Source organism: Nocardia sp. NBC_00565 (genome assembly GCF_036345915.1).
In the GTDB taxonomy this organism is placed as follows: Bacteria; Actinomycetota; Actinomycetes; order Mycobacteriales; family Mycobacteriaceae; genus Nocardia.
Genome location: NZ_CP107785.1, coordinates 3490827 through 3548497 on the forward strand (window position 1 = coordinate 3490827; position 57671 = coordinate 3548497).

The 57671-nt window shown below is 65.2% G+C and carries 50 protein-coding genes and 3 pseudogenes (2 of these 53 cut by a window edge); 25 read left to right on the forward strand and 28 right to left on the reverse strand.

Annotated elements, in window-relative coordinates; translation table 11 throughout:
• Both OG874_RS16655 and OG874_RS16660 read right to left on the reverse strand, forming a co-directional pair.
• Positions 1–516, reverse strand: partial view of an NADP-dependent oxidoreductase gene (locus OG874_RS16655; protein WP_330256046.1) — the 5' portion only. It extends 507 nt beyond the left edge of the window; the window shows 516 of its 1023 coding nt (coding positions 1–516); it begins with the start codon at positions 514–516; the stop codon falls past the left edge of the window.
• 216 nt (positions 517–732) lie between these two features.
• Positions 733–1131 (reverse strand): DUF4870 domain-containing protein, encoded by a 399-nt coding sequence (locus OG874_RS16660; RefSeq protein WP_330256047.1) that lies wholly within the window; start codon positions 1129–1131, stop codon positions 733–735.
• A gap of 519 nt (positions 1132–1650) precedes the next feature.
• On the opposite strand from OG874_RS16660, the gene OG874_RS16665 reads away from it, so the two are divergent.
• A complete protein-coding gene (locus tag OG874_RS16665; protein ID WP_330256048.1) occupies positions 1651–2244 on the forward strand; it encodes a DinB family protein in 594 nt (197 codons plus the stop codon).
• A 232-nt stretch (positions 2245–2476) separates the two neighbouring features.
• Here OG874_RS16665 and OG874_RS16670 read toward each other — a convergent pair whose 3' ends face one another.
• Positions 2477–3457 (reverse strand): serine hydrolase domain-containing protein, encoded by a 981-nt coding sequence (locus tag OG874_RS16670; protein WP_330256049.1) that lies wholly within the window; start codon positions 3455–3457, stop codon positions 2477–2479.
• Positions 3458–3880: 423 nt separating this feature from the next.
• On the reverse strand, positions 3881–4744 hold the full coding sequence (locus OG874_RS16675) for an NAD(P)H-binding protein (RefSeq protein WP_330256050.1): 864 nt from the start codon (positions 4742–4744) through the stop codon (positions 3881–3883).
• Positions 4745–4829: 85 nt separating this feature from the next.
• Between OG874_RS16675 and OG874_RS16680 the strand changes: the two genes are divergently transcribed.
• The gene (locus OG874_RS16680) at positions 4830–5573 is read left to right on the forward strand and encodes a TetR/AcrR family transcriptional regulator (protein ID WP_330256051.1); all 744 of its coding nucleotides are present in this window, start codon (positions 4830–4832) and stop codon (positions 5571–5573) included.
• A 170-nt stretch (positions 5574–5743) separates the two neighbouring features.
• A complete protein-coding gene (locus tag OG874_RS16685; RefSeq protein WP_330256052.1) occupies positions 5744–5908 on the forward strand; it encodes a hypothetical protein in 165 nt (54 codons plus the stop codon).
• Between the two features lie 793 nt (positions 5909–6701).
• On the opposite strand, the gene OG874_RS16690 is transcribed toward OG874_RS16685, so the two are convergent.
• Positions 6702–7544, reverse strand: coding sequence for a hypothetical protein (locus OG874_RS16690; protein ID WP_330256053.1), 843 nt, complete (start codon positions 7542–7544; stop codon positions 6702–6704).
• Between the two features lie 424 nt (positions 7545–7968).
• On the opposite strand from OG874_RS16690, the gene arfB reads away from it, so the two are divergent.
• Both arfB and OG874_RS16700 read left to right on the forward strand, forming a co-directional pair.
• Positions 7969–8397 (forward strand): alternative ribosome rescue aminoacyl-tRNA hydrolase ArfB, encoded by a 429-nt coding sequence (gene arfB / locus OG874_RS16695; protein WP_330256054.1) that lies wholly within the window; start codon positions 7969–7971, stop codon positions 8395–8397.
• 519 nt (positions 8398–8916) lie between these two features.
• The gene (locus OG874_RS16700; RefSeq protein ID WP_330256055.1) at positions 8917–9987 is read left to right on the forward strand and encodes a fatty acid desaturase family protein; all 1071 of its coding nucleotides are present in this window, start codon (positions 8917–8919) and stop codon (positions 9985–9987) included.
• Between the two features lie 229 nt (positions 9988–10216).
• Here the strand turns inward: OG874_RS16700 and OG874_RS16705 are convergent, their stop codons facing one another.
• Positions 10217–10447 carry a pentapeptide repeat-containing protein gene (locus OG874_RS16705; protein WP_330257312.1) on the reverse strand — a complete coding sequence of 77 codons (231 nt, stop codon included), beginning with the start codon at positions 10445–10447 and terminating at the stop codon, positions 10217–10219.
• A gap of 430 nt (positions 10448–10877) precedes the next feature.
• On the opposite strand from OG874_RS16705, the pseudogene OG874_RS16710 reads away from it, so the two are divergent.
• Positions 10878–11835: pseudogene (locus OG874_RS16710) on the forward strand (aldehyde dehydrogenase family protein); the annotation flags it as partial.
• A gap of 170 nt (positions 11836–12005) precedes the next feature.
• Here OG874_RS16710 and OG874_RS16715 read toward each other — a convergent pair.
• Positions 12006–12686 carry a TetR/AcrR family transcriptional regulator gene (locus tag OG874_RS16715; protein WP_330257313.1) on the reverse strand — a complete coding sequence of 227 codons (681 nt, stop codon included), beginning with the start codon at positions 12684–12686 and terminating at the stop codon, positions 12006–12008.
• Positions 12687–12840: 154 nt separating this feature from the next.
• Here OG874_RS16715 and OG874_RS16720 point away from each other — a divergent pair, with 154 nt between their 5' ends.
• The 6 genes from OG874_RS16720 (at position 12841) to OG874_RS16745 (ending at position 18580) form a co-directional block, all read left to right on the forward strand.
• Positions 12841–13890 carry a 2,3-butanediol dehydrogenase gene (locus tag OG874_RS16720; RefSeq protein WP_330256056.1) on the forward strand — a complete coding sequence of 350 codons (1050 nt, stop codon included), beginning with the start codon at positions 12841–12843 and terminating at the stop codon, positions 13888–13890.
• Between the two features lie 236 nt (positions 13891–14126).
• Entirely contained in the window at positions 14127–14321 is a 195-nt protein-coding gene (locus OG874_RS16725; RefSeq protein WP_330256057.1) for a ferredoxin, read from the forward strand.
• Positions 14318–15517, forward strand: coding sequence for an NAD(P)/FAD-dependent oxidoreductase (locus OG874_RS16730; protein WP_330256058.1), 1200 nt, complete (start codon positions 14318–14320; stop codon positions 15515–15517). The genes OG874_RS16725 and OG874_RS16730 overlap by 4 nt, the downstream gene beginning before the upstream one ends.
• Positions 15514–16752: an NAD(P)-binding domain-containing protein gene (locus OG874_RS16735; RefSeq protein ID WP_330256059.1), complete on the forward strand. Its 1239-nt coding sequence runs from the start codon at positions 15514–15516 to the stop codon at positions 16750–16752. The genes OG874_RS16730 and OG874_RS16735 overlap by 4 nt, the downstream gene beginning before the upstream one ends.
• Entirely contained in the window at positions 16749–17963 is a 1215-nt protein-coding gene (locus tag OG874_RS16740) for a cytochrome P450 (protein ID WP_330256060.1), read from the forward strand. The genes OG874_RS16735 and OG874_RS16740 overlap by 4 nt, the downstream gene beginning before the upstream one ends.
• A gap of 161 nt (positions 17964–18124) precedes the next feature.
• On the forward strand, positions 18125–18580 hold the full coding sequence (locus OG874_RS16745) for an aldehyde dehydrogenase family protein (protein WP_330256061.1): 456 nt from the start codon (positions 18125–18127) through the stop codon (positions 18578–18580).
• Here OG874_RS16745 and OG874_RS16750 read toward each other — a convergent pair.
• A complete protein-coding gene (locus tag OG874_RS16750; RefSeq protein ID WP_330256062.1) occupies positions 18569–19789 on the reverse strand; it encodes a DUF445 domain-containing protein in 1221 nt (406 codons plus the stop codon). The genes OG874_RS16745 and OG874_RS16750 overlap by 12 nt on opposite strands.
• Before the next feature lie 321 nt (positions 19790–20110).
• Here OG874_RS16750 and OG874_RS16755 point away from each other — a divergent pair, with 321 nt between their 5' ends.
• Positions 20111–20641: a TetR/AcrR family transcriptional regulator gene (locus tag OG874_RS16755; protein ID WP_330257314.1), complete on the forward strand. Its 531-nt coding sequence runs from the start codon at positions 20111–20113 to the stop codon at positions 20639–20641.
• 4 nt (positions 20642–20645) lie between these two features.
• Here the strand turns inward: OG874_RS16755 and OG874_RS16760 are convergent, their stop codons facing one another.
• The 4 genes from OG874_RS16760 to OG874_RS16775 form a co-directional block, all read right to left on the reverse strand.
• Positions 20646–21527 (reverse strand): esterase/lipase family protein, encoded by an 882-nt coding sequence (locus tag OG874_RS16760; RefSeq protein WP_330256063.1) that lies wholly within the window; start codon positions 21525–21527, stop codon positions 20646–20648.
• 50 nt (positions 21528–21577) lie between these two features.
• Entirely contained in the window at positions 21578–22480 is a 903-nt protein-coding gene (locus OG874_RS16765) for an alpha/beta hydrolase (protein WP_330256064.1), read from the reverse strand.
• Between the two features lie 13 nt (positions 22481–22493).
• Positions 22494–24023, reverse strand: coding sequence for an acyl-CoA synthetase (locus tag OG874_RS16770; RefSeq protein WP_330256065.1), 1530 nt, complete (start codon positions 24021–24023; stop codon positions 22494–22496).
• Between the two features lie 132 nt (positions 24024–24155).
• Positions 24156–24785 carry a TetR/AcrR family transcriptional regulator gene (locus tag OG874_RS16775; protein WP_330256066.1) on the reverse strand — a complete coding sequence of 210 codons (630 nt, stop codon included), beginning with the start codon at positions 24783–24785 and terminating at the stop codon, positions 24156–24158.
• 70 nt (positions 24786–24855) lie between these two features.
• Between OG874_RS16775 and OG874_RS16780 the strand changes: the two genes are divergently transcribed.
• Positions 24856–25914 (forward strand): LLM class F420-dependent oxidoreductase, encoded by a 1059-nt coding sequence (locus OG874_RS16780; protein ID WP_330256067.1) that lies wholly within the window; start codon positions 24856–24858, stop codon positions 25912–25914.
• On the opposite strand, the gene OG874_RS16785 is transcribed toward OG874_RS16780, so the two are convergent.
• From OG874_RS16785 to OG874_RS16795, 3 genes are all read right to left on the reverse strand, one after another.
• Positions 25890–26702 (reverse strand): hypothetical protein, encoded by an 813-nt coding sequence (locus OG874_RS16785; protein WP_330256068.1) that lies wholly within the window; start codon positions 26700–26702, stop codon positions 25890–25892. The two genes, OG874_RS16780 and OG874_RS16785, sit on opposite strands and share 25 nt — an antisense overlap.
• 153 nt (positions 26703–26855) lie before the next feature.
• Complete coding sequence (locus OG874_RS16790) at positions 26856–28262, reverse strand: wax ester/triacylglycerol synthase domain-containing protein (RefSeq protein ID WP_330256069.1); 1407 nt, start codon at positions 28260–28262, stop codon at positions 26856–26858.
• Between the two features lie 4 nt (positions 28263–28266).
• Positions 28267–29283: an NAD(P)H-dependent glycerol-3-phosphate dehydrogenase gene (locus OG874_RS16795; protein WP_442943353.1), complete on the reverse strand. Its 1017-nt coding sequence runs from the start codon at positions 29281–29283 to the stop codon at positions 28267–28269.
• A gap of 156 nt (positions 29284–29439) precedes the next feature.
• Between OG874_RS16795 and OG874_RS16800 the strand changes: the two genes are divergently transcribed.
• From OG874_RS16800 to OG874_RS16815, 4 genes are all read left to right on the forward strand, one after another.
• A complete protein-coding gene (locus OG874_RS16800) occupies positions 29440–30933 on the forward strand; it encodes an HAD-IB family hydrolase (protein WP_330256071.1) in 1494 nt (497 codons plus the stop codon).
• Position 30934: 1 nt separating this feature from the next.
• A complete protein-coding gene (locus OG874_RS16805; protein ID WP_330256072.1) occupies positions 30935–32875 on the forward strand; it encodes a lysophospholipid acyltransferase in 1941 nt (646 codons plus the stop codon).
• A 185-nt stretch (positions 32876–33060) separates the two neighbouring features.
• Complete coding sequence (locus OG874_RS16810) at positions 33061–34272, forward strand: acetyl-CoA C-acetyltransferase (RefSeq protein WP_330256073.1); 1212 nt, start codon at positions 33061–33063, stop codon at positions 34270–34272.
• Positions 34273–34291: 19 nt separating this feature from the next.
• On the forward strand, positions 34292–36454 hold the full coding sequence (locus OG874_RS16815; protein WP_330256074.1) for a 3-hydroxyacyl-CoA dehydrogenase NAD-binding domain-containing protein: 2163 nt from the start codon (positions 34292–34294) through the stop codon (positions 36452–36454).
• Positions 36455–36508: 54 nt separating this feature from the next.
• Here the strand turns inward: OG874_RS16815 and OG874_RS16820 are convergent, their stop codons facing one another.
• The 7 genes from OG874_RS16820 to OG874_RS16850 all read right to left on the reverse strand — a co-directional run bounded on the left by OG874_RS16820 (position 36509) and on the right by OG874_RS16850 (position 45402).
• Positions 36509–39946, reverse strand: coding sequence for a protein kinase domain-containing protein (locus OG874_RS16820; RefSeq protein WP_330256075.1), 3438 nt, complete (start codon positions 39944–39946; stop codon positions 36509–36511).
• A gap of 74 nt (positions 39947–40020) precedes the next feature.
• Positions 40021–40587 (reverse strand): flavin reductase family protein, encoded by a 567-nt coding sequence (locus tag OG874_RS16825; RefSeq protein WP_330256076.1) that lies wholly within the window; start codon positions 40585–40587, stop codon positions 40021–40023.
• 32 nt (positions 40588–40619) lie between these two features.
• Positions 40620–41225: a hypothetical protein gene (locus OG874_RS16830; RefSeq protein WP_330256077.1), complete on the reverse strand. Its 606-nt coding sequence runs from the start codon at positions 41223–41225 to the stop codon at positions 40620–40622.
• Positions 41226–41294: 69 nt separating this feature from the next.
• A complete protein-coding gene (locus OG874_RS16835; RefSeq protein ID WP_330256078.1) occupies positions 41295–42797 on the reverse strand; it encodes an aldehyde dehydrogenase family protein in 1503 nt (500 codons plus the stop codon).
• A gap of 49 nt (positions 42798–42846) precedes the next feature.
• Entirely contained in the window at positions 42847–44412 is a 1566-nt protein-coding gene (locus OG874_RS16840) for an acyl-CoA synthetase (RefSeq protein WP_330256079.1), read from the reverse strand.
• A gap of 1 nt (position 44413) precedes the next feature.
• The gene (locus tag OG874_RS16845) at positions 44414–44917 is read right to left on the reverse strand and encodes a ketosteroid isomerase-related protein (RefSeq protein ID WP_330256080.1); all 504 of its coding nucleotides are present in this window, start codon (positions 44915–44917) and stop codon (positions 44414–44416) included.
• Between the two features lie 32 nt (positions 44918–44949).
• A complete protein-coding gene (locus OG874_RS16850) occupies positions 44950–45402 on the reverse strand; it encodes a ketosteroid isomerase-related protein (RefSeq protein WP_330256081.1) in 453 nt (150 codons plus the stop codon).
• 262 nt (positions 45403–45664) lie between these two features.
• On the opposite strand from OG874_RS16850, the gene OG874_RS16855 reads away from it, so the two are divergent.
• The 6 genes and pseudogenes from OG874_RS16855 to OG874_RS16880 form a co-directional block, all read left to right on the forward strand.
• Positions 45665–46186 carry a MarR family winged helix-turn-helix transcriptional regulator gene (locus tag OG874_RS16855; protein ID WP_330256082.1) on the forward strand — a complete coding sequence of 174 codons (522 nt, stop codon included), beginning with the start codon at positions 45665–45667 and terminating at the stop codon, positions 46184–46186.
• 195 nt (positions 46187–46381) lie between these two features.
• Positions 46382–46795, forward strand: a complete 414-nt coding sequence (locus tag OG874_RS16860) for an SCP2 sterol-binding domain-containing protein (protein ID WP_330256083.1) — start codon at positions 46382–46384, stop codon at positions 46793–46795.
• 46 nt (positions 46796–46841) lie between these two features.
• Positions 46842–48080, forward strand: a complete 1239-nt coding sequence (locus tag OG874_RS16865) for an acyl-CoA dehydrogenase family protein (RefSeq protein WP_330256084.1) — start codon at positions 46842–46844, stop codon at positions 48078–48080.
• A gap of 439 nt (positions 48081–48519) precedes the next feature.
• Positions 48520–49290 (forward strand): annotated as a pseudogene (locus OG874_RS16870) (IS30 family transposase); the annotation flags it as partial.
• A gap of 569 nt (positions 49291–49859) precedes the next feature.
• Positions 49860–51341 (forward strand): group II intron reverse transcriptase/maturase, encoded by a 1482-nt coding sequence (ltrA, locus tag OG874_RS16875; protein WP_330256086.1) that lies wholly within the window; start codon positions 49860–49862, stop codon positions 51339–51341.
• Between the two features lie 133 nt (positions 51342–51474).
• Positions 51475–51894: pseudogene (locus tag OG874_RS16880) on the forward strand (IS30 family transposase); the annotation flags it as partial.
• A 227-nt stretch (positions 51895–52121) separates the two neighbouring features.
• Here the strand turns inward: OG874_RS16880 and OG874_RS16885 are convergent.
• Genes OG874_RS16885 through OG874_RS16905 form a run of 5 tightly spaced genes read right to left on the reverse strand, consistent with a single transcriptional unit; the run spans position 52122 to position 55569 of the window.
• Positions 52122–53123, reverse strand: a complete 1002-nt coding sequence (locus OG874_RS16885; protein WP_330256087.1) for an ABC transporter ATP-binding protein — start codon at positions 53121–53123, stop codon at positions 52122–52124.
• Between the two features lie 55 nt (positions 53124–53178).
• Entirely contained in the window at positions 53179–53886 is a 708-nt protein-coding gene (locus OG874_RS16890) for a hypothetical protein (RefSeq protein ID WP_330256088.1), read from the reverse strand.
• Positions 53883–54401 carry a hypothetical protein gene (locus tag OG874_RS16895; RefSeq protein WP_330256089.1) on the reverse strand — a complete coding sequence of 173 codons (519 nt, stop codon included), beginning with the start codon at positions 54399–54401 and terminating at the stop codon, positions 53883–53885. Before OG874_RS16895 ends, OG874_RS16890 begins: the two co-directional genes overlap by 4 nt.
• The gene (locus OG874_RS16900) at positions 54398–54904 is read right to left on the reverse strand and encodes a hypothetical protein (RefSeq protein ID WP_330256090.1); all 507 of its coding nucleotides are present in this window, start codon (positions 54902–54904) and stop codon (positions 54398–54400) included. The genes OG874_RS16895 and OG874_RS16900 overlap by 4 nt, the downstream gene beginning before the upstream one ends.
• Complete coding sequence (locus OG874_RS16905; protein WP_330256091.1) at positions 54901–55569, reverse strand: hypothetical protein; 669 nt, start codon at positions 55567–55569, stop codon at positions 54901–54903. The genes OG874_RS16900 and OG874_RS16905 overlap by 4 nt, the downstream gene beginning before the upstream one ends.
• Before the next feature lie 110 nt (positions 55570–55679).
• Here OG874_RS16905 and OG874_RS16910 point away from each other — a divergent pair, with 110 nt between their 5' ends.
• The gene (locus OG874_RS16910; protein WP_330256092.1) at positions 55680–56831 is read left to right on the forward strand and encodes an RNA-guided endonuclease InsQ/TnpB family protein; all 1152 of its coding nucleotides are present in this window, start codon (positions 55680–55682) and stop codon (positions 56829–56831) included.
• A gap of 34 nt (positions 56832–56865) precedes the next feature.
• Here the strand turns inward: OG874_RS16910 and OG874_RS16915 are convergent, their stop codons facing one another.
• Positions 56866–57671: the 3' portion of an MCE family protein gene (locus OG874_RS16915; protein ID WP_330256093.1), read on the reverse strand. The gene runs 613 nt beyond the window's last position; the window shows 806 of its 1419 coding nt (coding positions 614–1419); its start codon lies off the right edge, out of view; it ends in the stop codon at positions 56866–56868.

A 57671-nucleotide genomic window follows, 5' to 3' on the forward strand; every position in this document is an offset into this window, starting at 1 on the left:
AACCTTTGCGATCTGCCCCGCGATAGACCCGGTGACACCGGCCGCCGCCGAAACCAGCACCGTCTGGCCGGGCTCGGGACGGCCGATATCGGTCATACCGAAGTACGCGGTCAAACCCGGCGCTCCGAACAGACTCAGCATCGACGTAGGCGGCACACCGTCGGGCACCACGTTCAACCCGAACAACCCGCCCGCCGACCAGACGACATAGTCCTGCCACCCCACCATTCCCGCGACCCAGCTACCCACTGGACAATCCGGATCGTTCGAGCGCACCACCTGCCCGACACCACTACCACGCATCACCGCGCCGACCGGCACGGCGTCAATATAGTTGTCAGCCTCATTGAGCCAGCCCCGCTGGGTGGGATCGATCCCCAGCCAATGCACCCGAATCAAGGCCTCCCCCGACCCAGGAACCGGCACCGGCACACTCCTCAACTCGAAATCCTTGTCCCGCAGCGCCCCTACCGGCCGCCGCCCCAACACCCACTGCCTGTTCACCACATCCACCACCAGGCGATACTAGATCGCCTACACCCCGCCGCTCGACCCCATTTACTCCCGCGCGAAAACGCACGACATTCGGCATTCTCGGACGTTCCACGCGGACGCCAACGGCCCGAGATAGCCTCGGGCCGTTGATCTTCGGACTGTCGCATCTGGCCCGCAGGCAGGGGTGCCGACAGCATCCTCGATGACGAAATCCAGCTGGGGACTTCGAATATGCCGCTACTTGACCGAGTTGGCCAACTGATCGGCATATGGGGCAGTGAATTTTCCGACGATGGGAAGCTCCGCGCGGACACCGCCGGTGTTGTTCGCCTGGACCATGGCCATGATCCAGACGACGACCGCGAAGACCGCGACTGCGAGTCCGGCGAGGCTGAAGATGATCCCCAGGACTCCGAGGAGCGAGCCAACGATGCTCAGAACAATATTGACCACCGAGACCGCCCCGAAGAAGACGATCGATTGCGAGGCATGGAATTTCACATCGGGATCTTTCTTTCCCACGAACAGGAAGATGATTCCGGTGAGCCACCCCAGTGCGTACGACAGGATCGCGCTGGTCTTTTTGTCCAAACCGGCGGACTGCGGTTGGTTCGTGGGAGGTTGAGAAGATGTCATGGGGCAAGTAGATGCCGCGCGCGCCACCTACCGATCCCAGGTTTCAGCCCGAACCCACAGGTCCGGGCCAGCCGGCGACCGGGATCCCGGACGTGGTTCTCTCGACGAGACGACTGCCGACGACCTCGAAACGCCTGGGTGATGGCTCATTACACAGGGCGTTGCAGACGACATGTGACGACGAACGATAGTTGGCCAATCAGAGCGATAGTTGGCCGCGGCGTTCGAGGCGGCACGCAGTCAGTGCGACCCCCAGCGACAGATGGTGGTTCCCAGGTCTTGCTGGCGGCTGGGACTCAGGGCACGCTCGGTAATGCCGAAGGGCGCGTGTTCATTCGGCCACTGTTCAGCGCAACCGGCCGAGCAGTCTCGGTCTGTCGACCGGGTACCATCGAATTGTCGGGTCGGTCGTGGTCGTGATGGCGGTGCGATGACATCATCACTGCGCCAACGGTTTTCGGACGGCTGAGTCCGGAAGATCGGTCGAGAATGTCAGGGTGCCCTGGCAGAGTGCTCGACATGACTGGCTCTGACCCGAAATCGGACCTGCACCGCTATCTGCGCGTTGTCCGCGAAGCCATGCTGTGGAAGCTCGATGGCCTGTCCGAGTACGACGTGCGTCGACCCATGACCCCCACCGGCACAAACCTGCTCGGCCTGGTCAAACACCTCGGCACCGTCGAGTTCGGCTACTTCGGCGACACCTTCGGCCGCCCATACGACGAACCCATCACCAAACAGGATTTCGAGGCCGATCCCACTGCCGACATGTGGGCCACCGCCGAAGAATCGCGTGCGGACATTATCGCGTTCTATCGTCGGGCCTGGACACATGCCGACGCCACGATCGACAGTCTCGACCTCACCGCCGAAGGCTCGGTCCCGTGGTGGTCAGAGGACCACCGAACCGTCACTCTGCACCAGATCCTGGTGCACGTGGCCATCGAAACCAACCGGCATGCCGGACACGCCGATATCATCCGAGAGCTCGTCGACGGCGCCGCTGGCCTGCTCGCCGACAACGACAACATGCCCACCAGCGACCCGAACTGGTGGCAGCACCATCGAACCAAGCTGGAGCTAGCCGCGAAGCAGGCCGCCGGACTCGGCTGACCGATGAGTACTCGTATTCGCTGCTGCGACAAAGGACGGAGCGGCATCGGCACGACAAACGCACGATGCTGCCGTATGGGTGCGTTATCGAACCATCCTGGAGGGACTGTAAATACAACGGCTCTGTCCCACATTCGGCTCTGTCCCACATGCGGTGGTGGCTGGTCTGTCCCAGCGGGATCCGGTGCCGGAGCAGGGGAAACCCTGCGCGGCTGTCCCGTTTGCCGTTTGATCAGCTTGGTTTTAGTGCGAATTTCGATGACAGCAGCGCCGCTGTCAGGCGGTCAGTGCATCGTAGGCAGCGATCAGGATGCTCAGCGCTCGCATATTGTCGTCGGTCCACAGCACCTGGTTCATCACATACGACACCGTCATCCGGTGCTCGAAATCGACCAGGACCAGGGAGCCGCCCCATCCGCCCCACGAGCAGGTGCGACCCTCGAGGCGATAGCCCATGCCCCAGCGGATCGGCCGTTCCAGGACACGGTCGCGGCCTTGCGATCTCCGCGCGCCGCCACGTCGCAGTGTTGGCGTCGGACACTCCGACCGAGAATCCCTCGGGGCGGTCTCCCTCGGGCGCGGGGATGAGCGCGGCGACGCGGTGATCGTGTTCGGGGGCGAGTCCTATGTGGAAGTCCGCGCCCAATGGCGCGGCCACTTCCTCGGCGAAGAATGTGCCCACGCTGCGTCCGGTCACCCGGGCGATGACCTCACCGACGAGGAAGCCGAAGGTGATCGAGTGATAACCCCCTTCGGTGCCCGGTTCCCATTGGGGAGCCTGTCCGGCAAGGCGCGCGGTGACGGTCGGCCAGGAGTACAGGTCGGCGGCCGCGACGGGGTCGTCCCATACCGGCAGACCCGCGGTGTGACCGAGTAGGTGCCGTACCAGCACATCGTGTTTGCCCGCTGCCGCGAACTCCGGCCAGTACCTGGCGACCGGCGCATGCAGATCGAGTTCGCCACGGTCGGCCAGTATGAGCGCGCACAATGCCACCATTGTCTTGGTCGTCGACCAGACGTTGACGATGGTGTCCGCCTCCCACATCACGGTGCGCTCGACGTCGACATATCCGCCCCAGATGTCGACCACGGGTTCGCCGTCGACGTACACCGCTGCCGACGCGCCGACATCGTCGGCGTCCAGCGATGCTACGAGTGCCTGGGCGACACCGACGAACCGCGCGTCGTAGGAACCCCGTACATCGGTAGTCACAGGCGCACCCTAGACCGCGTTCACCGTGCGGCACCAACGATTTTCACGTTGGCCGCGCAAGCTTTCCCTACTTCCACCACATCATCCTGGGATAACCGGCACCACCGAAAGCGGGACAGAGCGGAATGTGGGATAGGGCCGTTAACTAGACAGACCCGAGTCCGGCTTGGAGTTCCGAGTGGCCAACTATCGCTCTTCATCGTGGCCAACTAGCGATCCTCGAAATGCCACGCCGGCAACCTACCCGACACCTCGGGGCCAACTATCGCACTTCGTCACACGACAGTTGTCACCGATTGCAGATCGCTTCTGTCGCCGATTCCCCGGCCGTCTTTCCATGCCTGCGGGCTCAGGCAATCACCGCAACACTCTCGACCCCACTATCCGCGTATACGCCGGACTCGCCGCCTGGGCGCCGAGCGCTCAGCTCGCCAACAGCGCCTCGCGCAGAACCGCGTCGAAACCGGTCGGCTCGCGGCCGATCAACTGCGCCAACGTCGGGTCGACCGTGGCGAATTCACCGGCCCGGCTAGCGGCGAAGATATCCACCATCATGTCCGCCTGCGCGGCCGGGACGCCATAGCCCAGCATCTGGTGCCGGAATTCCTCGTCGGATACGGTGATGCGCTTGATGGTTCGGCCCGTGAGCGTGGCCGCGAGGGTGGCAATTTCGTCGAAATCGATGGCCTGCGCTGCGGTCAATGGCGGTGTGGGACCGTCGAATCGGCCTTCCTCGGTAAGGATCGCCGCGGCCGCGTCGGCGAGGTCGACGTGTGCGGTCCAGCTCACCGCCCCATCCGCGGGCAACACGAGCTCTCCGGTCTCGGCTGCCCGCCCGAAGAACCGCACTGCACTGGCAGCGTAGAACCCGTTGCGGAGCGAGGTGAACGGAACACCGCAGGCCTGCAGCACTTCCTCGTCGATGGCGTGGTCGCGACAGGGCTCGAACTGCGAGTCCGGGCTGGCACCCATATGGCTGGTGTAGAGGATGCGGCGTGCGCCTGCGGCGGCGGCTCCTTCGATGGCAGCCCGGTGCTGTCGGATGGCCTCCGCGCCGAGCTTGTCGACCGAGACGAGGAGCACCTGGCTAGCGCCCTCGAAAGCGTGGGACAGGCTGTCCGGGTCGGTGAAGCTGCCCTGTCGCACCCGTGCTCCACGGTCGGCCAAGTCCTGCGCCTTTCGCGGGTCGCGGACGCTCACACCCACCTGGTCGGCGGGCACTCGCGTCAGCAGACTCTCGACAATCCGACGGCCCAGCTGCCCGGTGGCTCCGGTCACGATGATCATGCTGTTACTCCCTGATTCCAGCGGAAACGCTAATGCGTTAACAGTGATACTTCCGCTGGAAACAGTCAAGCTATATCGTTGATTCATGACATCGCCCACGCCACACAGGAACGACACCACCGTCGAACCCGACGGCACGGCGTCGACTCGCGAACAGCACCGGCAACGCGTCATCGAAGCCGCCGCCGACCTGCTGGAGCGTGCGGGTCGCGATGCGGTGACAACTCGCGCAGTCGCCGACATGGCAGGGTTGCAACCACCGGCGATCTACCGGCTGTTCGGTGACAAGGACGGGCTGCTGGAAGCGGTGGCGGAGTACGGTTTCGCGAAATTCGTCGCCGGCAAACACGTCGACCCCGACCCCGTGGACCCCATCGAAGACCTCCGGGCCGGGTGGGACCTTGCGGTCGAGTTCGGTCTGTCCAACCCCGCGCTCTACACCCTCATGTACAGCGAGCCCGCCGGCACCGAGTCGGCCGCATTCCGGGCCGGACTGGAAATCCTGCGCGGACGGGTCCGTCGCCTCGCCGCGGGTGGCTGGTTGCGTGTCGACGAACAACTTGCGGCCGGGATCATTCACGCCACCGGCCGGGGTGCGGTCCTGACCTGGCTGTCCTTCCCGGAAGCCAACCGTGACCCGGCCCTGCTCACCGCACTCCGAGAGGCCATGGTCACCGCGGTCACCAACGAACGCCCGGCCATCCAAGACACCGGCCCGGCCGGCGCGGCCCGCGCCCTCCGCGCCAACCTTCCTGAGGAAACAACGCTCACCACCGCCGAACAACACCTCCTCCGAGAGTGGCTCGACCGTCTCGCAGATGACCACTGACCCCTCGACGCACCGGCAAGCCGCCCCGGAAGGCTGGTGACAACCAGCGCGCCTGCATGTATCGGCACAGCTTCTGGGCTCCGATTCTGTCACCGACACCCTGGCACGATTCGAAAGTGCGTTCTATCATCGGTTCCGTCGACGGCTGATGAGCGAAAGAAGTGGCCGAATTGGCTGATGAACAGGTGGACCCGACGGCGGACGAAGATGACTACGACGTCAACTTGGAGGAACCCGTCATCGACTCTGCTGTGCCGACCACTTGGCAGGAATTCGCCGAGGATGCCCGGACAGGACAGTCCGGCAACGTCGCGTACGTGGCCATAGAGGGTTGAGTATAATCCGGAATCCCCACCACTGCGTGTCCACGCCGACTTGTGGATCGCCCTGGATCTGGGCCAGTTCGGCTTGGGCTTGGTGCCCAGCTTCGATGGCTTCGGGGGTGGGCCGGGCCATGTCCGGCGGAATGTAGAGGACGCCCGGCTCTGCGGTGCCTTCGTCAACGGTTTGCGGATCGGAGCCTTGCTCAACAGACATAGCGGTGTCTCCTTGTTCATAGACTGCCGTCAGCGCCATGGCGTGGTTAGGCGCGCGAAAACCAAGCCACAGCGGTGATACATTGCCGCGGAAACGCTCATCGCGGCGATCAGAACACGCACCGGATCCTCAGGTCCAGCACCCCAACTCCACCAATAAGCATGCCTTGCAACAGCTTTGCGCACAGCCGATTCCTAAGAAACCCGTCCTCGGCACGCAACTACTCGGTCAGCATCCCCAGCTCAGGCGGGGGAAGCCGTGCCAAGAACCGATCGTTGTCGACATCGAGGAAAGGGCCCTTGCCCATCGGTTCGTGCCGAGGACAGGCGCCAACGACGGTAAAGCTCCCAATATGCGCCTATTGGCAGCCGGAGCAGGCGCGATCGACGTTCTGCCGAGACCGATCAGCTGGCCGTGCGCTGGTCATCGGGACTGGGTGACGGAATGGACGAACGTCCGGTAATCAGGCATGTGCGCGCGTTCGCTGGTGAGTCGACCTGAGCGCAGGCCGTAGCCGGGCTTCGGCGCGCGCCAGCGGCGTGAGCGGATGCCGCGGGGTTTTGTGAGTCTCGCGTCGTGTCCAGGCATCGCTCAGCTGGTTTCGGGCCCGGCGAGGCTGGCGTAGGGCACGGTCCGGTCCCGAGGCCGGGACAGATGCAATGCGGCATGGTAGTAGCCCTCGGCCTCCTTTCCCGTGGGGTCGGCGCCGGTCGCGGCGACGGCCGCGACGGCGTAGCGCTGTTCGTCGGGATCGGTGAATCGACGTTGAACGACCGTGCGTTCCGAATCGACCTCGGTGACCAACCCATGCTCGGCCAGAGCGTCGGCGATGGGCTGGTAGGAGCCGGTGCGCAGCACGAACGCGGCGACCCACACCGGCTCCTTTGCGGCGTACAGCAACTGGTGGATGGTGCGGGCGGTCAGGAAGCTCGCGCCACCGGTCACGGTGATCAAACCGGCGGCTCCGGCCGCGCGCAGCAGGGCCGCGGAAGCGGTGTCGGTCTCCAGATTCTCGGAGAAGCCGGCGTCGAGCAGACCCACGGCCAGCGCGTAGTCGATCGCCGGGGCGGCGATATCCAGCCCGACCACCGGCACGGCATCATCACGGCGACGAGCGGCGTAGAAGTCTTTGTCGGACTCGATCAGTTCGGCCGTGTCCAGCGCGGCCACCCCCGGGCAGGTATAGCGGGCGTACAGGTCGGCGAGGGTCAGGTGGTGGTTGAGCAACGCCGCATTGATGCCGTACGAGCAGCACAGGTCCAGCACCGTCACCGGTCCCGATCGTGCGCGCGCTGCGGCCAGACGGCGGAATACCCGTTGGGCATGCTGCGGGGTCTGGTAGTCGAACCGGCCGAGACCGCCGAAGAACCCCCGCGGGTCCGGCTGGTCATAGATGTCGTCGAAAGGTGTTCTGCCTCCACGGATTTGCGTCATATCTCGATGTTGGCACGGCAGGCGGCAGCAGGTGATCGCAAATGGATTCGCCACACTCGAGCAGCAGACCGGCATCACCTCCCGAATCCACAGTCGCCGACCGGTCCCATCCTCGGCCTCGGCCCTGTTGAGGTGGCGGCCCAGCGTGCTCCCCGATCCACATAATCAGCTCGCGGAGGTTGACCAATCTGTCATCACGGGCGAACCCGCGAGCCGCACGGGCTCCGTCTATCGACGGCTCTGGCTGCTCGGACATCGGCAGATGCGGACGTTCGTAACCGCGCGCCCAGCGGCATGTGCGGACGGCCTGCTTGTTACACGTCGACAAGGTCGTCGCTATCGTGAACGAGAAGGTCACCATTCAGTCGCAACTAGACCGACGTGGCCTAGTCGACTCGCGGATCGGAAAGAGCGGCGTCGGATCATGGCAGAGGACCTGACCGTGACTCGGGTGCTGGTGATACCCGCGTCCGAGTTACGCGAGCGGTTCTCACGGTCGTCCGGTCCGGGCGGGCAGCACGTCAACACCACCGACAGCCGGGTAGAGCTGTCGTTCGACCTCGCCAACTCGCCCTCCGTGCCGGAGTGGCTGCGCACCCGGATGCTCGACCGCCTGGCCACCCGCCTGGTCAACGGGGTGCTCACGATCGCCGCATCGGAGCAACGCGCACAGCTGCAGAACCGCGCGGCCGCCCGCGAACGCCTGGCCTCGTTACTGGCTGACGCCGCTGCCGCCCCGCCACCCGTCCGCCGCGCCACCAAGCCCTCGCGCGGAGCAAAGGAACGGCGCATCTCCGCGAAGAAACGGCGCGGCGTCACCAAACGCAACCGCCGCGCCTCCCCCGACGACTAGCCGACGGCATCGCCACAGGTCGGGGTATCGGCGGCACAATCGTTGTCGAACGGGCCCGTGCTCGCAAGTACCCGTCTGCATCTTCTCGTCGCTGGCAGCGGCCTAAGCAGGCACACCGACACACGCTATTCGGCCAGCCCGGGCCAGAACAGCGCGGTATGCGGCATTACCGCTCACTCGCGCAGACTATCGCCAGGGTGGTGCGCTTTTCCGGACCGCGCTCAATCCCCGAACTCGTCTTCGACCATGTCGTTGCGGACGGGGCAGTCGGGTACGAGGTCCGGATCTGCGCCCCGCCCCCTCGGTCTGCGGTGCGCGTCCGCTATCACACCGCAGTCCGATTCCATGTCATACCAAGGGACTACATCGAACGAGAATCCGCTCGATAGCTTCGAATCGTCACCGCCGCCCCGACCCACCGAGCAGTTCGCGCTGAAATCAAATCTCCGATCGACATCGACCGGCCGGCATCGAGGACGGGCGAAGGTGGCATCGCCGATCCAGCTCTCAGGAAGATCTATGACGACACCGGCCTTGGTTTCAGAGTCATTTCCACGATCATCGCGGCGCGGCGGCGGCGTCGGTGATTACGCCCGTCTGTTGCGCCGGGTCTCCGACGCAGGACTGATGAACCGGCGTCCCCTTTACTACGCGGTCCGGCTCAGCCTCGTCGGGATTGCTTTCGCGGCCGGCTGGGCGGTGTTCGTCCTGATCGGCGACTCGTGGTGGACGCTCATGGTCGCGGCGTTCATGGCCGTGACGTGCGCTCAGGTCGCCCTCGTCATGCACGATGTCGCGCACCGCCAAGTCTTCCGGTTGCGGCGGGCGACGGAGGTCGTGGGCAGACTCGTCGGCAACGTCGGCATCGGCCTGGGCTACGGCTGGTGGCAGGACAAGCACACCCGGCATCACGCCAACCCGAACCACGAGGAACTCGACCCCGATGTCGCGCCCGACATTCTCCTCTGGTCACAACAGCAGGCACGGGCCAGCCGTGGCGTGGCTCGTCTCATCGGGAGGGCGCAGGCATTCCTGTTCTTCCCCCTGCTGATGCTGGAGGGCCTGAACCTCCATATGGCCGGCGTACGTGCGCTCAGAAATCGATCGGTCAAGCACCGCGGATTGGAGGGCGCGCTGCTCTTCGGCCATTTCGCCGCCTATCTGGGCGCACTGTTCGTGGTTCTGCCCGCCGACAAAGCCTTCGTGTTCCTGGCTGTCCACCAAGCGCTGTTCGGCCTGTACATGGGCTGCATATTCGCGCCGAACCACAAGGGCATGCCAACCTTGACCGGTGCCGACCGCCCCGACTACCTACGCAGGCAGGTGCTGACCTCCCGTAACGTGCGGGGTGGCGTGTTGATCGACCTCGCCCTCGGCGGGCTCAACTATCAGATCGAGCACCACTTGTTCCCGAGCATGCCGACGCCGAATCTGCGTCACGCCCAGGTGATCGTCCGCGACTACTGCGCCGAAATCGACGTGCCATACCACGAAACCGGGCTGATCTCCTCTTACAGCGAGGCGCTGAAGCACCTACACCACGTCGGCGCGCCCCTCCGCACCACCGACCGACACCAGGCCACCGGTTGAACCCCTTTTGGCGTTGCTCCAAACCGCATGTCACAAGGCTCCTACCGGTCGAGATCCGGCCATTTGAGCGGCGAATGGGCAGTATTCGAACGTGTCAGATTCGCCGCTCGTTGGATCCCGTGCGCGGCAACGGTTCTGGACGCGGAGCAACGCAGCTCGCTCGATTCGGTCCGCGCGCCCAGCGGCATTACAGGATGTTCGAGCGACGATGGTAGCGCCGTTCGTGCGGTTACGGCGGTGTGAATCCGCTTGGCCATTGTGTAGTACTGCCATAGGTAGCGCCGCTGAGGTTCGCATCAACGAGGTACGCGCCGTCGAGGTACGCGCCGAGGAGGTTCGCGTCAGTGAGATCCGCGCCAAAAAGGTTCGCGCCAGCGAGATCCGCGCTGCCGAGGTCGGCAGGTCTTATGAAGGTCCAGTGGGACTGCGTCGCGACTGACGTCGCGACGTCCGATAACAGTCACTGCGGCCTGAATGTCCTCTGGGACCTTCGTGAAGCGAGCCGTCAAGGTCGCCAGCTCGCATGCGAATGCGTTCGTGTGGCCGCGCAGGAACGCTGATCGCCTTGCCCAGTCGCTGACACCGCACGATGGCTTCTCAGCTCCGTTGTCCGTCAAATCTGCGCGGGCCAACAAGACATCGCTCGCGCAGAGATCGAAGAAGATGATTCGCCGCCACGTCCAGAAGTCGGGCGGATCACACCCGCATGCGCGGGCAGCACACCACCGCGCAGCGCGACGCCTGCATACAGCGAGGATCATCCCTGCATGCGTGGGGAGCACTCAAGGACAAGCGTAAAGCGCATTGACACTGCGCCGCGGCGGCAGTGGCTGTTGCCGGTGACATATCTGGTGACAACCATCGCATGTGGGTCGCCGCCCGATCCTGTCCGCAAGATCGCGCCCGCGCTCGCCGCAGGCTGCACCATCGTGGTGAAACCGGCACCCGAAACACCGTTGACCATGCTGCTGCTCGGCGAGATCCTGCGCGACGCCGGCCTGCCGCGCGGCGTGCTGTCGATCCTGCCGACCTCCTCGGCGGCGGCGCTGGTCGACCCGATGCTGGCCGACGACCGACTGCGCAAACTCACCTTCACCGGCTCGACCGGTGGCGGTAAAGCGTTACTCGCCAAGGCTGCCGACCGAGTGCTGCGCACATCGATGGAGCTCGGTGGCAACGCACCGTTTCTCGTCTTCGCCGACGCCGACCTCGAGGCGGCGGTGGACGGCGCGATGGCGGCCAAGATGCGCAACACCGGGCAGGCATGTACCGCCGCGAACCGGATTAACGTCGAGAACTCCATCCGTGGCGAGTTCACCGAAAAGCTGACCGCACGAATGCAAGCGCTGACAAATGGGCCGAGGAGATCTCGAAGGCACCCAGGTTGGCCCGCTGATCACCGAGCAACACCGGGCTCGCGTCGCCGAACTCGTCCAGGACGCGGTGGACACCGGCGGCATTCTCATGACCGGTGGCGCGTATGGCCCAGGCGACGGCTACTTCTATGAACCGACGGCACTGTCCGACGCGCCGCACGCCGCACGAGTGATGCGCGAGGAAATCTTCGGTCCCGTCGCCGCCGTTTCGGGTTTCGACGACGAGGATCAAGCCGTGGCAATCGCCAATGACACCGAATTCGGTTTGGCCGCATACATTTACACCGAGAACCTGAATCGCGCCTGCCGCGTTGCTTCGGCGCTGCAGGCCGGGATGGTCGGCGTCAACCGCGGGATCGTCTCCGATGTCGCCGCACCGTTCGGCGGCGTCGGAGCCTCTGGCATCGGCCGGGAAAGTGGTTGCGAAGGCATCGAGGAATTTCTCGAGACCAAGTACATCGCCCTACCGTGATCGGTCGGCTGCTCGCCCAAGCGCGAGCCCGAGAACGACTGTCATTCTTGGCATCTCGCACCACCAAGTTCGCCGCCGAGAGATTCACCCAATCCATCGCCGAGGAACTCACGCCGGTCCGAGTGCACGCCACTAATGGCGGCATGATTCCGTGCCCGGGGTCGAAGTAGCTAGGCCGCATTGTCGGGCAGCGCGCTGGCAACGATGCGCAGGGCCTCCCGGATGGCCCCGTCGAAGGAGTGGCCGGCCACCTCCGACTCGTTCCAGGCCCAGTATTCCACCGCACCGGTCAGCGCGGCGTTGAGCACCGTCCCCTGGACCACCATCGGCAGGCTTTCGGGGTCCTGACCGGTACGGGAGGCGAGGATCTGAATGAGTTCTCGCGTCGCCTCGTCGTTTCCCTGGAGCCAGACCGCGCGCAGTCCCGGCTCGGTCCGCGTCAGACGGATCAGTCCCCGCAGCGATTCTTGTCCATCCGGGACGGAGAAAGTGCGGGTCGGGCCCGCGTTCATCGCCTCAAGCAATGGCCGGTCGGTGGGCCACTCGCGCAGTTGTGTGACCAGTTCCTCGATGCCTGCGGTGAGTAGTGGCCGGACGCACTGTTCTTTGGTCGGGAAGTAGCGCCACAGGCTCCGGGTGGACATTCCGGCTGCGTCGGCGATCTCGTCGGCGGAAGTCGCTGCGACGCCCTTGCGCGTGAACAGACGCACTGCCTCGTAGGCGATCTCCAGCTGGGTGGCACGCCGACGGCGCTCGCTGAGCCGTGGGCGACCGGGCCCCGGACGGTGTCCGCGGACGGGCGTCGCGGGCGCGGTATCGCCACCATCCATGTCCGGCTGCCTCGCTGTCATCACATTCCCATCGTCCATGTCTGGTTGCCTCGCTGTCGTCGACTTCCCCACTTTAACATTTCTGTCTATACGCGACATTATTGTCACTTGACGCCATAAATGGTACGGTTCTATCCATCGGGGCAGATCGCCCCATCGCACGGAAGGAGCTGACATGCGTGCACTCCGGCTCCATGGCGCCAAGGATCTGCGCCTGGAGGAGGTGCCCGAGCCCGAACTGCGCCCGGGCACCGTCAAGATCAAGGTCGAGTGGGCCGGAATCTGTGGCACCGACCTGCACAACTACACCCACCCAATGGTCCCGGACGACTACATCCACCCGCTGTTCGGCGAGCACGGCCCGCATGTGCAGGGCCACGAGTTCTCCGGCCGTATCACCGCCGTCGCGGACGACGTCCCCGATCTGCCGGTGGGCGCGCTGGTCGCAGTGGAGCCGCTGATGTCGGATGGGACCTGTCCTGCCTGTCTGCGCGGTGACTACAACCTCTGCGAGAGCTTCGGATTCGTCGGCATCATGGGTGGTGGCGGCGGGATGTCCGAGTACGTCGTTGTCCCCGGCCACCGCATTCACCTGATACCCGAGGGGATCTCCGCCGAGACCGCCGCGCTCATAGAGCCGCTCTCCGTCGCCTGGCACGCCGTGCGACGATCCGGCCTCCAGCCGGGAGACAGTGCCGTTGTGATCGGCGCCGGCCCCATCGGCCTGGGTCTGTTGATGGCCGCCAAAGCGCAGGGGGCGGGCTTCGTCGCTGTCAGTGAGGTCAGTGCCGCCCGTAAACGCCTCGCCTCCCAATTCGGGGCGGACGCGGTCTTCGACCCGACCCGCGACGATGTGGCGGCCCGGGTGCACGCGGCCGTCCCCGGGGGCGTGCGCGCTTCCTTCGAGGCGTCCGGCGCAGGCACGCCGGCCGTCCAAGCGCTGTTGGGCGTCCTGGCCAAGGGTGGAACCGCCATCACCGTGGCGTCCGGCCATCCGGCCGAATTCGACCCGAACGCCTTGATGACCACCGAGATCAACTACACCGGCAGCTTCGGATACAACGCCTCGGACTTCCCTGGCGTCATCGAGGCCATCCGCGACGGTCGCATCAGGCCCGACGCCTTGGTCACCAGCCGTATCTCCCTCGAGGACGCGCAGCAGCAGGGGTATGAGGCACTGCTCAACCATGGTGACGCGCAGGTCAAGGTCCTCGTGCACCCGTAGCGGGCCGCTACAGCGTGGCGTCGTTCCGGGTCCCGCGTCCGGGTGACGCCTGGTCCGGCCTGCCCGCAGAACGGTCTTCGGCCCGCTCTCGAGGGCGCTCGACGCCTCTCGGGCACCGAGTCGCAACCCTGAGTGAACACCGTTAATTAATTGTTGCAAATAGTTTGGGCGCCGCTTTTGCGCCCGTGTCACGAGTCCCAACCTGCCCTCGAAAGGGCATCACCGGAGGTATTGCTGTGAAGATTGATATCGATTTCGACAAGTGCTGCGGCGCCGGCCAGTGTGTGCTGGTCGCCCCCGACGTCTTCGACCAGCGCGACGAGGACGGCATCGTCGTCCTGCTGGAGGAGAACCCGGCCGCGGAACAGTACGAGAATGTGCGCCAAGCCGCCGCGGTCTGCCCGGCCGCCGCGATCAGGGTGGAGGAATGAGCGCCCCGTCACGGATCGCCGTCGTGGGCGCGTCGGCAGCCGGCCTGAGCGTCGTGGAGGGAGTGCGGCGCGCGGGCTACGCCGGGCGGCTGACCCTCATCGGCGAGGAACAGCATCTCCCTTACGACCGGCCGCCGCTGTCCAAGCAGCTGCTGGCCGGCGAGTGGGACACCGAGCGCCTACTACTGCGCGCCCCCGAGGCCATCACGACACTTGACCTGGATCTGCGACTCGGCAGCGCGGCCGTCGCCCTGGATACCCGCGCCGGCGAGATCAGCCTGGCCGACGGCAGCCGGGTCGGCTACGACGCCCTGGTGGTGGCCACGGGCACCCGGGCCCGCCGCCTGCGCGGTACCGAGGGGGTGGCCGGAGTGCACGTTCTGCGCACCCTGGAGGACGCTCTCGCCCTGCGCGAGGACCTGGCCGCGAGGCCGCACCTGCTGGTGGTCGGTGGTGGGTTCGTCGGCGCCGAGGCCGCCGCCGTGGCCCGCGGCCTGGGCTGTGAGGTCACCCTCGTCACCGACACCGCCCAGCCCATGAGCGACGCCCTCGGGGACGACCTGGGGGCCATGCTCCGCGCTGTCCACGTCGAGCACGGCGTACGCATCGAGTCCGGTGTCCTGGTCGACCAGGTTCTTACCGCCGACTGGCAGGCCACCGGGGTCCGTCTCGCCGACGGCCGCACCATCGCCGCCGACGCGGTGCTGGTCGGCATCGGTGCTCAACCGAATGTGGAGTGGCTCACCGGCAGTGGCGTCCCGGTCGGCAACGGGGTGGAGTGCGACGCCACCCTCTACGCCGGTTCCGGGGTGTGGGCGGCCGGCGACGTCGCCTCCTGGCCGCACCCGCACACCGGCGAGCCGAGGCGGATCGAGCACCGCACGAACGCCGCCGAGCAGGGTTTGGCTGTCGCCCGCAACATCCTCGCCGGGCCGGAACATGCGACCCCCTTCGACTCGGTGCCGTACGTCTGGTCCGACCAGTACGACCTGAAGGTCCAGATCTACGGCCGGACTCGGGGCGCCGACCAGGTGCGGATCGTCGAGGGCAGCCTCGAAGATCGCAAGCTCGTCGCGCTCTACGGCAAGGGCGGCCGAGTATGCGGCGTTGCCGGCGTGAACCTTCCGCGCGCGACCCGTACCTACCGGAACGCGGTCGCCGAAGCAGTCCCTTTCGAAGAAGCGAGTGTGGCATGACGAACCAAATGAACCTCCGGGCCGGTGTAATCGGTCTGGGCATGATCGGCGGCGGGGTAGCCGTCAGCCTGGCCCGCCGCGGCCGCGTCCCGGCAGTTTACGACGTCCGCCCGGACGCCTCGGCGAATCTGTCCGGTGTCCCCGATCCGCTGGGCTCCCCTGCGGAGGTGGCCAAGGAAAGCGACGTGGTGATGGTCGCGGTCGTCAACGCAGACCAGGCCCGCGAGGTCATCGGCGGCGAGAACGGATTGCTGTCCGCCGCCCACCCGGCGCTGACGATCGTCCTGCAGGCCACCGTCGCGCTGCCGGTCGTGCACGAGCTGGCCGCCCTGTGCGCCGCCAGCGGCGTCGGCTTCCTGGACTGCGGGGTGACTCCCGGCGACAAGGCGGCCGAGAACGCTATGGTCGCCATCGTCGGTGGCGACCGGGCCACCGTGGACGCGGCACGGCCGGTGCTGGACGATTGGGCCAAAAAGGTCGTACATTGTGGCCCGCTCGGTGCCGGCATGGCCACCAAGATCGCCCGCAATGTCATCACCTACGGCAGTTGGCGCACCGTCGCCGAGGCGGGCGCCCTGGCCCGCGCCGCGGGCGTGGACACCGCGCGGCTCGCCGAGGTCATCGACACCGCCGACCCCGAGGGCCGCACCCTGCTCCAGCTGCTGCGCTCGCAGGACCCCGAAGGGAACCTGCCCGAAGCGATGGGCCGCAAGATCGAGCCGCTGATGACCAAGGACCTGGCTGCCGCCCGCGATCTGGCCGCCACCCTCGGTGTCGAAGTTCCGCTGGTCGAGGTCGCCCACACCCGGGCCCAGCAGACTCTGCAGCTGGACCAGGAGACCGCCCCCGCCAAGCCGGACGACCTGCACCAGTTCGGCCTTCAGATGATGGACCAGGTCTACGGTCCCGGCTTTAGCGCGGGCGTCCAAGGGAGCAGCGACCCGTTCCTGGACCAGACCATCGACTACCTCTTCGCCCAGGTCTGGGCCCGTCCCGGCCTGTCGGTTCGGGACCGCAGGCTGCTCACCCTCGGCGTCGCCGCCACCGTCGGCCGCGCCGAACTCATCCAGATAATCGCCGGCGGCGGCCTGGTCAACAGCGAGCTGACCCCCGACCAGCTGCGTGAGGCCGCTCTCCACCTCGCCACATACACCGGCTGGTGCAAAGCCACCGCGACCCACGCCGGCATCACCGCCGCCATCGATGCCCACACCGACCCGAAGGAGCAGAAATGACCGAGAACCTCATCGACCAGCCCGTCACCCGTGACCCCGGCAACCCCCTCGACCCGCCCGCGGAGTACACCCAGCTGCGCGAGAATCAGCCGGTCGTCAACGTACGCTTTCCCAACGGCCTGACCGGCTGGATGGTCACCCGGTTCGAGGAAGGCAGCGCGGTCTTCACCGATCCCCGCCTGACCGCGCTGCGCCCCCGGCACGACACTCCTGAAGGCGAGGTCTCCGAGCCCGGCGAGGACTCTCCGTTCGACGCCGGATTCGTACACATGGACGAGCCCGACCACGGCGCCTATCGGCGGCTGCTGACCGCCCGATTCACTCCCAAGGCAGTCCAGGCCAAGCTCCAGCCTTATATCGACAAGATCGTCGATGAGCACCTGGACGCGATCGCCGAGGGACCCGAGACCTTCGACTTCGTCGAGGCCATGTCGCTGCCCATCCCGTGCTTGGTGATCTGCGAGCTGCTCGGCGTTCCCTACGCGGATCGCGACGGCTTCCACGAAGCCACCGTGGATCTGATGGACATGGGCAAGCCCCGTGAGGTGCGCGACAAGGGCGCCCACTGGCTGATCGACTACATCACCGGGCTGGTTGCCGACAAGCGCCGCACCGGCTCCACCGACGGCATCCTCGCCGAGCTGATCAACAAGGCCGAGGGCGAGGACGCGATGCTGACCGAACGACAGCTCATCGGCTTGGGAGTGCTGCTGCTGTTCGCCGGGCACGACACCACGGCCGCCATGATGGGCCTGTCCACGCTGACCCTGCTCACCCACGACCAGCAGCGCAAAGACCTCATCGAGCACCCGGAGAAGATCGGCAACACGGTCGAGGAGCTGATGCGCTACCTCACCATCGTCCAGTTCGGCCTCGGCCGGGTGGCCACCGAAGACCTCGAGATCGGTGGCGCTCAGATCAAGAAGGGCGACCTGGTCGTGGTTGCCATGAACGCCGCCAACCGCGACCCGCGCGCCTTCCAGGACCCCGACACCCTCGACATCGACCGCAAGATGGCCCGCCACATGGGCTTCGGCTACGGCGTCCACGCCTGCCTCGGCCAGAACGTCGCCCGTGCCGAGCTGAAGACCGTCCTGCCCAAACTCTTCCAGCGCTTCCCGAACCTGCGCCTGGCCACCCCGCTCGAAGAAGTCCCGATGGACTTCACCGGCACCAACTATGGCGTTCGCAAACTCATGGTTACCCGCTGACCCTGGGTGTTGCGCCGACGCGACACCCCTGGTGCCACTGCGGCTTCGGCCTTATCGCCGCTGTGGCACCAGGGACGATGGCATCGTGTTCCAGCGCTTTCGATCCGGCTCAGCCGGCGGGTCAGACTGATCGCCTGCGATTACCGCGGCCGATCCTGCATGTGGACGAGCCGAGCGCGACGAGCCACGGAAACCTGGCAGTGCTGGAAGAGGAGATCTTCGGGCCCATCGGGCCCGTCGAATCGGCGCAGGCGGCAGTCGACTACATCAGTGCCGGGGACAAGCCGCTGGCGATGTATATATTCGACGCGTCCGCAGCCACGCGGGAACTGTTCGTGAACCGGACTTCGGCAGGCGATGTCGGCGTGGACGTCACCTTCCTCCAGGCGGGCGTCCCCAGCCTTCCGTTCGGTGGTGTCGGCGGCAGCGGCATGGGCGCCTATCACAGTGAATACTCCGTCAGCGCGTTCAGTCATCGCAAACCGGTGCTGCGCAAGCCGCTCTTCGTCTTCGACGCCCTGAGATTCGTCCAGCCGCCCTGCACTCCGATCAAACGGCGCATCGCCGCGATGACGGCCAGCGGGAATTCGAAATACACACGGCCATCAGGTCAGTAAGAGGTGCAGTTGTACTTCGCCGATCACTAGGCCCAGGACGGCTCCGGCGGTGATCAGTTTCCATTCGTCTTGTTTGAATGCGGGGCGTAGTAGACCTTCGAATTCCGCGTCGGTCATGAGTTTCATCTTGTCCGCCAGGAACTCCGGCAGGTTCATGGCCGCTGTGGCGTAGTCGGCGAATTCGTCGGTGCGTTCGAGCATTCGGCGCACCGCGGTGTCGGCGGCGATGCGCTTGAGTTCGGAGTAGCGGGTGCCGAGGGCGATCTGCATGAGGGTTTTGGCCGGACCGGCTTGCGCGTCGATCGCATCCTGGATCTCGTGGTCCAGCATCGACAAGAAGCGGTCCGAATTCGGGCCGGTGATGAGCTCTTCGAGGACATTGGCCGGGGTGAGGAGTTCCTCGGCGATCAGCCTGGTGTAGTCCCTGGTCACCTCGTCGCGGCGTTTGATGAACAGGCCCTGCCAGGTGAATATGCCGAGGTAGCGCGTGGGACGGACCGGGCGGAAGATCATCTGCAAGGCCAGCCAGTCGGTGGTGAAACCGGTGACAGCGCCGAACGACGGCATGATCAGCGGTGAATGAGTGGCGGCCCAGGCGCCCGCCTGCACGATGCCGAGAACGAAGCCGAACGGGATGCCCACCCGGACGATGAATCGCATCTCATTGCTTCCGATCGTCCGAATCATCTTGACCAGCAACGTTTTATCTCTGATCAGCGCCTTGATGGCGAGCATCCGGATGTCCAGCACGACATCGACATTGGCGCGCAGGTCCGCGATATAGGTGTCGAGCATCCCGGGCACCGCGGCCTCGACCCGCCCGATCACCCGGTTCTGCACGACCTCTGGCAGCGCCTGCCACAGGGTCGGCTGCAGTGCGTTCATCAATTCCCGGGTGACCTCGGCGACCATCGTGTGCATCGGATCGGCGAGGCGCTTCATCAGATCGTCCAGGTCGATGCGCTCGATGATTTCCTGTGGGTCGAGCAGCTTACCGAGCATCAGGTCCACCGAGGCCGCGCCCATCCGGGCGGCGTTTCGCGGAATGACGCCCTGCCAGCCGAGATACGGTGGGATGCCGAGGAATTCGATCGGGCGGAACATCATTTCCACCGCCACGAGTTTGGTGACGTAGCCGATCAAGGCGGCCACCAGCGGCATCATCGCGTAGACGGTCCAATTGTCCGCGATATCCTGCACTATCGGCACTGGGTGAACATCCGATCTCTTCGCGCGGTCGAATTCGTAGCGCGCTCGCCGCACGTCATCGGGGGACGGCCGACCATGCATACGCCGCCACGAGTTGTTACTCGCCGATTACTATGTGCGGCACATCTGCTTGTCGCTCACGATTTTAGCAGGTAGAGGCTGCGCTACGGGCCGTTGATCGGCTATGATTCCCTAATTAGTCAATTGCCACTAACATCGATGTAACTGTCGCGCACACCCGGAGGTCGGACCATCAGCGAGCAGACAACCGCCGAGACCGAGCCACCGACTCGCGTCCGAGACCCCGCGCGCAAGGACCGAATCCTCAACGCGGCGGCGGACCTGGTCGCCCGCAAGGGTTTTCATGCCGTGTCGATGTCGGATATCGGCGGCGCGGCGGGGATCACCGGGTCCGGCATCTACCGCCACTTCGGCAGCAAGTCCGCGGTGTTGGTCGCGCTGTTCGACCATGCGATCGACAATCTGCTGCGCGATGAGCACCGGATCGTGGAGTCGGAGCAGGATCTGAAGCTGGCGCTCAATCGCCTGATCGACGGCCAAGTCGAGTTCGTGGTGGCCGATCGCGAACTGGCGCAGGTCTACCACAACGAGATCAACAATCTACCCGAGGACGACAGCCGCAGGCTCCGGCGCAAGCAGCGAATGTACATCGAGGAATGGGTGCATCTGCTCGACGAATTGCGCGACGATCTCACCGACGCGGACGCGCGGGCGGTCGTGCATGCCGCGATCGGCGCGATCCAGTCGACGCTGTTCCACAACACCGGTCTGCCCGAGGAGCGGTTGCGTCAGCTGCTCGCGCAGGCGGCCCGGGATGTGCTCGGAGTGTGATCGCCTACGACGGACTCTGGTGGACGAACGGCAATACCGGACGGCATTCGGGGGCGTTCGCGTGACCAGGGTCCAAGGCGTTGCGAATCAGGCGTTGCACGTTCTCGTCGTAGGAGAGTTCGTTGTGGTCGGCCAGGTCGGCCGGGCAGAGATCTTGGATGACCAGGTTTGTCACGTTCGGCGCCGCGGGCAGTCGTGACTCGGCCACCTCGACCACCATATCCATTCGTGAGCTGATAGTCAGATAGTTCACCTCCGGTCGGATCATTCCGCCGGACGCCGTCTCCGTCACGAAGTCCGAGCCTGCTGTGCCATCCGCCACCGCGGGAACCATGGAGTCGACCGCATCGCGCAGCGCCGGATTCACCGCGATCGCGTTCAGCAGGCCATAGGCGCTGAGCCCGTTGGGAAATGGCGCGAGCCCGATCATGGTGGCGACCTTGTCGGCGCCGCCGAGCCGGTTGATGAAGTACAGCGAGACCAATCCGCCTTCCGAATGGCCAACCAGATCCACCTTGTCCGCTCCGGTTGCCGCACGCACCTTGTCGACGAATTCGGCGACTTCCCGTGCGGATCCACGCAATTCGCCCGTCTGGTGCAGACCGCCGGTATTCCCGTAGTCGAGTCCGAAGACGCAGTATCCCTCACTCCTGAGCTGCGGGGCGAGCAGCGACCAGTTGGCGTAGGTGCTCTCGAATGCCCCGTTCACGAGCACCACCGGGTTCGGGTGCGCTGTCGCGGGTGTGCACGAAAAGTCGTTCAGCCCTAATGGAATGACCGAGGGAAACATAAGCGAGTAGGCCATGGCCGCCGACCAATTGCCCTGGACCGGTGCGGGCTCGGCCTCCGCTGGCGAAGAGAACATCAGCGTCGCAAGTGCGCCCAATGCCAGCGCCTTCGAAATCCGTTGTCTCGCAGGGCAGCCGATCCGGACGCTCACCGCTCGACGCGGGCGGCCGCGCGATGGGCCGGTGTGACCGCGCGACCGAGCCAGTCCAGTAGATCCGATACGACATCCGCACGGTTGGTCTCGTTGAACAGCTCGTGTCGTGCGTCGGGATAGTTATGGAATGTGAGGTCTTCGATGCCCGCGTCGCGCAGCCGCTGGAGGAGAACGTTGACCAAGAGCATGTCCGCGTTCACCGGATCCTTCGAGCCGACCGCGATATAGATCGGCAGGTTCGAGCGAATCTTCGCCACTTCCTCGGCATCACCGAGCCGTCGTGCGGCAGCGAACATCTCCCTGGTCGAGGCGCGGTCGACCCCGAAGCCGCACAGGGGATCCACGAGATACGCGTCGACGATCGCCTCGTCGCGTGTCAACCAGTCGAAATCGGTGCGCGCGGGCACGAACGGCGCATTGAACATCGCCAAGTCCAGGTCCTGCTCCAAATCGAGCGCGGGCTCCAGCATGTCGAGCGCGGCGGTTCCGGTCATCGCGACAGCGTCGACGCGTCCGCTGTTGTCGAGCAGGAACTGCTGGGTCGCGAACGAACCCATGCTGTGTGCGACCAAAACGAGCGGAATATCCGGATGGTCGGCCCGGACCTTGTCGACCACGGCACCGATATCGGCGACCAGCGCGGACCAACCGCCGGGCCCGAGGTCGCCGCGCTCGGTCCCGGAGACTACCGAGGCGCCGTGCCCGCGATGGTCATACGCGAAGACGACAAATCCGGCTCCGGCCAGTGCCTCGGCCGTCTCCGCATAGCGCAGGGCATGCTCACCCATACCGTGGATCAGCACGATCGCGCCGATCGCCCGGCCTTGCGGATCCCATCGGTACCCGGCAAGCCCGAGGTCGTCGCTGACGGGACAGGTGAACTGTTGGTAAGACATTCGACATCCTCGACTAGAGATACTGGGCGCGGAGCTTGGCCTTTTGCAGCTTGCCGGTAGGTGTTCTCGGCAGCTCGGTCACGAAGTCGATGCTGCGCGGCACCTTGAAATGCGCGATGCGGTCGCGCACGAATCCGATCAGTTCGGCCTCGAGTTCGGGGCCCTGGGCGACGCCGGGGGCAGGCTGTACGACACCTTTCACCTGCTCGCCGAACTCCGGATCGGGGACGCCGATCACCGCGATGTCGAATACCTTGGGGTGCAACGTGAGTACGTTCTCGATCTCTTGTGGATAGATGTTCACACCACCGGAGATGATCATGAACGCCTTGCGGTCGGTCAGGTAGAGGTAGCCGTTGTCGTCGACCCGCCCGATATCACCGCTGGTGGTCCAGTTCGGATGTTCGGGATGCTGCGCAGACTTCGTCTTCTCCGGATCGTTGTGATATGTGAAGGGCAGGGTTTCGCGTTCGAAATAGATCGTGCCCACCTCCCCCACCGGAACCTCTTTGCCGTCGTCGTCGCAGATGTGCAGAATGCCCATGCCCGCCTTGCCGACCGAGCCCGGCTTGTTCAGCCATTGCGGGGAATCGATGAGCGTGATCCCCATCCCCTCGGTGCTGGCGTAGTACTCGTGCAGGATCGGGCCCCACCAGTCGATCATCGCCTGCTTGACCTCGATCGGACACGGTGCTGCCGCGTGAATGGCGACACGCAGGCTGGTGAGGTCGAAGCGATTGCGGTCCGTATCGGGGAGTTTCAGCATCCGGACGAACATCGTCGGCACCCATTGACTGTGCGTGACACGGTACTGCTCGATGGCCCGCAGCGCCGCGACCGGATCGAAGCGGGGCAGGACGACGACGGTGCCGCCGAGCGCGTGCACCCAGCCGCCGAACCGGAACGGTGCGGCATGGTAAAGCGGTGCGGGACAGAGGTATACGGTCTGCTCGTCGAATCCGTACATCTTGCCGAAGACCGCGACGTACGGATCGCCCGGCTCGCCGAGGCGACGCTCGGGCAGCGGCTGTTTGATCGCCTTCGGCAGTCCGGTGGTTCCGGACGAGTACAGCATGTCGCCGCCCACCCGGTCGTCCGGCACCGGAATCGCCTCGGTCGCAGCCAATTCCGTCTCGAAGTCGGCGTGGCCGGGCACCGCGCCGTTGAATGCCAGCCGCCCCTCCACCTTGGGCGTCAGGTCGACAATCACCTCCGCCGCCACGGACTTCTCGGCGGAGACCAGCAAAACCCGTGCGCCACAATCGTTCACGATGTAGGCGATCTCGTCCGGGTTGAGATTGTGGTTGATCGCGGTGACATAGAGGCCGCTGCGCTGGGCGGCCCAGTAGGCCTCGTAGTAGCGCGGACTGTTCTCCGAGAGCAGGGCGAAGTTGTCGCCGCGGCGCAGCCCCCGGTCATAGAGCAGGCGGGCCAGCCTGGTCGATCGGTCCTCCAGCTCGGCGAAGGTCAGCGTCTCGCCGGTATCCGACATGATCACCGCAGGTCGATCGGGTGTCCGCTCAACGTATGCGCCCGGATACATGGGGGCCTCCTCACGAGCCATCCGGCGCTCACATCGTCGATGCGCCGTAATTAGAGCGTGCCCCAGATCACACCTGGAGTCAACCCTGACTGTCGCTCAAGTCAGAGTTGACTGCCGAAGCCCGCGCGGGAGTCACTCGGCCAGCAATGCGCGTGCCATCTCGCGCCATTGGGCCAGGTGCGGATCCCGGCCCGGCCGACGTGGATCGAAGCCGTAGGCCAGCGAAGCGCCGCGCATACTGGACATCAGAATGTCGACGGTTTGCCGATAGCGCGGCCGCGCCGCCAGTACCGGGCCGAACATGGCATCGACCGTTTCGCGGATCGCGCTCTGCAGATTACGCTCCGCGGGCCGTAGCGCATCGCGCAATGCCGCGTTGTGCCGCGCCGCCACCCACAGTTCGATGGACGCCCAGAAGAAGGGCTGATGGTAGTTCGTCCACATATGTGCGATGGCCTCGTCGACGCGCGCCGGATCATCATCGGCCGCGGCGATCCTCGCTCCGACCTCCTCGCGCAATTCCGCGACCCGGCTGGCGGCCAGATGTTGCACGGCCCCCACGAGCAGCTCGTCACGGGACGGGAAGTGATGCAGCAGGCGGCCGCGCGAGATCCCCGCCAACTCCTGAATCCGCAGCGTCGAGGCCCCGGCGTAGCCGAATTCGACGAGACATTGCACTGCGGCGTCGAGAATCTGCTGACGGCTGGCCCGGGTGCGCTGCTCCTGCTGTTGCAGATAGCTCTCGGCTCGACTGGCGGTCATGCCTTGATAGTACGACCCGACACAGAGGTACAGTCAGAGCTGACGGTCATGGCAGTGGGAGGTTGTTGCGATGCAGGTGGACGCGAATATCGGCGGATCGATCGATGGCACGGGTGGCGGCGATCTGGCCGTCATCGACGATCAGGTCGGATTCGCCGATCGCCTGGGCTACGACGGCGTCTGGTCGACCGAGGTGGGCCGGGACCCCTTCCTGCCACTGCTCGCCGCCGCCCAGCGATCCTCGCGGCTCCAGTTGGGCACAGCCGTCGCCGTAGCCTTCGCGCGCAACCCCATGACCACGGCCACGGTGGCCAACGACCTGCACGCCTTCAGTTCCGGGCGATTCATCCTCGGCCTCGGCTCCCAGATCGAGGCCCATATCGTCCGCCGGTTCAGCATGCCGTGGTCGGCGCCCGCGGACCGGATGCGCGAATTCATCTCGGCGCTGCGCGCCATCTGGCGCAGCTGGCAGCTCGACGAGAAACTCGACTTTCGCGGCGACTTCTATCAGCACACGCTGATGACGCCGATGTTCCGTCCCGAGCCGAATCCGTGGGGCTCGCCGCCGGTCCTGCTCGCCGCGGTCGGGCCGAAGATGACCCGGGTCGCCGCCGAGGTCGCCGACGGTCTGATCCTGCACGGCTTCACGACCGAGCGATACCTGCGCGAGGCGACGATTCCGCTGATCGAATCGGGACTGAATCAATCGGAGCGCGCCCGCGGCGACTTCACCGTCAGCTACCCCGGATTACTCGTTACCGGTGCGACCGATCAGGCATTCGAGCAAGCGATGACCGCGGTGCGCAAGCAGATCGCCTTCTACGGAGCCACTCCCGCCTACCGCCCCGTGCTGGAACTGCACGGGTGGGGTGATCTGCATACCGAACTGCATCGCCTGTCCAAAGCCGGTGCGTGGTCCACGATGACGACACTGATCGACGACACCGTCCTGAACACCTTCGCCGTGGTCGGCGAGCCCGGCGTGATCGGCACCGAGATCATGCGCCGATTCGCCGACATTGTCGACCGATTCACGCTCTACACGCCCTACCCGCTGGACGAGTCGGTGCGGCGCACGATCATCGACGACCTGCACGATCCGGCTCATACACCGACACCGTCGCGCTGACCGGCCACCACCACCGGCTCGGATCGACCTCGGCCGATCACAACCGGAATGCATTGTGCGGCAGTGTGAATCAGGACCAACGCAGCGAAGATGCTGAGAACTGAGGCGAGCGCGACGAGTGCCGACGAGTGCCGCTCCAGGTGCAGTGCGATGATCACGGGCGCACCGGCGCCGAAGTTGGCCATGAAGAACGTGCAGGGAAAGAGTAGAAACAGCCCGAGTAGGTGGCGGGGCCGCGTCGCCCGGTCGCGCAGTATCGCCGCCACGACCGCGAAACAGACCACCTGCGCCGCCTCCAGTACGCCGATGACCAGCGGGTACTGGAAGATCCGGAACGCATGCGGACCCCAGTATTCGTAGGCGCCACCGTTGATGCCGACCATCTCGAACACCGATGACATGGCCAACTCGATACCCGCGAAGGCATACAGACCACGGGCTGTCAGTGTGCCGCGTCCGATTGCCCGCGCGATATATATCGCGGCGCTCGCGTACAGCACCGCGTAGCCGCTGTGTGTCCAAATCGGCTGTGGCACACCGAATGCCGTGAAATGGGTGAACATGCCGTCGGTCGAGTAGAAGTACAGACTCATTCCGGCGTCGTAGAGCGGCTCGGCGAACGCGGCCACCATCGAAGCAAGCACCATCAGCACGTAGAACGGTGTCCGCTCCCGCAGCCCCATCCGGACTGCGAGCGCGAGCAAGACCAGGGTGAGCCCCCAGCTGCCGTAGGTCAGGATGGCTTGCATCGTGAGGTTCAGGGGATGATCGATCGGCTGTGTCGGCATTGGACGCTCCATCCGAAGTGCTTGTCCATCAAGGTGGTTCAGTCGGTGAACTCCGTGCGATCGAACCTATGGCGTCGGTCATAGCCGCACGCTATCCCTGAGGAGGACATCCATCATCCAGACGAGGGATCCTCGGCTCCCGAGGCTGCCGCGTCAATCCGCCAGCGCGAGCACCTCATCGAAGCCCTCGCGCAGACACCTCGCGAACGCGGTGATATCGGATATCGCATCCGGATCGAGATTCACTCCGACACAACAGGTTCCCTCGTAGGACACCATCGTCACCATGGCAGCGACGCCCGGGCGTGGACCGATCGGGTAGACGTGGGAGACCCGAGTTCCGGCGAGATAGAGCGTGCGGTCGATCCCGCCCATATTGGATGCCTGCAGGTCCGATCCGCCGGTCATATCGCCGGCGATCTCGGTGAGCACCGGACCGGGCAGGCGGCTCAGGATCGGCGCGATGAGGTCGAGGAATCCGATCGCGGGTTCGGCGCGCGCCTCGGCGATGACGCCGTGTATCTTCCTGATCCGCACCCGCGGATCGGGCTCACCCACCGGCGCGGAGAACCGCGCACCGGCGAATCGGTTGCCGCCCAATGGATCATGATCGGTGCGCAGACTGACGGGTATCGCCATGGGAATGTGCTCGACCACAACGCCGACATGCTCGTGATAGCGCCGGACCGCACCGAGTAGCGCCGCCAGGAAGGCATCGTTCACCGATCCTGCGGCGGACTTACCGGCCGCCTTGAGCGCATCGAGCGGCACCGTGTGGGTAAGGATTCGGTAACCCGTTCCGCCGTCGCGCAATACCGGCGAGCGCCCGGCCTCCGGTGGCGTCAGGACGCGGCGCAAAGAGTTCCCGAACCGCATGGCCCCCGTTGTCGTACCGATCGGATCGGCGACGAGGCGACCGACGGCATCGGCGGAGCGCCGCAGCAATTCGCCTGGAGCGGTGACCAACTGCATACTCAGCCGATTGACGAGCAGTCCGGTGGGTGACTCGCGGCGACGCGGAGTCGGCATCGATGTGCTGTCGAACTCCTGTGGTTGCGGGCCGTGGCCGTGTGTGAGATTCAGCAATTGGAGCATGCCGAGACCGTCGCAAAGGCTGTGGTGCAGCTTGAGCAGGTAGGCGGCCCGGCCGTGCGCCAGACCACCCACCAGCACCGCCTCCCAGGGCGGCCGACTCGGATCGAGCGGCCGCGCCGCGAAGGTCGCCGCCAGTTCGTACAGCTCGTCGAGAGCGCCCGTACGGGGTGCGCGCACATGCTGCAAGTGGTATTCGAGATCGAAATCCGGATCCTCGGACCACGCGGGCGATACCAGCGGCACCAGCGGTTCCACGACGCGTTCGCGCAAGCGCGGAATCCGCCGGGTCAGCCGCCTGTGCGCGAGAACCATTCGCTCCCAGTCGGGTTCGGCATCGAGAAACTCGATCACCACACCCGCCGATCGGGTGCGCTGGTCGCCCTCGGCGCGCCACATGAGCGCCTCCCAAGCACTCAAATCGGGTGGCCCACCCCAGGAGGACAGGGCATCGTTTGCTGTGGGCATGGAATTACCAGCCTTTCCCGTTCAATTCGTGACCGGGTGCGGCTCGCAGCAGCCCCCGGTAGGCCACCGCGGCCGCCGCGCCGTGGTTGATGACCGCGTCGACCTCGCGAGCGATCGGCATCTCGACTCCGGCGCGCTCGGCCAGACCGCGCACCACCCCGGCGGCCCGCACGCCCTCGGCAACCCGCGACATCCCCGCGAGCACCTCCTCGATCGTCCGACCGCGCCCGAGCGCCTCGCCGACCCGGCGGTTGCGGCTGACGGGGCTGATGCACGTAACGATGAGATCGCCGTTGCCAGCGAGGCCGCCGAAGGTCGCTGGATCGCCGCCGAGCGCCTCGCCCAATCTGCTCATCTCGCGCAGCGCGCGCGTGATCACCATCGCCTTCGTATTGCAACCGGCGCCCGCCCCGTCGCCCATGCCCGCCGCGATGGCGAAGACGTTCTTCAGCGCGCCGCACAGTTCCACGCCGACCACATCGGTACTCGAGTAGATGCGATAGCGGGACGTGCGGAACAACTCGGCCAGCCTCGCCGCCGATGCCTGGTCGGGCATGGCGATGGTCGCCGCCGCCGAATACCCTGCGAGGATTTCACAGGCGATATTGGGACCGGCGAGCACTCCGGCCGGATGGCCGGGCAGCAGTTCGCCGACGATCTCGGTCATCCGCAACTCGGTCCCCTCTTCGAGACCCTTGACCAGGCTGACGATCGGCACCCACGGCCGCACGAACGGCGCCGCCGACTCGACGGCCCGCCGAAACCCGTGCGAGGGCACACCGATCACGATCGCGTCCGCATCGGTGACGGCCTCCGCGAGCGAGGACGTCGCGCGCAGATCCGGCGGCAACGCGGTATCGCCGACATATCGGCTGTTGCGCGAGTGCGTGTTGACCTCGGCGGCCACTTCGGCCGAGCGGGCCCACAATATCGTCGGCGCACTCCTTGCCACGATCGCCGCGACGGCGGTCCCCCATGAGCCCGCGCCGAGGACGGCGACCCTGGGCTGTCTGTGCATCATCACCACACCTTCCCGGCCTGCGCTCGCTCAAACTATAGGATCAGATTGTTGGATATCCAACAGTATGTGACCAAAGTTTCGTGTTATCGTTTTCCCAGTACATGACCTGCATCGGCGCGGGGCTTTTCGTTCACTTGGTGGAGACAAGGAGTCACCATGGCCTCGGTCGATGACGTCGTCGCAAGCATCAGATCCGGCCCGTCCGGCCCGAAGGTCGCAGCGATCTTCGATTTCGACGGCACCCTGATAGACGGCTACTCCGCGCAGGCGCTGTATGCCCATCGGGCCAAGAATTTCGAGATCGGACCCGAGGAACTCGTCCGTACATTCCTTGCCGCACTGAGGGGTCCGCTCGACGAGGTGGGCTTCACCGACCTCATCGAGCGCGGTGTGCACGGCTGGGCGGGCCGGACCGAGCAGGAGTTGCGCGAGCTCGGTGAGCGACTCTTCGCCGAAGAGATCGGCGGGACGCTGTTCCACGATGCGTGGCGTCTGGTGCGTGCGCATCAGAATCACGGCCACACCGTGGTGATCGCCTCCTCGGCCACCCGGCTGCAAATCGCGCCGATGGCGGACGCGCTCGGGATCGAGTACGTCCTGTGCACGGAACTCGAAACCACCGAAGGTGTTGTGACCGGCCGGATCTCGGGTCGGCCGCTCTGGGGTGGCGGCAAATCCGCCGCGGTGTGGACATTCGCGCAACGGCACGACATCGATCTCGACGCCAGCTACGCATACGCGAACGGTGACGAGGATGTGCCGTTCCTGTCGATTGTCGGGCAGCCGCATGCCGTCAACCCCCAGTCGGGCCTGGCCCGGCACGCGGCCGAACAGGGGTGGCCACACATCGCTTTCGCAACCAAACCGGGCATGCTCGACCCGCTGCCGGCCCTGCGCACCGCGGCAATGTACGGCAGCCTTTTCGCCACCGCCGGTGCGGGTTTCGTCGCAGGCTTGCTCACCAACAACCGCCGCAACGGGATGGACCTGGCCACTACCCTTTTCGGCGATATCGGCGGTTGGCTCGGCGACATCAATGTCGTGGTGCGCGGCGAGGTGCACCTGCGATCACATCGACCGGCCGTATTCTTCGTCAACCACCAGAGCACCCTGATCGACGCCCTGGTCACGGCACGACTGCTCCGTCGCGGATACACGATGGTCATGAAGGCCGAGGTGCGCGATATGCCAGTCATCGGGCAGATATTCGATCTCGCCGGTGTCGCGTTCGTGGATCGCGCCAGCACCGCCGAGGCTATCGCCGCCTTGCAACCGGCGGTGGAAAAGCTGCGTTCGGGCACCTCGATCGCGATCGCGCCGGAAGGCACCCGATCGATGACACCGCAGGTCGGACCGTTCAAAAAGGGCGGGTTCCGGCTGGCCGTCGACGCGGGTGTCCCGATCGTGCCGATCGTGATCCGCAATGCCGGGGAGATCATGTGGCGCAACGCCGTGACCGCCCAGTCCGGCACCATCGAAGTGGTTGTCCACCAACCGGTTCCGACCACCGGGTGGACGCGATCCGATATCGATGAGTGGCTGCCCAGAACGCGACAGCTGTATGTCGACACCCTCGACGACTGGCCAGGTACCCATGCTGGGCACCAGTGGTCCAAAGCGATCGCCAACGCGACGGAAGCGGAGGCATGACATGGGCCGCTTGACTGCCGTCATCACGAACAGCGGGCTGGCCCTGCGGCGGCTCACGGTAGTGGGCCGGCGCGCGGTACCGACCGGTGAAGCCACGTTGTCCCGCCCGACCGACCTGCCGGAAACCGTAGCCCTCCTCAATTCGACCGCATTCTCCAGCGCGACAACACAATTAGCGGCACAACTCGGCCGCGACACCGCGCCCGTCCGGGCCGAGGCCGCCGGATACGTGCGCGAGATGGCCGCCACCCACCATCCGTCCGTCGTGCGAGCCTGGCACCGCATTGCCGCCTGGCTCGTCCGCGGCTACGACATCATCACCAATGAGGAGGAATTGGCCGAGCTGCGCAAACTGGACCGCAAGCACACGCTGATCTTCCTGGTATCGCATCGGTCCTACCTCGACGAGTTCGCTCTGCCGCCGAGCCTGGTCAAGGCGGGCATCTCTCCCTGCTTCGGCATGGCGGGCGCCAATCTCGATTTCTTCCCGTTGGGCACATTGGCCCGGCGCAACGGAATCGTCCATGTCCGAAGAGCTTCCGGAGATATGCCGGTCTACCGGCTCGCGCTGCGCGCGATGGTCGGCCGGATGGTCGCCGATGGGAATAACCTGGTGTGGTCCATCGAAGGCGGACGCACCCGCACCGGCAAACTTCGCCCGCCGCGCTACGGACTGTTGCGCTACGTCATCGACGCGGTCGACTCGGTCTGCGCGGAAGATGCCCTCATCGTTCCGGTGTCGATCATGTACGACCAGCTGCCACTGCACGAGGTCGAACTGATGGCATCCGAATCGCGCGGCTCGCACAAGCAACCGGAGAATCTGCGGTGGCTGGTCGGTTACGCGCGCGGGCTGGAGAACCGGCTCGGGCGGATCTATCTGGACTTCGGCACCCCGGTCCCGGTGTACGAGCGATTGCTCGCGCTGCGCGCCGAGGGGCTGGACGACCGGCAGGTGGTCGAGCGCATCGCACTCGACACCTGCCACCGGATCAATCGAACAACACCCGTATCGGCCACTGCCGCGGTCTGTGTCGCACTGTTGGGTGCAGACCGCGGTCTCACGCTCTGCGAGGTCTGCGCGACAGTAGCGCCACTCGCGGACTATCTGTCGGTGCGCGGATGGCCGGTGGCGGGCGCCACCGATCTCACCGATCGGGCGACCGTCGCACGGACGCTGCAAGACCTGGTTCGCTCCGGCGTGCTGACCCGTTATGACGGCGGACCGGACACGGTCTGGGCCATCGGCGACAACCAGCACCTGATCGCGGCCGTATACCGCAACAGCGCGGTGCATGTGCTGCTGGTCCGGGCGATCACCGAGCTCGCGCTGCTCGCCATCATCCGGACCCCGAACGGCGATATCCGCACCGCGTGGCAGGAGGCGTTGGCGCTGCGCGAGCTGTTGAAGTTCGACTTCTTCTTCGCGGGCCGTGCGGAATTCGCCGAGGAATTGTGGGACGAGGTCGCGATCATGGCGGGCAGCAAGGACCGGCCCGCAGCGGTGTCCAGATCCGACGCGACGGCATGGCTCGCCGACAGCGCACCCCTGGTGGCGCATCTCGTACTGCGTCCGTACATCGACGCCTACCGAGTGGTCGCCGAGGGATTGGTGAGCCTGGACGTCGACGACGCGTTCGACGAAGGCCACTTTCTGGACTCCTGCCTTCGACTGGCCGGGCAATGGCAGTTGCAGCGGCGCATCGCCAGTGCGGAATCGGTATCGCGGGAGATGTTCGGCACGGCGCTGAAGATGGCGCGGCATCGCGGCCTGGTCCCGGACGACCCCGGCGGTACCGATATCGCGCCGCGGCGCAGAGAACTCGTCGGTCAGCTCGATCTGATGCAGCGGTCCATCGAGATCCTCGCGGCCGGAATATCGCCGCCGGTCCAGCCCGATTCCTACGCCGGAAATGGGGCTGCGAACTCGGCGCTGGCGTGAGTTCGACCACCTACAGTCAGTCTTGACTGTAGGTGTCTCGTTGGGATACCTTCGGTTGACCACACAAGAAATGTGGCTACCGATCACCTGCCCGGACCGGACCGTTCGACGTCCACACATCCGGGCCGTACCGCGGCCGACGCATGCACGTCAGATCCGTCCGCGGGCTTCAACGAGGAGAGCCCATGCCGAATCAGGCAATCGTGTACGAGGCGATTCGCACGCCCCGAGGCAAGGGGAAGAACGGTTCGCTGCGCAGCGTGAAACCGATCGACCTCGTGATCGGCTTGATCGGCGAACTGAAGGTCCGCTTCCCCGAACTGGATCCCGCCTACATCGACGATGTCGTCCTCGGCGTCGTGACCCCGGTGGGTGATCAGGGCGGCAATGTCGCCAAGGCGGCGGCCCTGGCGGCCGGACTGCCGAATACCGTTGCGGGCGTTCAGGTCAACCGGTACTGCGCCTCGGGTCTCGAGGCGACGAACCTCGCCGCCCAGAAGGTCCGTTCCGGATTCGAATCCCTGGTGCTCGCCGGCGGCGTCGAATCCATGTCGCGCGTCCCGATCAGCACCGACGGCGGACCTCTGTTCAACGATCCGGCCACCGGTTACGACCTCCATTTCGTACCGCAGGGCATCGGCGCCGATCTCATCGCGACGATCGAGGGGTTCACCCGCGAGGATGTCGACGCCTACGCGGTGCGCTCCCAGCAACGCGCCGAATCCGCCTGGTCCGGTGGCTACTTCGCCAAATCGGTGGTGCCGGTCAAAGACTTCAACGGCATCACCGTGCTCGACCACGACGAACACCGCCGCCCCGGCACCACCGTCGAATCGCTCGCCGCACTGAAGCCGTCGTTTGCCGCACTCGGGGCCAAGAGTGGATTCGATGCCGTTGCGCTGCAGAAGTATCCGTTCATCGAACGCATCGAACATGTCCATCACGGCGGCAACAGTTCGGGCATCGTGGACGGTGCCGCGCTGGTGCTCATCGGAAATGCAGAGGCGGGCAAGCGATTCGGCCTGACACCGCGGGCGCGGATCGTGGCGACCGCGGTATCGGGCGCCGACCCGACGATCATGCTGACCGGACCGCGACCGGCCACCGAAAAGGTGCTCGGTGTCGCGGGGCTGACCCTGGACGACATCGACCTGTTCGAACTGAACGAGGCCTTCGCCTCGGTGGTGCTGAAGTTCCAGAAGGACCTGAAGATTCCGGACGAGAAGCTGAACGTCAACGGCGGGGCCATCGCCATGGGCCATCCCCTGGGTGCGACCGGGGCGATGCTCGTAGGCACCGTAATCGACGAACTCGAACGACGCGGGGAACGGCGCGGACTGGTGACGCTGTGTGTCGGCGGCGGCATCGGCATCGCAACCATCATCGAACGGCTTTGAGCGGAAACGGGATTCAACGATGAACCAGATAAGCACCATCCGTTGGCGGCGCGATGACGACGATATCGTCGTGCTCACTCTCGACGACCCGACGGCATCGGCGAACACCATGAACGGCGCGTTCCAGCAGTCACTGGCCTCGACGCTGGATCGCCTGGAGGCGGAGCGCGAATCCATCAAGGGCGTCGTGCTCGTCTCGGCGAAGAAGACGTTCTTCGCGGGCGGCAACCTGGCCGACCTGATCGCCGCGACGCCAGCCGACGCACAACACTTCAGCGACTTCTGCGATGACATGAAGCGGCAACTGCGCAGGCTCGAGACGCTCGGCTGTCCGGTCGTGGCGGCCATCAACGGCGCGGCCCTCGGCGGCGGTCTGGAGATCGCGCTGGCCACCCATCACCGCATCGCCACAGCCACCGGCGTGGTTGTGGGGCTGCCAGAGGTCGGTCTCGGACTGCTGCCCGGCGTCGGCGGGATCGTGCGGACGGTGCGGCTGCTCGGCGTCCGGTCCGCACTGGACAATGTGCTGCTGTCGGGCACCCGGTTCAAGCCACGAAAGGCATTGGAAATCGGCCTGATTCATGAGATCGTGCCGAGCGTCGAGGATCTGATGCCCGCGGCCAAGGCATGGATCGAGGCCAACCCCAGCGCCATGCAACCGTGGGATGTCAAGGGATACACCATTCCCGGCGGTAGTCCGGCCGATCCCGAATTGGCCACCGCGCTACCGGCATTGGCGGCGAATCTGCGGCGACGACTCAAGGGCGCTCCCCTGCCCGCCCCGCGCGCCATCCTCGCCGCGGCGGTCGAGGGCGCGCAGGTCGATGTCGAGGCGGCGTCGGTGATCGAGACCCGCTACTTCATCCCGCTGGTCACCGGCCAGATATCGAAGAACATGATCCAGTCGGCGTTCTTCGATATCCAGACCGTCAAAGGCGGGGCGAGCAGGCCTGCGGGCGTTCCAAAGTTCGCGGCCACGAAGGTCGGCATTCTCGGTGCCGGAATGATGGGTGCGGCGCTCGCGTATGTGTGCGCGAGCGCCGGACTCCAAGTGGTTCTCAAGGATGTCACGCTCGATAATGCCCTGCGCGGCAAGGGATATGCCGAGGGGCTGGAAGCCAAGGCGGTCGCGCGGGGATCGACCACCGAGGCGGCGTCGAAGGAACTGCTCGACCGGATCCTGCCGACCGCGGCCCCTGCGGATTTCGCGGGCGTCGACTTCGTGATCGAGGCCGTATTCGAGAGCGTCGAGCTCAAACAGGCTGTGTTCCAAGAGATTCAGCACATTGTCCGGCCGGACGCCGTGCTCGGCTCGAACACCTCGACACTGCCGATCACCACCCTCGCTGAGGGTGTCGAGCGGCAGGAGGACTTCATCGGCGTGCACTTCTTCTCCCCTGTCGACAAGATGCCGCTGGTCGAGATCATCACCGGAAAGTGCACGTCTCGCGAGACGTTGGCGAAGGTGTTCGATTTCGCCCAGCAGATCGGCAAGGTTCCGATTGTCGTCGGCGACAGCCGCGGCTTCTTCACCAGCCGGGTGATCATGACCTTCCTGGATGAGGCCGTCGCCGCCGTGGGCGAAGGCATCGATCCGGCAGTGATCGAACAGGCCGGTGCACAGGCCGGGTATCCCGCGCCGCCATTGCAGCTCATGGATGAGCTGACCTTGACGCTGCCGCGCAAGATCCGAGACGAGAAGCGGGCGGCGATCGAGGCCGAGGGCGGGTCGTGGACCCCGCACGGGTCGGAAGCGGTGGTGGACACCATGATCGACGCCTACGAGCGTAGCGGCCGCTCGACGGGCGGCGGTTTCTACGACTACGACGAATCCGGCAAACGCCTCGGCCTGTGGACCGGGTTGCGCGATGCATTCCGATCGGCGGCCACCATCCCGTTCCAGGACCTCCAGGAACGCATGCTGTTCGCGGAGGCCATCGAAACCGTGCGCTGTTTCGACGAAGGTGTGCTCACCTCGGTCGCGGAGGCGAATATAGGTTCGCTGTACGGCATCGGCTTCCCCACCTGGACCGGTGGTGTGCTGCAGTACATCAACGGTTACGACGGCGGGCTGCCCGGCTTCGTGCGGCGCGCACACGAGTTGGCAGCGCGGTACGGTGAGCGGTTCGCTCCCCCGGATTCCTTGGTGGCCAAGGCTTCTCGGGGCGAATCATATTGTTGACCGCGCCCGTCACAATGGCGCCCGTCACAATGGCGCCCGTCATAATGGCGCCCGTCATAATGGCGTGAGCACCTCGGTGAGGAATGCCTCCGGCAACGTGTCCACGCGTCCGGAGGCTTCGTCCTCCGCGAGGGCCCGCAATACTGTGCGCACTGCTGGATCGCCGTACCGCAGCAGACCGGTGAGTCCCTGTTCGGCACACTGCCGTGCCACCGGGAGCAGCAGCTGTCCGGCTTGCTCGAGCTCGCCGAGTTCCGCGGTGCACACGACCAGGAGCAGGCGCGCTTGCAACAGCGCCCGAGGACGTCCCTGCGGCGTGATGCGGTCGACGAGCCGCTGTGCCCGGGTGCGAGCCTCGGTGATCGACTCTCGCGCCAGCAGTTCCCGGATCGCCGAAGCTTCCTCGAGCTCCGCGGTGCCGAGCAGGATGCCGTCGGCGGCGGCGTCCGGATCGAGCGGCGCGCGGTATCGCGAATGGTCCGCTGCCGGTACGACAATCCCCACCCGGATGCTTTCGTTCCTGATCCGGGCGCCGAGGCGCGGCAACGATAGTGTGGTCGCGATCCGCCACCCGTCGGTCAATCGCTGCCGGGCGGTTTCGAGATCACCGCGCAGCGCCTTGATTCGTGCGCCCGTGCCGTAGGTGGCGAGCATCGAATCCACGATTCCGCCCTCACGGCCCAGTTCGTACCCCTCGTCGAGCAGCCGCTCGGCCGCATCGATATCACCCTTGTCCAACAGCAGCGCACCGAGCAGTGCGCTCGCGATCCGCGCGGCATGCGAACGCGAGCCGCCGGTCTGCATGGCAACCCGCAGCGCAGTACGGAAACTGGCCTCCGCCGTGGCGATATCGAGTTCTTCGTTGGCGGCGATACCGTCGAAACAGTGGCCGTACATGACGCTGAAGGGACCGGTCGTCTGCCGGTGATAGGCGGCCGCCCATACCTGCCATCGGTGGGCCGCGGCGAAGTCGAATCGGTAGATCGCGGCGAAGGTCGCCATATCGGCGGCCGTGGTGACCACCCAGGGGTGCAGCCGCTCGGGCCGGGCCAGGCAATCCGAGATCAGCTCGGCCACGCCGTCGATGCGATCGGCGGTGACCCGAGCGGCCGCTTCGACCACGGCGGCCTCCGTCGCGAGGTCGTCGGCGGTCCCGCCCTGGTCGTGTTCGAGCAACGAATGCACCTGCACCAGGGCGGCTTTCGCTGCCTCCGGATGCTGCAGCAGCAGATTCGCCCACGCCGTGGTGATCTGCAGTCGCAGGCTCGACCGCACCGCCTCCGGCGGCAGCTTCGCGATGAGCGCGAGCAACGTCGACATCTGCGACTGCTCCAGCAATTGCGTGCCGTCGCTCTCGATCAGCGCAACGGCCGTGGCCGAATCGCCCGCCGCCAATGCGTGATCGACGGCCTCACGCAGGAAATGGTGGTCGCCGAACCACCGGGACGCTGCGCGATGCAGATCGGGGATCCACTCCGAGTGGTCCCGTTCCAGGCGCCTGCGCAGAAAGTCCGCGAACAGGTGGTGATAGCGGAACCATTCCCGGTCGGCGTCGACTCGCCTCAGGAACAGGTCACGGGACTCGACCTCGTCCAACCGAGCCGTCCCGTCGGGTATGCCCGACAGAGCCGATGCGAGATCGCCACAGAGCCGATGCGTGATCGAGGTCCGCAGCACGAATTCGAGCAGCCTGGGCTCCAGGCCGTCCAACACATTCTCGGCGAGGAAGTCGCCGATCGAATGGTGCCGTCCGGACATGTGGCCGATCAGGACGCTGGGATCCTCGGCGCCGCGCAGCGACAGTGAGGCCAGTTGCAGCGCGGCGACCCAACCGTCGGTCGATTCGGTCAGATCAGCGATATCGGCTGGCTCGAGTGCCAGCCCGCCGACGCCGGCGAAAAACGAGTTCGCCTCGGCGAGGTTGAAGCGCAACGCATTCGAGTCGATCTCCACCAGTTCGTCGTAGACGCGCATCTTGCTCAGCGGCAAGCCCGTATGGGTACGGCTGGTGACGATCACCTGCAGATGGTGGCAGCCATGATCGAGCAGGTAGCCCAGCGCGGCCACGGTGGGCGCGTGGGTGACCCGGTGCCAGTCATCGATGACGACGGCGACACGTTCGCCGCCCGTGTGGATATCGTTGATGAGCGAGGTGAGCACATAGGGCTCCGCTTCGTCGCCGTGCAATTCGAGCAGCTGCCCCAGTTCCGCGGCGAGCGTCGGCAAAACCTGGCGCACGGCCTCGATGAGGTGCGCGAGGAACCACACCACATTGTTGTCGTCGTGGTCCACACTGAGCCACGCGACGTGGACACCGTCCGCCGTCAGAATGTCGCGCCACTGCGCGGCCAGCGTGCTCTTGCCGAATCCGGCGGGGGCGTGGATCACGATCAGTCGCCGCCGCTGTCCCGCCCGCAGCACCTCGATCAGCCGGTCCCGCATGACCAGCGGGCGGGTCGGCGTCGGTGGGCGGAACTTCGTCGACGCCGTGGGCGGGGTGTTGATCGCGGCCGCCATCTTGCTCGGATGCCAGCTCGACGTCGAGATCTCGCCCGCGCTCGGTTCGGAATTGTCCACTGCGCCTGCCGATTCCGTCGGCAGTGCCATCTGATCGATCGGAAGACCATGGCGTCGTTGGATTTCCATCAGCTCACGCCCGAATGCCGCCGCCGACGCGTAGCGGTCGGCGGGATCCTCCGACATCGCACGCTCGATCGCGGTGCAGACATCATCGGGGATCTCCTGCGCGCGCAGATTCGGAATCGGTTCGGAAGTGATGCGCAGGAACTGGGAGACCACCTTCTCCCCGGCTCGGCGTTCGAACGCGGCGTGGCCGGTGATCAAACAGAACAGCGTCGCGCCGAGGCTGTAGATATCCGATGCGGCGGTCGGCGGATGGCCCTTGAGCACCTCCGGCGCGGTGAAGGCCGGTGAGCCGGTGATGACACCGGTCGTCGTGACGAATCCACCGGAGACATGAGCGATACCGAAATCGGTGAGCTCGGGCTCACCGTATTCGCTCAGTAATATGTTGCCCGGCTTGACATCTCGGTGCAGCACCCCGCCGCGATGGGCCGATTCGAGCGCTCCGGCCATCTTCACCGCGACCCGCACCGCACCGCTCCACAGCAGTGGCCCGTCGCGTTGGATGGTGTCTTGCAACGATTTTCGGGTATGGAAGGGCATGACGATGTAGGGCCGACCGGCCGAGATCACGCCGCTGAACAGGATACTGACGATATTCGGGTGCCCGGAAAGCTTGCCCATCGCGCGCTGCTCACGTAGGAACCGCTCCATATTCTCCGGATCGAGGTCCGAGGTCAGCACCTTGACCGCGACTATCCGATCCAGTGCGGGCTGCTCGCAGCGGTACACGACCCCGAAGCCGCCATGGCCGATCTCGGCGGCACTCTCGAAGCCTGCCAATTTCAGGTCCGACGCAATGCTTATGGTGAGATCACCCTGCGTCCGCAGCGAATCGAAGCTCACCATCGACGGGCCCTATCTCCCGACCTAGCATCTAGTCAGCATACCGCGATACCCGGCCCGAGCGGGCCGATCGCGGCCTACGCCGTCGATCGCTCATCGAGCGGGGCCGCGGCAACATACGCGCCCTTGTGATACAGCAGTGGCGCATGTGATCGATCGCCGTCCTCATCCCAGTACACACGCATCACCCGGCAGATCGCCAGCACCGAGTCACCGGCCGGAATCAGCTGCGACACCTCGCTGTGAATCCAGGTCGGCGTGCCATGCAGCACCGGTTCACCGGTATCGAGCGGCGACCAGAGCGATTCGTCGGCGAATCGGTGCTCGGCACTGCGCGAAAACCGTTGCGCGAGCGGCAACTGGTGCGCGCCGAGCAGGTGGACCACCACCGATTCGGCCGCCTGCAACGCGTCGATGCTCGATGAAGTGCAGGTGATGTTGAACGATACCAGCGGCGGATCGAGGGACAGCGAGGCGAACGAGGTCGCGGTGAAACCAACCGGCCCGCCGCGCGAATTGAGCGTGACGATGGTGACGCCCGCCGGATGACGCCGCAGTGCCGCGCGGTATTCGATGGCGCTGACACTGTGGAACCTGTTCGGGCGAGCCGACAACTCGCCGGTGTTCTCGATCGAGCTCGACATCGATTCCTCCTTGAAATATCCGATCCGATGATCTAGGCCGACCGGCGCTCACCAGCGGTGTGCAGGTCGGTGGCGCACTGCCGCAGCCCCCGGCGCCGGACGTATTCGACTTGTTCTCGCGCCATCCGGACGCCGATGGACTCCAGCCATGGCAGGGTCTCGAAGGCGATGTGCCCCAGCACCTCTGGGAGTTCCAGCGGTAGCAGCGTGACGCCGTCGGCGACGTGGACCGCGTGGATGTCGGCGATCAACCCGGCCAGTCCCGTGGGGGTCCCGACGTAGTGGATCGATCTGGGCACCCACGGGATGTCGAGCATTTCGTCCAACCGTGCCATGCGCTGACGCGCGCCGGGGGCGTCAGCAGCGATGATCACCTCGATGTCGACGAGCACGCTGATGCCCGCCGGGTCGCGGCCCGCTACGGCCGCGGCCGATTTGATCCGCGCGGTCTGCTGTTGGGCGGCGCGGAGATCGGCGGCCTGGATGCGAATGAGCGCTGCCTCGGCGGGCTCGGTCACCTCGACCCACACATCAGAGTCCGCCGCCGTGCCGATGGCCGCGGCCGGGTGGTGGCCCGAGCCGGACAGTTCGATCGCGATTCGCGGCGCGGGCTTGGATCCGATACCGAAGCGGGACATGTGATTTCCTTCCTGGCCGCCGTCGCGCGGCAAGCGGTCGAGCCGCTGCCGCGCGACGGATGGCAGCGGCTAGGCGACCGGATCGATGACGATCGCGAACGCCTTGTTCTCGATTCCGCCCGACCGGTCGAGCGAGATGAACTTCTGCTCGGTGTACTCGTCGAGCGCGTCCGGACCGCCTTCGCGCCCCAGACCGCTCTCCTTGTAACCACCGAAGGGGTAGGCGGGATGGATGACATGCCAGTCGTTCACCCACACCATGCCCGCGTCGAGCTGGCGTGCCACCTCGAGCGCGCGGCTCTCTTCGCCCCACACACCGGCCGACAGGCCGTAGCTGGAGTCGTTGGCGATCTTGATGGCCTCGTCCACCGAGTCGTAGGTCAGCACGGTCAGGACCGGACCGAAGACCTCTTCACGAGCGATGCGCATGTCGTTGGTGACGTCGACGAAAATTGTGGGCTCGACCCAATAGCCCTTGTCGAACTCACCACCCACCGGCACCCCGCCGCCCAGCACCGCGGTCGCGCCTTCTTCCGCGGCGATCCGGAAGTAGTCGACGATGCGGTCACGCTGCACCCGGGAGGCGATCGGACCGATATTGGTCGCCGGATCGAGCGGGTTGCCCAGCCGCAACGTCGAGGCGCGCGCGACCAGCCGGGTCACGATCTCGTCGCGCTTGCTCGCCGGGATCAGCAGCCGGGTACCAGCCTCGCAGGCCTGCCCGTTGTTGGCCATCGACGCGAACAGCGCCCCGTCCACCGCCATCTCGAGATCGGCGTCGTCGAGCACGATGTTGGCGCCCTTGCCTCCTAGTTCGAGGGTGACCCGCCGAATGGTCTGGGCCGACTGGCGCAGGATGCTCTTGCCGACGACGGTGGAACCAGTGAAGGCCACCTTGCGGACATCGGGGTGTCCGCTCAGATAGGCGCCGACCGGGTCACCGTCGCCGGTGATGACGTTCAGTACGCCCGCGGGCAGTCCGGCGGCCTCGAACTCCTTCGCCAATTCGAGGGCCAGCAGCGGCGCGTGCTCATCGGGCTTGAGCACTACCGTATTTCCGGCCGCCAGGGCGGGCGCGATCTTCCAGACCGTTGTCAGGAGCGGGATGTTCCACGGCACGATGGCCGCCACCACGCCGAGCGGTTCGCGCCGGACGATGCCGACCGCCGGAATCGGACCGATCTCGGGTCCGTTGGTCTCCCACTCGTAGTTCTCCGCGAGCGAGGCCAGGTACTGCATCTGCGCCACCGACAGACCGACGTGCAGCGCGCCGGTGATCCGGATGGTCGCGCCGTTTTCCTGGGTCTGCAGCACGGCGAGTTCGTCGACCCGACCGGCCAGGCGGGTGGCGACCTCGTTCAGCAGTGCGGCGCGTTCGGCGGGCGAGGTGCGCCGCCAGCTGCCCTCCTCGTGCGCGGCCTTGGCGGCGGCCACCGCGAGATCGACCTCGGTAATGCCGCCCTTGGCAACCGTGGCCACCAGCTCTTCGGTTGCGGGACTGCGAATTTCATAGGCATCGGCGGTGTCGATCCATTTGCCGTCGATGAACATCGAATAGTGTGGGGTAGTCATCGGTTGCTCCTCATGTGATGTGAACCGTCGGGATGCGGATGCGGCCGCCTCATCCGATCTGCCGTTCTCGCCCTTGCCAATACGGTGCGCGGATCGATTTCTTGTCGACCTTGCCCGCCGGATTCACCGGCACGCTGTCGACGAATTCGATCGACTTCGGGGCGGGGACGCTGCCGAGCGCGGCCTTGACGTGGTCGATCAGTTCGCGCTCGGATACCGCCGCGCCCGGTTTGGTGACCACGACGGCGTGTACGGCCTCGCCCCACTTCTGGTGTGGCACACCGATAACCGCCGATTGCGCCACCGTGGGATGGGTCGACAACACGTCCTCGACCTGGCGCGGGAAGACATTGAAGCCGCCGCTGACGACCATGTCCTTCTTGCGGTCGACGATGTAGAGGAAGCCGTCCTCGTCGAGGCGGCCGATATCACCGGTATGCACCCAGCCGTCGCGCAGCGCCTCGTGATTGCGGGCGGAATCCAAGTAGCCGAGCATCTGGCCCAGTTGTTTCGAACAGACCTCACCCACCTCGCCGACGCGGAGCGGTCGATCATCCTCGTCCTGAATCGTCACCCGCACCTGGAACATCGGCCGACCAGCGGAGGCCAGGCGCTTGATCCAGGTGGCGTCGTCGACGCGGTGCTCGTTCTTGCGCAGGCACGAGATGTATCCCGGCTCGGTGCCCGCATAGGTCTGGATGAAGATCGGGCCGAGCGCGTCCAACGCCTCGCGCAGTCGTTCCGGCGCGATCGGCGCACCGGCGTAGATCATCGTCTGTAGTGACGACAGGTCGTATTCGGTGCGGAGCGGATGATCCAGCAGCAGGTAGATGATGGTCGGGACGACCGCGGTCGCCGTCACACCGTGGCGTTCGATATTGGCCAGCAGACCGTCGACATCCAGGCCCGGCAGCATGACGTTCGTGCCGCCGCGCACGAACGTCGGCATCACGAAGATCTGTGTGAAGTGCGTCAACGGCGCGCCGTGTGCGAACACCTCGCCGAAGCGGATGTCGCCGATCTCCAATCCGGCCGAGATGCTGTACTGCGCCCAGGTGAAGTGCGAGTTCACCACACCCTTGGGCTCGCCGGTGCTGCCCGAGGTGAACAGCACGTACGCCTCGTCGTCCTCGGACAGCTCGATCTGCGGACGGGTGATCGGCAGACCGCTGAAGAGGTCCCGGTAGTCGAGTGCGTCGTTGGGATTCGACTCGGCGCTGCCGCCGAGCCGGATCAGGTTCTGCAGCTTCGGTAGCGTGTCCCGGATCTCGGCGACGGCATCGTCGAACTGCGCGTGATAGATCAATGTGGTGGCGTCGGTCTGTGCCAGATTCGATCGGAACCCCTCTGCCGCGGACCGCGTCGGCAGTTGCACGAGTACGCCGCCGGCCGCCCAGATGCCGTGCTGGGTCGGGATGAACTCCAGACAGTTCGGCAGCAGCAGTCCAACGCGCTCACCCTTCTGCACACCGAGGGCGAGCAGGCCGTTGGCGATTCTGTTTCGCCATTCCCCGAGCTCCCGGTAGGTGATCGACCGTTTACCGTCGATGATCGCGACAGATGCGGAGTAGTAAGTGCACGCCCGATCCAGGACGTCCGGCAACGTACCCCACATATCAGGAACCGACGAGAGCGGACGGATCGAAGCCTTCGACCCAGTATTCGGGGGTGATGATCGGAACGCCGAGCTCCTGCAGGACGGGAGTGTCGTTCCAGTAGGTGGTCTCCCTGGTGATCTTCCCGCCGGCGTCGAGCTGGTGCCAGGTAATGCCCTCGGTGGTCAGCGTCTTGCCCCGGGTCGGAACGCCGCGGTAGGTGTCCAGGCCCGTGCCGGTCCAGTTCCAGCGGAGCACGACCGCCGGGTTGCCGCCGGTGCCCGCCAGCGCGAAGCTCTCGAAGACATCGAAGCGGTGGGTGCCGACGCCATTGGTCGAATCGGTGTTCGCGAACGGGGAAAGCCGCGGGGCGAGTTCGTCCTTGGTGATCGCCGTGGACAGGACGTGGTCGCGGTCCGCATGATCGTCGTACACCAGGTCATCGGCGTACAGATCGAGTGCGGCCGCGGTGTCCGTGGTCAGCGCCGTGGTCCAGCGGCGAGCGTGTTCTTCGTGCGTGCTCATGGTGTTCGAATTCCCTTCGGAGAGTGCGCTGTTCAGACGAGGGCGGCCGATTTGGTGACCGATCGCGGTTCGATCGGCTGGCCGAGTTCGGCGACCGCGGTGGCGACATCCCACAGGCTCGCCTCTTTGACGATGAGCCCGTCTTCGTTGTAGACGTGGAAGGTGATGCCACGGCTGCCCGGCACTTTTCCGTTGGCCGGTACGCCGACGAATGCCGTCGCCGTCGGCGCTTCCCAGGTCCACCGGTAAATCGCCGACTTCTCGTCGCCGACGACCTCATCGATGCGGAAGTTGTTGATGCCGATGCCGTTCTCGGTGTCCTTGTTCGCATACGGCGCGAACACACGCAGCAGATCGTCCTTGTTCGTGATCGACTGGCCGAGAATGGGGTCCTCGAAAAGGAATTCATCGGCATAGAGCGCCACAACAGCCTCGGGGCTCTCGCGGAATGCTTTCAGCCACTTGACGGCAAAGAAATGACTCATGGAAGTTCGCTCTCCCTCGGTTCGTCAGGTACGCATTCAAGGTATTGCGGGGCACTCGGGCGATCGACCTCCTCTCGGAGGAAAACCACTGCTCTAAGGGGGGATACCGACCCACCACCCCCGCCCCGGCCGCAGGTCAGCGGGCGAACCGGTCACCGGCTCCGGTTTTTCGCCGGCGTCGGTGCGCTGGGGGCACCAGGTGCCACGGCATGCGGCGGCGCCCGCCGATAGACTCCGTCACCATGTGCGAAGGAGGAGGATCGTGACGAAGCGCGACTCGACGGAGCCGACGCTCGATTCCGATCCCATCGAATTCGTCCGGCAGAACTGGGCGAAGGCAGGCCAGCGACAGACGGAGCAATTCGCCGCGGCCATTTCGATATTTCGCATGCACCAGCTGATCTCCGCGGAATTCGGGCGCACACTGAAGCCGTACCGCATCAATCGCACGGCCTACCACGTGATGTCGGCGCTGTTCATGTCCGCCGAAATGACCCGGCCGCTCGGGCAACTCGGCAAGAACGTGATGGTGCATCCCGCGACCCTGACGCTCATCATCGATCAGCTCGAAACCCGCGGACTTGTGCGACGCTCCCCGCACCCCACCGACCGGCGAACCACCCTCGCGACGCTGACCGAGGCGGGCGCCCACCTGGTCGGCGAGGCCTCCGCCGCACTGGCCGACGCGAACTTCGGCTTGGCCGAAACCACCGACGACGACGCGCGCAAGCTCAACGATTCGCTGCGGCGTGCGCGGAAGTCCCTCGACGACACAATCGAGTAGTACGCGCCGTTTCTCCCCCTTCGTTGGTGCTAAATCCCTCTTCCGAGAGGTGTGGGCCCGGTGTCCCGGTTGCCAGACTGAGCTGCGACACGCACCGGAAGCAAAGGGTCGTTCTATGAGTGAGCGCAGCGAGCGAACAATCAACACAGCCACATATGTGGTCATGCCGGAGCCGAGCGACAGCGAGGCGCAGGCATGAGCACATTCGCCAATGCCGACGAGGTCTACACCTACATCGGCGGAATCTTCGACATCGCCACCAAAGAAAAGTCTTTTATCGATGCGACAGCGGGCACCGGGCTCGTCGTGAAATTGATCCAGACTGATCCGGACGCGGTGATCGTTATCGATTTCCCCGGGCAGAAGGTCACCACCGGAGACGCCGCGCAGAGCATGGATTCCACTGTGCAACTGCGGATGTCGTCGGATAACAGCAACCGATTCTGGCAGGGGAAGCTCAACTTCACGCTGGCGATGGCGCAGCGGAAGGTCAAGCTCGACGGCAAGCGTTCGGTGGCGCTGAAACTTCTTCCGCTCACCGCCGGATTGTTCGATGTCTACAAGAAGCTGCTCGTCGACAGCGGCCGCGAAGATCTGCTGATCCGCTGAAACGCAGTTGCCCCCAATACTTCTCACACAGAATCAAGGAGCAGACATGCTTGATCCCGACCTGACCGATGAAGACTTCCAGCCGTATTTCGAGAAGGCACAGGACGTTTCGAAGTTCTTTCGCGAAATAGGTCCGAAGTACGACACGGAAAACACCTTCGCGTACCCCTCGATCGAGGTGTTCAAGAAGTCCGGGCTCGGCGCGCTCCCCGTGCCGAGGGCCTTCGGTGGTCCGGGCGGCAGCCTGCTGCACACCTCGAAGGTGGTCAGCGAACTGTCCAAGGGCGATTCCGCGATCACCCTGGCCTACAACATGCACTACATCATGGTCGGCATCGCCGGCAGCCTGATGAGCGAGGAGCAGAACAAGTACTGGCTGGGTCGGGTCGCCGACGGCGATCTCATGTTCGGTCCGTTCTCCGAGCAGCGCGCGGGATTCAGCGGCCTGGCCGATATGAAGGCGGTGCCGCAACCCGGGGGCGGCTGGCGGCTCTACGGCAAGAAGACCTGGGGCACCCTGTGTGAGGCCGCGGACATCATCACCACCAACGCGACCATTACCGACGCCGAGGGCAATCTGCCCGAGGACTTCCAGGAGCGGGTCAACGCCGAAAGCTTCTTCATCGGCGAATTCAAGGTCGACGAGAACGGCCAGGGCGACGGCATCCGGATCGAAAAGACCTGGGACGCGCTGGGCATGCACGCCACCGGCACGCAGACCATCCACTTCGAGGGCTACTACGTGCCCGAGGACGGTTTCATCTGCGAATGGCGCTCCGGCGCGTTCGGTGTGCTGGAGTGGGCCTCGCTGATGTTCGCCAGCATCTATCTCGGCATGCAGTACCGCGTGCTCGAGGAGGCCCGGGCAGTGCTGTCGAAGAAGACTCTCGGCGCCACCTTCGGCGCGGTCGTCGCGGCGGACACCAAGGTCGCCAACGTCGGTCACATCATCGATGGCATCGGCGATATGGCCTCGCGCGTCGAGGTCTCCCGGCGGGTGCTCTACCAAACCTGCCAGGAGCTCATCGACGGCAAGGACGACGACTGGCCCATCGAACTGCGCTTCCCCTACATCGGCCTGGCCAAAACCTTCATCGCCGACAACGTCCTGCACATGACCCGCCACGCGATGAGCCTGGTCGGCGGCTCGTCCTTCCGTAAGGGCACGATCTTCGAACGCCTCTACCGCGACTCCGCCGCCTCCATGTTCCAACCCCTCAACGGCGACCAGTCCCGCACCTACATCGGCGAATACCTGCTCCAGCCGGAAGAGCTCAACGACTGACCCGGGTCGATCACACCAAAGGAACCCCCGGCCTAGATCTTGGGTTCACGCGATCGTCGCAACACTCTCGATTTGAGAGGTTGCGGCGATCGTGTCGTTTCAGGAGGATTTGGCCCGGTTCGGTGACCAGTTGGCGCGGCTGGTGGATTCCGGTGTGCCGGTGAAGGATGCGGCGTTGGCGCTGGGGATGACCCGGCAGCGCTGTTATGCGATTTTGCGGGCGAGGGGCTGCGGTGCGGGCAAGACTCGACGGGCTCGCCGAACTGTGGATTCGCAGGTGATCCGGTCGGTGTTCGAGTCGAGCGGGTCGGTGAATCAGGCAGCCAAGGCGGCGGGGGTGTCGTATTCGGTCGCCCGCCGGATCTTGGTCGAGGCGGGACTGGTCGGTGCGGGCAAGAGGGCGCACGGCAAACCGGAGGCTAAAGCGCGGTTCCTCGAACTGGTCGAGGCCGGCTGGTCGACCGTGCGTGCTGCTCGCGAGGTCGGCGTGCATGAACGCACCGGCCAGGACTGGCGTGGTGGAGTACGCCGGGTCCACCACGGCGGCACCAACGCACGGATTCACCCCGACGGAACGGTCGTGGACTATGCGACCGGGACCCGCTACACATCTGCGGTGACCAAGATCAGCAATGGTGCGCCCGCGGCGATCAGCGACCGCTATTTGTCGCTGCGAGATCGGCTGGCGATCGCGGACGGCCTCGTGGTCGGGCAGTCGTTGACCCAGATCGCCGCCGGGATCGGCAAGCACACCTCAACGGTGTCGCGTGAGGTCCGCGCACACCGGATCGATGGGCTTTACCTGCCCTATCAGGCTGATCAAGCCGCCGCGAGCGACCGGGCACGACCGAAGCAGTCCAAACTGGTCCTCAACCACGCCTTGCGGGAGGTGGTGGGTGAGGGTTTGTCGAAGCGGTATTCGCCCGAACAGATCTCCCACCGCCTGCGCAGGGACTTCCCCGACGACGAGAGTATGCGGGTGAGCCACGAAACGATCTATCAGGCACTGTATTTTCAGGCCCGCGGCGGGCTGAAACGCGAAGTGGCCCAAGCCCTTCGGACGGGCCGGACCAGACGTATGCCACGCCGTGCACCCGATCAGCGCACCCGCCGGTTCGTCGATGAGATGATCATGATCAGCGACCGGCCCGCCCAAGTCGAAGACCGTGCGGTGCCCGGCAACTGGGAAGGTGACCTGGTGCGCCACGAGGCGCTGTTGAACCGAGTGGAGGTGAAAGACCTGCACCGTTGTGCTGTCGCAGCAGCATAACGAAGCTGGGGGCAACCCGAACCGGGAGACGCCGGGGAGGGTGGCAAGCAGCCCCGACAACGACGGGACGGACCAGTACTACCGGATGGTTCGGGTCCGGCAAGCATGAGGAGAAGGTGTACGCGAGGAACCAGTGTTCTAACGCCTCTCAAGTCTCCCGCCAGCTCCAAACCCGGTGGATTCGGGCTGGTCTGCGATGCGCACCAACACCTTCCGGCGTTGGGAACTCCGGGGTCGGTTTAGGTCGTCGGCCCCGGAGGCCACGGTGAAGGCCTGCGGCGTAGCCGTGGCGATATCGCAGGGGCATAGCTGGGCACCTCACTCCTCGAGCGGTTAGCAGTGAACGTGGGAACCACCGCGAGGCTCCCGAGTATCGGCCTCTTCCCGAGGTCTGTAGTTCGGGTTGACGCGTCGTCTGTCGATGGCCACGCGGTGGGGCGGAGGGGCCGTAGTAGTCCGAGCGAGGGAAAGCCTCGTGCATGGCGAAGGGCCCCAGCGGAATTGATGCAGTGAGCACGACACGAACGGAGGCACTGGTGAATACCGGTGAGCTGTCATGGCCCGATCCCGATCGGGCGGCATGGCGGGTACGACAGATGCAATGCAAGCTGCACCACTGGGCGGTCGAGGATTCCGGCCGCCTCTTCGATGACGTGTTCAACCTCGTCTATCACCCGGATTTCCTCACCGTCGCGTGGGGCCGGGTGCAGGGGAACAAAGGTGCCCGCTCGGCCGGTGTCGATGGGCTGGCACCGGCGTCGATCGTCGGGGATGGCGAGATCGTGGCGTTCCTGGGTCAGGTCCGAGAGCAGGTGAAGACTCGGACGTTTGCTCCACTTCCGGTGCGGGAGAGACTTATTCCCAAACCGGGTAGTAGCAAGCTCAGGCGACTCGGTATCCCCACCGCGATGGACCGCACGGTGCAGGCATCGTTGTTGCTGGTGTTGGAGCCGATCTTCGAGGCGGACTTCGAACCGGTCTCCTACGGTTTCCGCCCGAGGCGTCGCGCTCAGGACGCGATCGCCGAGATTCACGCACTCGGGACCCGAAGCTATCACTGGGTTTTCGAGGCCGACATCGCTGCGTGTTTCGACGAGCTGGCCCATCCGGCAATCATGGATCGGGTCCGCACTCGGATCGCCGATAAGCGTGTCCTGGCCCTGATCAAGGCGTTTCTGAAGGCGGGCATCATGTCCGGTGACGGGATGGTCAGGAACTCCGATACCGGCACACCCCAGGGCGGCATACTCTCACCCTTGCTGGCCAACATCGCTCTGACGGTGTTGGACGCGCATTTCGTCGCGAAATGGGAGGCCCACACGACTTCCTATCGGCGGGAGGCGCACCGCAAACGCGGCGGGGCCACCTATCGAATCGTCCGCTACGCGGACGATTTCGTGATCATGGTGGCCGGGGCCAAAGCACACGCGGACGCGTTATGGGACGAAGTCGCGCAGGTTATCGCCCCGTTGGGGCTGAACCTGTCTGTCGGGAAGTCCCGGGTATGTCATCTCGACGAGGGGTTCGATTTCCTCGGGTTCCGCATCCAACGGCGCCGGAGGAAGGGAACCACCAAGATGAGCGTTTACACCTATCCGTCGAAGAAGGCGTTACTTTCAATCACGGCAAAGGTGCGGGCACTCACGAAGAAGGCACGTCATCATGGCCTCGCTGACCTGCTCGGACGCCTCAACCCGGTGCTCCGAGGATGGTGTGCGTATTTTCGCCACGGTGTGTCGAAAGCGACGTTCGGGTATCTCGATTCCTTCGCCTGGCATCGAATCACCCAATGGTTGCTCAAGCGACACAAGCGAATCACGTGGGCGGAACTCTATCGGCGTTTCCTGACCGGCAGGCCAGGAAACCGTCCGGCAGTGGACGGGATCATCATGTTCGACACCACCACCGTCGCGGTCACCCGCTATCGGTGGCGAGCGAACAACATCCCCACACCCTGGTCCAGCACCGCGGGGGCCGCGGTTCCCGCATAGCAGTGGCAGTCCGTGGAGCGCCGGATGCGATGAGAGTCGCACGTCCGGTGCGGAGGGCGGGCCGGGGAAACGGACCAGGAGCAATCCTGGCACCGCGCCCCGGTCCGACCCCTACATCACCGGCGAACACAACAAGACCGCGATCGCCACCCTGGTCGAACGCAGCACCCGCTACACCATGCTGGTCCACCTGCCCGACAGCCACGATGCCGAATCGGTGCGCGACGGTCTCATCAAGACGATCTCGACGCTGCCTGCGCATCTGCGTGGGTCGCTGACCTGGGACCAGGGCAGCGAAATGGCTCGGCACAAACAGTTCTCGATGGCCACCGACATGGCTGTCTACTTCTGCGACCCTGCCAGCCCATGGCAGCGCGGCACCAACGAAAACACCAACGGTCTACTACGCCAGTACTTTCCGAAGGGCACCGACCTGAGTGTCTACGGACCCGAAGACCTCGAACACGTCGCACAGGAACTCAACGGACGACCACGCAAAACGCTCGGCTGGGATACCCCAGCCGAGCGCTTACGTGATCTACTCACCGCCTAACACCAGCAGTGTTGCGACGACCCCTAGAAACCAAGGATCTCTTGGGCCGGGGGTTCCTTTGCAGTCTCGCCATCGAGGTGGAATCGGGCACCCCCGACGGGGGGTCCCCGACCTGGCTAAGCCGGCGGCAGATGGCCTCGGATGAGCAGCCAGGCTATTGCGGAGACCAGGCTTTGGATGGGGTCTACAAGGTCGATTGTCATGGGGTCCTTGCTCGGAATCGGTTGTCAGGCAGAGAGTTCTACGGGTTCGGGGTCGAGGAACTCTTCGATCGCGACCTGGGCGTTGCGGGGCAGGGTGTGCAAGATTTGGCGGACGCGTTCCTGGCGGCGGACAGCGGCCTGGCGGAAGGGCATGCCAGGGGTCGGCTGCATCTGGGGGATGATGCCGTCGATGTCCTCGACTCCGCCGACATGGTGGCCCGCGTCGACCAGGGCCTGTTCGTGGGCCATCTGGGCCTCGTCCTTTTCCTCGCTCATGCCGATCGGGCCGATCATGCGGCCGTTGAGGAATTGGCGGACCACGGGTTCGTCGCTGGTGAGCAGCACTTCGCGGGGGCCGAACATGACCAGCTCGCGGCGGAACAGCATGCCGATATTGTCGGGCACCGTGCGGGCCAGGTTGATGTTGTGCGTGACGATGAGGAACGTCGCGTCGATCTGGGCATTGATGTCGAGGAACAATTGGCTGATGTAGCTGGTGCGGACCGGGTCGAGGCCGGAGTCCGGCTCGTCGACCAGGATGATCTGCGGGTCGAGCACGAGTGCACGAGCCAGGCCGGCCCGCTTGCGCATACCGCCCGAAATCTCGCCGGGCAGTTTGGCTTCCGCGCCGGTGAGGCCGACGAGATCGAGTTTGTCCATGACGATCTTGCGGATCTCGGACTCGGATTTCTTGGTGTGCTCACGCAGCGGGAAAGCGGTGTTGTCGAACAGATTCATCGAGCCGAACAGCGCACCGTCCTGGAACAGCACGCCGAACAGCTTGCGGATCTCGTAGAGTTCCTTCTCCGAGCACTGCAGGATGTCGGTCCCGTCCACCAGGATCGAGCCGTACTCGGGACGCAGCAGGCCGATCAGCGATTTGAGGAACACCGACTTTCCGGTACCCGAGGGCCCGAGCAGCACACTGACCTCGCCCGCAGGCAGCGTCAGCGATACATCACGCCAAATCATCTGGGAACCGAACGATTTCGTCAGTCCTTCGACACGGACTTCGACACCACTCATGATGAACTTCTCCTTCTTCCGAACTCGATAGGGTTGGGCGCACCGAACTTCGTTGTCAGAACAGCGGGTCGAATCGATTGACGAGCCAGCTGCCGTCGACCTTCATCAGCCCGACACGCAGCGCGTTCTGTGACTGCGACGGCGCGGGATTGCCTGCGACAGTGGTGGTCTGGTTGATGTAGACGATGACGGTCGCCTGATCCCTGGACGCCGATTCGACCGCGGCACCCGCGGGTGTCGCCTGCATGGTGACCCGCTTCTCCTTGGCAGTCGGGCCGACAACTGTATTCGCCAACTTCGCGTAGGTGTCCAGAAAGTCACCGGTCAGCCTGGCCTGGGCCGCCACCAGATCCTGGTCGACGGTTTCCGGCTGATAGGACAGGATCGCTACGGCAGCCTCGGTCGCCGTCTGTGCGACAGTCCCCCGAGCCGACTCGAGTTCCCGGTCGGCCGGACGCTGCATCAGCAGTTGCAGCGAAACCAGCGCGGCCAGTGCGAGAATCGGCGGTGCCACAGCGAACAGCGTGCGCCGGCTCGCGCTCGCCGTCGCATCGGTAGGCCGTCGGCGTCGCACGGCGTTGCGCATCACATGCCCCGCCGCTGCCACGATGACCAGGCCGCACACGACCTCCATCCAGAGGGGATAGCCCAGCATCGATGTGATGGCGAAGGTAACAGCAGCGACAATAGCCGGGGGCAGCAGATCGACTGCGACAGTGATGATTCCGCGTGGCGAGAGCACGGCCGATTGCTTGGTGATCATGGTACGAACCCCACCTTCGAGAGCTTGAATTTCCCGCCGACCTCGGTGACGTCGACACGGATCTGGTACTGCTTCGGCTCGAGTCGCACCCGGGTATCGTCGGGTTGCGGTGTGGCACCGGCCGATACCGGCACCGATGCCTCCGACGTCGCGGCGACGAGTACGGTAGCGCTGCCGTCATCATTGCGCCGTTCGATACCCGCGGCGATACCCCGGCCGGTGATGACTCCGCCCGACGCCTGCATGGTGTCGAGGACCGAACGCTTGCGGGCCTCGAATTCGTCGTGCCATGTACCCGTCGCATTCGCCAGGACCCGGTCCACATAGCCTCCGGCGTCACCGGAGTTGGTCGAAATCAGCTCCGCCACAGCGTCCATCGAGAAATGCAGCAGCTGATCGTCGTTGGCGCTGTCCCGAGTGACGGTGTGGTGCTCGGCCATCGACCAGCCACCGACGCCGAGGCCCCCGACAGCGATCGCCGCGAGCAGGGCAAGGATCACGCGAAATACGCTCATAGCGGCTCCATCGTCGCGATCAACCACTGATCGCCGGTCTTCTCGACGCGCACCCGCACACTGCTGACCAGGTAGGTCGGATCCGGTTTCGCGTTGTTGGTTGTGACGCCGCGCAGGAATACCAGCGCCACGCCGGAATCGGGACCAGCGGATATGACCGAGCTGCCACTGACCTCCCAGCGGGCCGCGACATGCGACTGCGCGGCCTGCGGAATGATGGTGTCGGCGGCCAGTTTCGAATACGAGGCCAGGAATTCACCGGTGAGGTGCGTCTTGGCCTGCTGGACGTCCGCGTCGACCGTGTCGGCCTTGTATGTCAGTACGCCAGCGGTCAGCTTTCCGGCCTGCTCGGCGACCACACCGCGGACATCCGCGGTGCGCTCATCGGCCACTGTGTAGTGGAAATACGACACGGCCGCGAAGGCGAGGGCCGCAACAGCCAGCAGTGCAACAGCACCCAGCGTCCGTGTGCGCCGATCGAGGAAGTCCAGCGCCTTCCTCATGGCACGACCTCGACCTTGGACAACTTGTACCTGCCGTCGATTTCGACGATCTCGACGCGCAGACGCCAGGTTCGGGGATCATCCTTGGCACCGGCCGCATTGGTCACCTTCGATACCGCCGAGACGAGGACCGTCGTACTGCCGTCGCCGTTGTGCCGTTCGATTCCGGCACCGAGGATTTCACCGACGGATTCGGTTTTGGACTCGCTGATCGCACCGACGAAACGATCCTTCGTGCCCTGGAATTCGGTAAGCCATTGTCCAGTAGCGTCTTTCGCGATGCGGTCGGCGCTGCCGCCCGGGTCCTTGACGCTCGGCGAGATGAGGTTGACCACCTCCTGCCGGACGGCGCCGAGAAGCGCGAGATCTCGATCGCCCGCCGCGTCGCTGTCGCGGTGGGCCGCGGCCAGCAGAGTGGCGGACACCGCCAGTGTGACCAGTACGAGTACCGACAGCGCCGCGATCAGCAGCGCCGCACGGGGTCGCTTGCTTGCTCGCGCCCCATCGGAATCCTTTGTGTCGACCGACTTTTCGCCGACATCGTCCTCGGCGGCCAACTCTTGGACGTCCGGCTCATCGGCGGCCGACTGTTGGACGTCCGGCTCCGCGGAGACCAGGTCGTCGATATCCGGCTCAGCGACTTCGTAGACAGTTCGATGTGTCATCGGGTGTTTGGCGCGGACACTCCTTCGTTCACGGGGGAGAGGAAGCGCCATCCTCCTTCCAGTGGTTGGGTTGCAAGGATGTGTCGGTGGTGTCGGTTAGATTGCCGGGTATGACCGAGGTGGTGCGTTACAGCTACCGACTGCGCCCCGGCGTGCAGGCGGAGCGGGCGTTGGTCGCTGAGTGGGATCGGTGCCGGTTTCTGTGGAATGAGGCTGTGCATCAACAGAAGTCGGGTGGGCGTGTCACCTTCTCCAAACTCGGGAAGTTGCTGACCGAAGCGCGTGCCCGGACCGCGTGGTTGCGCGACGGGTCCCAAGTCGCCCAGCAGCAAACCCTGCGCACCTACGCCCGAGCCCTCGACCAGTCGTTCAAGGTCAACCGGCGCGGCAGACCGAGGTTCAAAGCACGGAAGAAGGCATTGCCGTCGCTGGAATACACCGTGCGCGGGTTCAGCATCCGTGAAGGCAGGCTGCTCCTCCCGAAAGGGGTGAGTATCCCGGTGGTGTGGGCGCGAGAATTGCCGTCCGATCCGACGTCTGTGCGGATCACCCGCGACAGTTTGGGGCACTGGTATGCCTCGTTCGTCGTCCGCCGGGAGGTGGAAACAGTGCCGGTGGCAGCGGGTGGTGTCGGTATCGATTGGGGTGTGAGTACCACGGCCACGACGACCGACCCCGAGTTCGACTTGCCTTTTTTGGGGCACCGGAAGCGGTGTGCGGCGGAGCTGGGGAAAGCGCAACGCCGTATGGCGCGGCGGTACAGCGGTAAGCGTGGCCCGCAGTCGCGCGGTTACCAGCGGGCCGCCCGGCAGGTGGCGAAGCTGCATAAGAAAGCGGTCCGGCAAACCCGGCATGATTCGCGGGTGTGGGCGAAACGTGTTGTGGCCGAGCATGGGTTGATCGCGGTGGAGGATTTCCGGCCGAGGTTTCTGGCGAGGTCCACGATGGCGCGTAAGGCGGCGGATGCGGCGATCGGCGCGGCGAAGCGGGAGTTGGTCGAGTGTGGCGTGCGGGCCGGCTGGAGGGTGGTGTTGGTTCAGCCCGCCTTTACGTCGATAACGTGCAGTGAGTGTTTCGCGAGAGCCAAGCGACTCGAGTTGTGCGAGAGAACTTTCCGATGTACCGAGTGTGGTTACGCTGCGGGTCGGGATCGGAATGCTGCCAGGGTGATTCTGGTTGTGGCAGAACGCGGCCACAGCAGTGTTGAGGATGTGAGACAAGCGGGTCACCTCCTTCGGGTGGGTGGTTCGGTTGCGGTCTGAGCTGTGAATCTCCTGCCTTCAGGCAGGAGAAGCGTTAACAGTGGCCTCCTGTCAACAGGGTCTGCAGAGTCGGCGGACCCTGCACGCTTCCGGGCACCAGACCGGGCTGCGAATACGCGCGCCCGTCACTGCCCACATATGAACCCGAGCCGGGGTCATAACTCGCGGTGCCGACCTGGGGCGTCGGCTCCGGTGTCCGCGCATCGGCGGGAGCAGCCGGACCGCCAACGGCCGGAGTCGGATTCTCCAGCCAGGGATTGGTGCCCTGCGGCACGTACTGCTCGTCGCTCTTGCAGATATCCACCGTCGGTGCACGCTTTCCCGGCACATCCATGCATGGCAGATTTCGAGCGCCACGACTGGCATTGGGCGCATCCGCCGGTATCGCACAGAAGATGGGATCGGGCGTGCGAGTGGGGGCATCGACGGACGAACCATCGCGGCGCTCGGATCCCGGCAGGAATCCGGTGGTGCACGGCGGCGGGGCATTCAGATTCAGCTTGAAGTCGAGGAACGCGCGGTTGGTGCCGCCCGAGTCCGGGACGTTGATGGTCTTGAGTGCACTGACGCTCGCGGGCAACAGGACCAGCAGTTGTTCGATCGACGCGTTGTAGGTGACGGCCACCTGGCCCAGGCTCGTCAGGTTCGCGACCAGCAGTGGTGTCGTCAAGTGCAGTCGCTGGAACAAGTCGCTCGCCTCGCGGGCGGCCCCGGGACCGGTCGCGAGAATGTCCTGGATGTGCTGGTCGTTGGCCTGCGCCTGCTGTACGGAGTTGGCTAGGTGCGCCACCCATTCGCGCATCGCCGGGCTGCTGACCTGCTGCGAATCGAGGAACGACG

Bases quoted from the DNA above. Each gene is read 5' to 3' on its own strand.
- OG874_RS16660 (WP_330256047.1), bottom strand. From the start codon at position 1,131: ATGACATCTTCTCAACCTCCCACGAACCAACCGCAGTCCGCCGGTTTG.
- OG874_RS16665 (WP_330256048.1), top strand. From the start codon at position 1,651: ATGACTGGCTCTGACCCGAAATCGGACCTGCACCGCTATCTGCGCGTT.
- OG874_RS16675 (WP_330256050.1), bottom strand. From the start codon at position 4,744: ATGATCATCGTGACCGGAGCCACCGGGCAGCTGGGCCGTCGGATTGTC.
- OG874_RS16680 (WP_330256051.1), top strand. From the start codon at position 4,830: ATGACATCGCCCACGCCACACAGGAACGACACCACCGTCGAACCCGAC.
- OG874_RS16690 (WP_330256053.1), bottom strand. From the start codon at position 7,544: ATGACGCAAATCCGTGGAGGCAGAACACCTTTCGACGACATCTATGAC.
- arfB (WP_330256054.1), top strand. From the start codon at position 7,969: ATGGCAGAGGACCTGACCGTGACTCGGGTGCTGGTGATACCCGCGTCC.
- OG874_RS16700 (WP_330256055.1), top strand. From the start codon at position 8,917: ATGACGACACCGGCCTTGGTTTCAGAGTCATTTCCACGATCATCGCGG.
- OG874_RS16715 (WP_330257313.1), bottom strand. From the start codon at position 12,686: ATGACAGCGAGGCAGCCGGACATGGATGGTGGCGATACCGCGCCCGCG.
- OG874_RS16720 (WP_330256056.1), top strand. From the start codon at position 12,841: ATGCGTGCACTCCGGCTCCATGGCGCCAAGGATCTGCGCCTGGAGGAG.
- OG874_RS16730 (WP_330256058.1), top strand. From the start codon at position 14,318: ATGAGCGCCCCGTCACGGATCGCCGTCGTGGGCGCGTCGGCAGCCGGC.
- OG874_RS16735 (WP_330256059.1), top strand. From the start codon at position 15,514: ATGACGAACCAAATGAACCTCCGGGCCGGTGTAATCGGTCTGGGCATG.
- OG874_RS16740 (WP_330256060.1), top strand. From the start codon at position 16,749: ATGACCGAGAACCTCATCGACCAGCCCGTCACCCGTGACCCCGGCAAC.
- OG874_RS16765 (WP_330256064.1), bottom strand. From the start codon at position 22,480: ATGTCTTACCAACAGTTCACCTGTCCCGTCAGCGACGACCTCGGGCTT.
- OG874_RS16770 (WP_330256065.1), bottom strand. From the start codon at position 24,023: ATGTATCCGGGCGCATACGTTGAGCGGACACCCGATCGACCTGCGGTG.
- OG874_RS16775 (WP_330256066.1), bottom strand. From the start codon at position 24,785: ATGACCGCCAGTCGAGCCGAGAGCTATCTGCAACAGCAGGAGCAGCGC.
- OG874_RS16780 (WP_330256067.1), top strand. From the start codon at position 24,856: ATGCAGGTGGACGCGAATATCGGCGGATCGATCGATGGCACGGGTGGC.
- OG874_RS16785 (WP_330256068.1), bottom strand. From the start codon at position 26,702: ATGCCGACACAGCCGATCGATCATCCCCTGAACCTCACGATGCAAGCC.
- OG874_RS16790 (WP_330256069.1), bottom strand. From the start codon at position 28,262: ATGCCCACAGCAAACGATGCCCTGTCCTCCTGGGGTGGGCCACCCGAT.
- OG874_RS16795 (WP_442943353.1), bottom strand. From the start codon at position 29,283: ATGATGCACAGACAGCCCAGGGTCGCCGTCCTCGGCGCGGGCTCATGG.
- OG874_RS16800 (WP_330256071.1), top strand. From the start codon at position 29,440: ATGGCCTCGGTCGATGACGTCGTCGCAAGCATCAGATCCGGCCCGTCC.
- OG874_RS16805 (WP_330256072.1), top strand. From the start codon at position 30,935: ATGGGCCGCTTGACTGCCGTCATCACGAACAGCGGGCTGGCCCTGCGG.
- OG874_RS16810 (WP_330256073.1), top strand. From the start codon at position 33,061: ATGCCGAATCAGGCAATCGTGTACGAGGCGATTCGCACGCCCCGAGGC.
- OG874_RS16815 (WP_330256074.1), top strand. From the start codon at position 34,292: ATGAACCAGATAAGCACCATCCGTTGGCGGCGCGATGACGACGATATC.
- OG874_RS16820 (WP_330256075.1), bottom strand. From the start codon at position 39,946: ATGGTGAGCTTCGATTCGCTGCGGACGCAGGGTGATCTCACCATAAGC.
- OG874_RS16825 (WP_330256076.1), bottom strand. From the start codon at position 40,587: ATGTCGAGCTCGATCGAGAACACCGGCGAGTTGTCGGCTCGCCCGAAC.
- OG874_RS16830 (WP_330256077.1), bottom strand. From the start codon at position 41,225: ATGTCCCGCTTCGGTATCGGATCCAAGCCCGCGCCGCGAATCGCGATC.
- OG874_RS16835 (WP_330256078.1), bottom strand. From the start codon at position 42,797: ATGACTACCCCACACTATTCGATGTTCATCGACGGCAAATGGATCGAC.
- OG874_RS16840 (WP_330256079.1), bottom strand. From the start codon at position 44,412: ATGTGGGGTACGTTGCCGGACGTCCTGGATCGGGCGTGCACTTACTAC.
- OG874_RS16845 (WP_330256080.1), bottom strand. From the start codon at position 44,917: ATGAGCACGCACGAAGAACACGCTCGCCGCTGGACCACGGCGCTGACC.
- OG874_RS16850 (WP_330256081.1), bottom strand. From the start codon at position 45,402: ATGAGTCATTTCTTTGCCGTCAAGTGGCTGAAAGCATTCCGCGAGAGC.
- OG874_RS16860 (WP_330256083.1), top strand. From the start codon at position 46,382: ATGAGCACATTCGCCAATGCCGACGAGGTCTACACCTACATCGGCGGA.
- OG874_RS16865 (WP_330256084.1), top strand. From the start codon at position 46,842: ATGCTTGATCCCGACCTGACCGATGAAGACTTCCAGCCGTATTTCGAG.
- OG874_RS16885 (WP_330256087.1), bottom strand. From the start codon at position 53,123: ATGAGTGGTGTCGAAGTCCGTGTCGAAGGACTGACGAAATCGTTCGGT.
- OG874_RS16890 (WP_330256088.1), bottom strand. From the start codon at position 53,886: ATGATCACCAAGCAATCGGCCGTGCTCTCGCCACGCGGAATCATCACT.
- OG874_RS16895 (WP_330256089.1), bottom strand. From the start codon at position 54,401: ATGAGCGTATTTCGCGTGATCCTTGCCCTGCTCGCGGCGATCGCTGTC.
- OG874_RS16900 (WP_330256090.1), bottom strand. From the start codon at position 54,904: ATGAGGAAGGCGCTGGACTTCCTCGATCGGCGCACACGGACGCTGGGT.
- OG874_RS16905 (WP_330256091.1), bottom strand. From the start codon at position 55,569: ATGACACATCGAACTGTCTACGAAGTCGCTGAGCCGGATATCGACGAC.
- OG874_RS16910 (WP_330256092.1), top strand. From the start codon at position 55,680: ATGACCGAGGTGGTGCGTTACAGCTACCGACTGCGCCCCGGCGTGCAG.